Origin of the sequence: Pseudomonas sp. GD03903 (assembly GCF_029840045.1) — a bacterium.
Taxonomy (GTDB): Bacteria; Pseudomonadota; Gammaproteobacteria; order Pseudomonadales; family Pseudomonadaceae; genus Pseudomonas; species Pseudomonas pseudonitroreducens.
Genome location: NZ_JAOCBT010000033.1, coordinates 1 through 52,486, shown reverse-complemented (window position 1 = coordinate 52,486; position 52,486 = coordinate 1). Strand labels below are relative to the sequence as shown.

Below are 52,486 nucleotides of genomic sequence, written 5' to 3'. Positions count from 1 at the left end.
CCCGGCTTGGCCGGAAAAGGTTTGGACTCGTTTTGCAGTGCGTCACTGCATGGAACAAAGATTAATTTCGACACCCTTGATCCACTAGACGGCAAAATTCGCCTCTAGCGTTGCATTTTCAGAACGATAACCTCGTAAGGCAGCGCAGGAGATTCGGGCTAGCCTGCGTGCCGCCAGGTTGAATGGCTTGCCTCCTGGAACAACTGGCGCTGCCAGCTCAAGGGCGTCACGCCTTCGATACGGTGGAAGATCCGGCAGAAATGCGCCTGGTCGCAGAAGCCGCATTGCAGGCCGATCTCCGCCAGCGCGAAGGCTGACTCGCGCATCAGCTGCTTGGCTTTCTCCACCCGCAGCAGACGCATCCAGGCCTGGGGCGAATGCCCGGTGGTGACCTTGAACTTGCGGGTGAAATCGCTGCGCGACAGTGCGCAGGCGGCGGCCAGTGCGGTCACCGTGATGCCGCTGTCCAGGTGCTCGAGCAGCAGCGCCTGGGCGCGCTCCCATTGCCAGGGCGCCAGGTCGCGCTTGGCGCTGGCCGCTGGTATCTGGCCAATCAGTTGCTGAAGCATGCTGGTCCCTCCCCTGCACTCTGGGGAGCATTTTTTGTGCGCGCCGGGGGTGGCGGCGAGTTAAAGCTGGTTAAACCGCATTAACCCGCGACTGCGAAAAAGCTGCGGCCAACGGGCCAGCGGCGCTTGACTGCAACGCTCGCGAGGCCGCCGGCAAGCCATGCGAGGATCATCGGTTGGCGGCCGCAACGCCTTGGCCGGCGCGGTCCCCGGGGAAAACGCAGGGTGCCATGGGCAGCGTTTGCCAATCGCCGGGCAGCGCCACAGCCAGGCCTGGCGTTAATCGTTATTAAGCACGCAGCCGAGCAAGCGGCACCCGGCGCAGGATGGCTCATCGTCGAGCCGTCGTTTACCCTGAATGTGCTTCACCGAAGAATCGCCAATCGACCGCAGAAGTCGATGGACAAGCGCCACCAGGGCTGACGCCCGGCCCGGCGCGGGACCTGCCTCCAGTGTGCGCAAGCGACGACCAGACAATGACTCCTGAGCCCGTGGCCGCGGTTGAAACCGTGCTTCATTTCGGCCCCTACCAGATCTACCCCGCGTCCCGCGTGATCCTCGAAGCCGGTCGCCCGCTGCGCCTCGGCCAACGCGCGCTGGATATCCTCCTGGCGCTGCTGGAGCGCGCCGGCGAAGTGGTCAGCAAGCGCGAGCTGCTGGCCCGCGCCTGGCCGGAGCAAGCCATCGACGAAGGCAACCTGCGGGTGCACATGACCGCCCTGCGCAAGGCGCTGGGCGACGGCCAGAACGGCCGGCGCTTCATCGTCACGGTGGCGCTGCGCGGCTACAGCTTCGTCGAACCACTGATCCGCTCGGCGCAGTCAACGCCCGCCCCGGCTGACGGCCAGTCGGCGGGCCACAACCTGCCGCCCCGGCGCAATCGCCTGCTGGGCCGCGAAGTGGAGCTCGAGCGCCTGCTCAGCGAGTTGCCGCAGCGCCGCTGCATCAGCCTGGTGGGCAGCGGCGGCATCGGCAAGACCAGCCTCGCCCTGCAGGCCGCCGAGCGCTTCATCGGCCGCTATCGCCACGGCATCCGCATGCTCGACCTCACCCAGTTGCAGGATGCCCGCCCGCTGAACAGCACCCTGGCTGCCGCCCTGGGTATTCCAGGGCTGGCCGGCGAAGCGCTGGAAGCTATCTGCCGCCAGGTCGCCGACCGCCAGATGCTGTTGCTCATCGACAACTGCGAGCACCTGATCGAGGCCGTCGCGCCCCTGGTGGAATGCCTGCTGCGCCACGCGCCACAGATCCACATTCTCGCCACCAGCCGTGAAAGCCTGCGCGCCACCGGCGAGCACATCCTGCCGTTGCGGCCGCTGGGTTGCCCGCCGGCGCAGGTCGGCAGCATCGCCGACGCACTCGCCTACCCCGCCGTGGCGCTGCTGATCGAGCGGGCGAAGGAAACCCACGAGGACTTCGAGTTGCGCCCCGAGGACCTGCCGCGGGTCGGCGAAATCTGCCGGCGCCTGGAGGGTATTCCGCTGGCCCTGGAACTGGCCGCCGGCCACCTGGGCCAGGCCGACGGCAGCATCGATGCGCTGCTGCAGGGCGGCTACCTGGACCTTCCGCTGCAGTCCGACCGCCACGAACATCTGCGCGCGATGCTCGACTGGAGCTACGCGCTGCTGCGCCCTGCGGAACAGTCCTGTCTGCGCCGCCTCAGTGTCTTTCGCGGCAGCTTCACGCTGCAATCCATCGCGGCGGTCCTCGGTCAGCCAGCGGCGCTCGGCGCGGCCTTCCTGCTGGTCAATCAGTTGACCGCCAAGTCGCTGCTGACCACGGAGATTCGCGGCGACGAGGTCACCTACCGGCTGCTCGAACCGACCCGCCTGCATGCCCTGGAGAAGCTCCAGGGCGCCGGTGAACTGTACGAGGCCCGCGAGCGCCATCTGCAACTCTGCCAGCGTGCGCTGCAGGCCGCGTACAACGAATGGGAAAGGTCAGCCTCCCAGGGCTGGCTGCAACGTCATGCGCCCTGGCTCGCGGAGGTTCGCGCCGCACTCGACTGGGGGCTGCACGCCGAAGTGCGGCACACCCAGGCGATCCATCTCGCGGCCTGCTCGTCGCCGCTGTGGCAGGAGCTGTCGCTGCTGCACGAATACGGCCCTTATGTGAGCGCTGCACTGGGTCTGCTCAGCGCCGACCCCAGTTCGTCGTTGCAACTGGCCATGCAACTGGAACTGGCGCTGGGCAACACGACGTACCACGACGTGCGCAACAGCCAGGCCGACGAAGCCTTCCAGAACGCCCGCTTCCTCGCCCGGCAGATCGGCGACCGCCACGGCGAACTGACTGCGCTCTCCGGTGGCCTGGCGGTACTCCTGTGGGCCGGCCAGTACCAGCAGGCGGCCGAGCAGAGCCGGCACTTCGAGCGGCTGAGCGACGGCCAGGGCGAGATGCTCGCCACCAGTGCCCTGCGCCTGCAGGTGCTAGCATTGCATTACTCGGGCGACCAGGTGCGCGCCCAGGCCGCTGGCGAAGAAGTGCTGCAGCGTCTGCAGTGGCAACGCCAGGCGAATCGCTTTGCCCCCTGCCTGGGCGTGCAGTACGACCAGCAGGTCGCCTCGCTCGCCACCCAGGCCCGTACGCTCTGGCTGCGCGGCCTACCCGAGCAGGCGGAACGCATGGCTACGCAGGCCATCGAGCTGGCCTGCGAGATCGACCACAGCGCCTCGATCGCCTACAGCCTCGCGGTGGCCGGCTGCGTCATCGCCTTCTACAACGGCGAACTCGACAAGGCGCGCAGCCGTGTACGGCAGATGATCGAGGTCGCCGAACGCCACCGCGTGCCGTTGTTCAGCGACTGGGCGCGCCACTATGCGTGGGCCATGCAGCTCGACGAAGTGGCCGGCACCACGGCGCCGGCCGTTGGCCTGGTGCGCGATATCGTGCAGACCCTCGGCAGCCGCCCGCTGCCATCCGACCAGGCCCAGTTGATGCGCGCACGAACCGGCGCGGCAGGCTGGTGCGCCGCGGAAATTCTGCGCAACGAGGCCGTTGTCCTGCGGGCGCGCGGCGATCGTGAGTCGCTTTCCGGCGCCGAAACCCTGCTCACGCACGCCATGGCTCTGGCTCGGCAGCAAGGTGCACTGGCCTGGGAACTGCGTTCGGCTACCTGCCTGGCAGAACTCTGCAGCGCGCAAGGCAGACCCGAAGACGCGCGGCAATTGCTGGAGCCCGTCTACCAGCGCTTCAGCGAAGGCTTCGACCTGCCGGACCAGCGTCACGCGCGGCACTGCCTGGAGGGCCTGCGCGGCCCGTAAGAAGCAGCGCCGGCGGCGCCCTCTTCCCTTCAACCGCTCTGCGTCGTACAGCATGGCTGGCTCAGGCTTTGGCTGGGTGTGCGCCTGGGCAACGCCCAGGACGCGGCAGACCTGGCCCAGGCAACCTGGTGCTCAGCACCCGCCAGGACTTCTGGGCGCTCCGCTGCAGGCTGCCTGCCGGCATGGCCGCGTCAACTCGCAGCAGCCTGCTTGACATTAAAGTTAACTTTAAACTTAGCGTAGCCCTCGTCAGCCGCCCGGCCACCACGCCGGGCGGTCCCACCCGGATCAACCAGAAGGCCAGGCAGATGAAGGCGAAGTTCAAGCAAGTCGAGTTCGGCACCCAGAGCGTTGAAGTGATCGAAGGCGGCTATTACGACCGCTACCGGATGAACCCGGACCTGAACGAAGTGGCAAAGGACCCCGCCGCCGGCAACATCGATTACTTCCGGCGGATTCCCAAGCAGATGGTCGCCTCACGCGTCGGGCAAACCTGGGCGCCGAACTTCTACTACCGCACCAGCAGTATCCAACTGCTGTTCCTCGCGCCCCTCGAGCGTCTGCGCGCGACGTTGCCGGCACCGCTGGAGCCGCTGCGCGCCCTCCCCGGCCACGGCCTGGTGGCGCTGACGTTTTTCTCCTACTCGGTGTGCGACAACGACCCATACGACGAGGTCTCGGTCGCCATCGTCATCCGCCGGCCGGGCGCCAGGGGCAGCCATGCCCTGGAGCTGCTCGATTCAATGCGCCGCCGCAGCTTCGTCGCCCATGTGCTGGCGTTGCCGGTTTCCACCGAGATTGCGCGGGTGCGCGGTGTGTACGGCTACCAGCTGCCCAAATGGCGCACCGACATCGAAGTGAAGATCGACAGCGACGTGGCCGCCAGCATCCAGGGGCCCGATGGCAAGGCGGACCTGGTGCTCGCCGCAGCGCTGCCCGCGCTGCAGATCGCCACCGCGCAATCGCGCCTGGGCACCACCACCATGCTTCACCAGGTCGACGGCCGCTGGCAGCAGACCCGCGTGCAGAGCAACACCCTGGCCTACGCGCAGAAGCTGCTGCCGCGCGACGTCCGCCTGAGCCGCAACGGCGGGCCGCTGAGCCAGTTGCTCGATGGGTTGGGCGCATCGCGAGTCCTGCGCCTGGACGTGATCAAGGACGCGCAGATCGTGCTGCACCTTCCCGCGCCGGTGGAAAGCCTGCACTGACCTCCGGCAAAGGCCGAGGCCGCCATCCGCCAGCGCATCCTGTACGGCTGGCGACGTGGCCCCGGAAGAAGCCCATCGGGCCCCGACCGCCGCCGGGCGCGGCCTACTGCGGCTGTACGCTGACGGCGACCGCGGAGGTCACCCGCATCACCAGTTGGCGCCCCAGGTACTCGCGCTTCATCTCCACATCCGGACGGACATTCACCGTGTGCTGGCTGCCGTCGGCGAACTGCAAGGTTGCGGTGCGCTTGCTGGTGTCCATGGACTTGACCACGGCAGTGATCTCCACGGTATCGGCGGCGAGCATGGCCGGCTTGTTGCCCGGCTGCGCCGTCGCCAGCACGCCGGCCACGCCACTGCCAGCCGGCTGGCCCGGCTCACGCAGGTAGACCAGACGCTCCATCGTGACGATGGCGCGGACCCGGTCGCCGACCTTGAGCTGCTCGAAGTTGCGCATCTCCGGCGGCGCCTGAAGGGTACGGCTGTTGCCCTGGTCATCGGTGAGGGTGAAGGTTCGCTTGCTCAGGTCGACGGCACTGACGCTGGCGTGCACCTCCTCCGTCTCGGTCATGGCACCGCCCGGCACGCCCTTGGCGACCGACTCGGTGTTGTCGAACTGGTAGCTCAGCTCGTCGTTCTTCTGGCTCTGGCAACCGACCAGCACGCCGACAGCCAGGGACAGGTAGATCCAGCGGGACACACTCATCGGGCGACTCCTTGCATCAAGGTGCTAGCGGATGGGTATCGCGGGTACGCGGTAACCAGCACACGCAGGCCAAGCCTCGGTGGCCGCGTGGATTCACCGAGCGTAGCAGCTGCCCGGCGCTGCACCCGCCTTGCCTTGAGCTGAAGCCTCCACCCCTGCTGTCTGCCCTGGCGGTACCGGGCATTGCGCGGAGGGTCGCGGCGCAAGGGCCGGCAAGCTGTTCGGCGAGCGGCACTCCCGGCTGCGCAGGCGGGCACCTGCCAGACCCCGCAGCCGGTTCCGCCGGCTTACTGCTCGCGTACCAGCAGCAGCGGGCGCTTGCTTGTCCGCAGCACTCCCTCGGCCACGCTGCCGAGCATCAGGCGATGCACGCCGCGGCGACCATGGGTGCCCATGACGATGGCATCCGCCTTGGCCGCCTCGGCCTCCGCCTCGATACGCTCGGCCACCTCCTCGCCGACGCTGTCCATGGCGACCGCTGCGAAGCTGGCCGGCACCGCGAACTCGGCGACCACTTCGCGCGCCTTGCTCAGGATGTCATCGGCGGCCTTGAGCGCGGCCGCATGCAGCGCTTCGGTGTCGTAGTACTTGGCGTAGTAAGGGAGATGCGCCAGGGGGCGGTCGATGATGCTGATAACGTGCAGCTCGCCGCCGCTCATGCGGGCCAGCCGTGCGCCTTCGGCCAGGGCGCGGAAGGAAACGGGACTGCCGTCCACGGCGGCCAGTACGTGCTTGTACATGATGTGCTCCTCGTTGATTGGCAATACGACCTTAACTGCCAATCAATCGAGCGCCCTTGTGGCGCATCAATGTAATCGCGTTGCTGCGCTCGCCCTCAGTGCGCCGCAGCCACCTCGTCCCGACAGGCCGAAGGACTCCGTCCGGTCCAGCGCTTGAAGGCCCGGCGGAATCCGCGCACATCGCTGTAGCCGAGGGCTTCGGCAATGCGCTCGATGGGCATCTCCGGGTTGCCCAGCAGGCTCATGGCGCGCGCTCGGCGTACCTGTTCGTGCAGGGTCTCGAAGGTGATCTCGTGCTCGCTCAGGCGCCGCCGCAGGGTGCGGCTGCTCATGTTCAGGCCGGCGGCCACCTTGTCGATGGGGCAGCCCGATGGCAGGTCGCGGAGAATGGCACGCTCGACGGTTTGCAGCAGGTCGCTCTTCTGCTGCACCTGGGCACATTCGGCTTCCAGCAGGTTGAGTGCCTGGCGCAACGCAACGGGCTGGTGGCTGGGCAGTGCCGCGTCCAGCCAATGGCTGGCGATCACCATGCGATTGTGCAGGCAGCCGAAGCGCAGGTTCGGCCCCAGCAGGCGCCGGTACTCGGCCTCGTAGCTGGGCGCGGCGTGGGTGAACTCGAAACGCAGGGGCTGGAACGCATCGCCGATAAGGGCGCGGTTGTAGACCAGTACGCTGGCGAAGAACTCCTCCACCGCGAACACCTGGACATCCGTGTAGGGCAGCCGGCACTCGACCTCGATATGGCTTTCCTCGGGGCCTTCCTGCAGGTGGCAGACCGTCATCCCGCCGGTGGTGTGCTGGAAACGCCGGCCCACCTCGAAGGCGTCGCGCAGGGTCTTGCACAGGGACAGCACATGGCCGAGCAGGCCCAGGGTGCCGAGCACGTTGTGGTCACCGACCCAGAGGCCCAGGCCGCGCTCGGGCAGGGCCTCCAGCGCGCGCTGGATCATGCTCACGGCCTGGCGGTAGGAGATGCGCTGCGCCGGGTCCTGCAGTTCGTCGGCCGTGAAGCCGAGCCCCAGGCACAGGCGCTCGCCACTGACGCCCCGGGCGCTGGCGACCTCGGCGAGGGTCTGCAGCAGGAAGGGCGAAACCAGGGCCAGGTCGAGCTGGGCATCGATAGGGATACTGGGCATGGAGGCTGATCTCGAATCCGGGTGCCTGGAATTCTTGTTCTGCGGCTGACACGCGGCCTGGCCATCATAACCCGATGGCGGGCGTGTCACGATCGAGCGTAACAGAATATTACAGGACGCCCACCCTCGCCTCCCGACAGCACGCCTCGATCGCACAGCCCGCAGCGCCGCGGAAATCAGCAACTACACTGCGCGGATACCCGCTCCCTTCTACGCCAGCAGTCAATCGCCGGTCCCGGCCACGCCCTGAGGCGAACCGAGGGCAGCGGTTGGGTCAGGTGGGAACAGCCCGGTCAGCTGATCCACAAGAGGAGGCCCAATGCAGGCCATGGAACGATCGACACCCCGCAAGACCGCACTGTTCAGCGGTGCAAGCCATGTGCTGCCCGCGCTCCTGATCGCCAGCAGCTTGTTCGTCGGCGGTACCGCCTTGGCGACGGAACCCCTGGGCGGCCAGCCGCCCGCCGGCTCCAGCCCCTCGGTGAAGGACTTCGACTACCAGATCAAGTACCAGCGCGCCTTCGAAGCCATCCTCTGGAACATGCCGGCGATCTCCATCTATTCGTTCCGCCGCGCCGCGTTCGAGGAGCTGGGGTACAAGGACAACGACATCATCGCCTACTCGCAGACGGCGACGCCGCAGCTCGAGGCGTTGACGGCCAACAGCACCACGCCCTACATCGCCGCCTACACCGACCTGCGCAAGGGCCCGGTAGTCCTCGAGATTCCACCGGCGGGTGCGGCCGGCAGCCTCTACGGCCAGGTCGTCGATGCCTGGCAGTTCACCATTGCCGATGTCGGCCCCGCGGGCGTCGACAAGGGCAAAGGCGGCAAGTACCTCTTCACCGCGCCGGACTACAAGGGCGAAATCCCCAAGGGCTACTTCCACGTCGCCTCGCCGAACTACCGCATCGCCTTTGCCTTTCGCTCCGTCCCCGCCGCCGGGAAGACAGCGGCGGACGCGTGCCAGTACGCCAGGCAGTTGCGCATGTATTACCTGGAGCAGGCGAAGAACCCGCCGCAGCAGAAGTTCATCGACCCCAGCCACCAGCGCTACCCGACGCTGCCGTTCTACGACGAGCGCCACTTCGAGGACATGCACGCGATCATGAGCGTCGAGCCGGTCCGCGAGCACGACAAGCTGATGATGGGCATGCTGGCTTCGCTGGGCATCGAGAAAGGCAAGCCCTTCGCGCCCGATGAAACGGCCAGGCGCGCCATGCACCAGGCCGCCATCGACGCCTGGTTCTACCTGCAGGAGTGGTTCGACAAGAACATGGCCAAGCGCGTGTACTGGCCCGACCGTCACTACGTCTCGCTGTTGCAGGCGGACAGGAATCACGAGTTCAAGTTCGTCTACGACGACCGTATCGACCTGACCGAACGCGCCGCGGAATACTTCTGGTGCACCTACATGCCCAAGGTGCTCAGCGCTTCCCCGGCCACTTCCTACCAGATGGCCATGGCTGACAAGGACGGCAAGCCGCTGGAAGCCGGCAAGCTGTACAAGGTCGAAGTCCCCGCGAAGATGCCGGTCAAGCAGTTCTGGGCCCTGACCGTCTACGACCGCGCCACCTTCTCCTTCATCTACAGCGACAGCAACCGCACCACCCTGTCGTCCTTCGATGTCGACAAGATGAAGAGGAACGCCGACGGCGGCGTCACCCTCTACGTCGGGCCCAAGGCGCCGGAGGGCCTGGAGTCGAACTGGATTCCCACCTCGGGCAAACGCCCGCTGCCAGCCCTCCGTTTCTACGGGCCGACGCAGGAATTCAACGACAAGACCTTCAAGATGCCCGACTTCGAGCGGGTCGCCGACTGATCAGCAGCGCCAGCCCGAAGGCGGCCGGGAGAGTCGGTTGAACTCCCGGCCGCCTCTTCCTCAGTGGGCCCGGACAGCCGCCGGCGGCGTCCACTCCCCGCTCAGCACCTCGGGCTTGGCCCAGTAGGTGCGAATGGTCATCTCGAACTCGCTTTTCGGCGCCGGCAGCCAGTTGGCCTCCTTGTCCTTGCCCGGCGAGTCGTGCTGCACGTAGATGGTCAGCGAACCGTCGTCGTTGTACTTCATGCGATCCAGGTTCTTGGTGCCGACCGAGTAGCGCTTGAGCGAGTTGGCCGCGAAGAAGTGCTTGGGGTCGTACATCGTCAGCGACCAGAAACCGTTCGCTGGCGGTGTCTGGCCCTTGGCGAAGGTCACGGTGTAGCTGTGATTGCCGTTGAGGCGCTCGCCCTTGCCATCCACCTCGAGGAAGAAGTAGCGGGTTTCCTCGGGTTGGTTGGTGTACATGTTGGACTTCGCCGTCGCCGTGCGGGTGAGGTAGTCATTGCCCCAGCGGGCGACGTTGGTGGGCGAGTTCCAGCCGTTGGGCAGGCGCGAGCCGTTGGTGCGGAAGGAGAACAGCGGGGTGATCACCTGCTCCTCGGTCTCGACCGCAGTCTTGACCAGCACGTCCTTGATCGCCGGATCCTTCGCGGCGGCGTCCAGTACCGCACGCAGCATGGCGTAACGGCTTTCCTCGCCGGCCAGCGGCGGCACCTTGTCGAGTATCTGCGGCAGTTCATCGAAGAACTTGTTCGGGTCCACCCAGCGGGTCTCGCTGGAGGAACTCTGCGCGGCAGGGAAATGCGGGGTCTTGGTCCAGTCCTTGGTGACGGATTTGCCGTTGTACTTGCTCAGCGGATAGACCACCACCTGCTGCAGTACCTTCTTCACCGCCTCGTGGTCGGCTTCGCTGTCGCCCATGAAGACACGCGGGCCGATAGCGATGAATTCGGTGGGAGACTTGATCACCTCGGTGATGCCTTCAGGCACCGTACCCTTCCAGTTGGGCCCTACCACCAGGTAATTGCCCGGCTTGGTGCCGTACTGCTTGCCGAGCTTGGAAAACTCTTCGCTGCGGGCGTCATACAGGGCGTAGACCCAGAAGCGGTCGCCAAAATCCGGTACCTGCAGGACCACCGGATCGTCATCGGTGGCGCCGAAGCCGAATCCGTAGACCACGTCCTGGTTCGGGTGCGCGACCCAGTGCTGCTCAGGGGAAATGTAGTCACTGAGCATGCTGACGTAGCCAACCGGCGCGGCGGGCAGGATGCCGCCCATCAGGCCCGGTTCCGGAGCCTTGGAGAAAGACGCCCGGCGATTGAATGCATTGACCAGCGGCCAGCCCCACAGATAGGCGTCCTGGGCGATCACCCGTGCGCTGGACGGCGTGATCACGGTACCGGCGGGAATGCCCGGCACCTCGGCGGCCGGCTTGCCAGACGAGTTCTCGCCCGCCTGGGCGCCAATGGACAGGGTGGTGCACAGTGCCAGGGCGAGCAGGCTGAATCCGATCTTGTGCTTCATCAAGTATCTAACTCCATAGGGTCGTTGGGGCCTTTCAGGGGAAACTTGCGGGCACGCGATCCGACGGGAACTACCGCTGCATCGAATTCCGTGGCGCCAAAATAAAGGTAGCTCCGGCGCTGCGGCTGGCAAATGCAACCCGACCCCAACTTTCCGGGCCGGGTTTCTCGGCAAATCCCCGACAAGCGTCGATGACCTCTGTGCTCGCTTCGCGTGCTCGTTGCAGCAGGATGGGTTGCCCCGCCCTGCCCTTGATCAGTGCCGACTGGCGTCGACGGGGCGTACCAGCCAGGCCGCCAGCGCCGGCAGCAGGAGGATCGCGCCGAGCAGGTTGACCAGGAACATGAAGGCCAGAAGGATGCCCATGTCGGCCTGGAACTTCAGGGAGGAGAACGCCCAGGTGGCAATGGACAGGGTCATGGTCACGGCGGTGAATACCGATGCCGTGCCGCGCTGCTTCAGTGCCTCGACGAAGGCCTCGCGCAGGCTGCAGCCACGCTCATGCATCTCGTGCTTGATCCGCTCGAACAGGTAGATGCCGTAGTCGACCCCGACCCCGACGCCTAGCGCGACCACCGGCAGCGTGTTCACCTTGACGCCGATGCCCAGCAAGGCCATCAGCGCATTGCACAGCACCGTCACCAGGGCCAGCGGCACGATCACGCACAAGGTGATGCGCCAGGAGCGGAACATCCACAGGCACAGCAGCGTGACCGAGGCGAACAGCGCGCTGTTCACCAGCTTGTCGCCGGCATGCACCACTTCATTGGTGGCGGCCATCACGCCGACGTTGCCGGAGGCCAGCTGGAATTCGACCTGGTCGTTGTCGTTGGCGGCCTTGAATGCCTTGATCTTGCCCATCAGCGTGGCGATGGTGTCGGCCTGGTGGTCGCGGGTGTAGATCGATACCGGAATCGCGTTGCAGGCGCTGTTCATGTATTCGGTGCCAACGCGCGTGGCGAAGCCTACGCCCTGGGCGATCTGCGCGGTGGGTTCGGGCAGCACGCGCCACTTCAGGTCGGTCTCGGCATAGGCCTGGGTGATGCTGCCGACGAAGCCGGCCAGGCTGCGCACCGAGGACACACCGTCATCCTGGCGCAGATACAGTTCCAGCTCACCGATAGGGTCCAGCACCTCGCGCTTCACGCAGGGGGTTTCCTCGCTGCCCTTGGCGCGGGCGATGACCTGCAACAGATCGACACCGATGGCGAAGTCCCGCGTGATGACGGCAACGTCCTGGTTGTAACGCGAATCCGCGCGCAGTTCCGGCACTCCGGCGCCGATATCGCCAACGTGCAGGTGCCTCGCCTCGAACAGGCCAAAGCCCAGCAGCAGCGCCGCGCAACCCAGTGCCCAGGCAGCGCCGCGGCGGGTCGCCAGAACCCCCAGGCGCTCCCACAGTGCTGCGCCGAGGGTTTCCTTGCCGCGCAGCTTCTGCGCATCGGCGGCAGACAGGCGCATGAACGACAGCAGGATCGGCAGCAGCATCTTGTTGGTGACGATCATCACCGAGACGCCCAGCGTGGCGGTGATGGCCAGCTCGCGGACCATCTCGATATCCACCAGCGCGATCACCACGAAGCCCAGCGCATTCGCCAGCAGTGCCACCGCACCGGGAATGAACAGCTTCTGGAAACAGTTGCGCGAGGCGGTCACGCCATCAGCGCCGTGCAGGGTCTCCAGCTTCCACGCATTGGTCATCTGCACCGCGTGGGAAACGCCGATGGAGAAGATCAGGAACGGCACCAGGATCGACATCGGGTCCAGGGTCAGCCCCAGCAGCGGCAGCAGGCCGAGCAGCCAGATCACCGGCACCACGGCGCAGATCAGCGCCCAGCCGGTGAGCATCAGCGAGCCGGAGTACCAGAACAGCAGGACCGCGGTGATGACGAAGGCGATGATGAAGAAGATCAGCACGCCCGACGCACCCTCGGCGATATCGCCGACGGATTTGGCGAAGCCGATGATGTGAATGCTGATATCCGCGCTCTGGTTTTCCTGGCGGATCTGTTCGAGCTTCTTCGCCACGTCCTGCAGGTCGAGGCGCTGCCCCGTAACCGGGTCGGTTTCCTGCAGGTTGGCAACCACCATGGCCGCGGACAGATCGCTGGAAACGATGCGCCCGACCCAGTCGGATTTCAGCGTGCGCTCGCGCACCTGGGCGATCTGCTCGGGCTTGCCGGCGTAACTGGAATCCACCAGGTTGCCGCCGGTGAAGCCATCCTCCACCACTTCGGTGTAACGCACGTTGGAGGTGAACAGCGAGGTCACCGAACTGCGCTCCACGCCATTGATGAAGAACACTTCATCGGAGACCTTGCGCAGCGCGGCCATGGCCTGCGGCGTGAAGATTTCGCCCTTGTTGTTCTTCACCGCGACCAGCACCTTGTTGGCGCCGCCGAAGTCCTTCTGGTACTCCAGGAAGGTCTTCATGTACTCGTGGTGCAGCGGGATCATCTTGAAGAAGCCCGCCTCCACCTTGAGCTGGCTGGCACTGTAGCCCAGCGCCAGGGTGATCAGGATGAACAGCGCGAGCAGCGGCTTGCGCTGGTGGAAGATCCAGTAGGACACCCGCCCTACCACTCCGCGGGAGAAGTTCTGGCGCTCCAGATGCTCGGCATTCTTCACAAAGTTTTCCTGCATGCTCATGGATCAGTCCTGCACTTGGGGCTTGGCCTGGGGAAGCGTCATCACGCCGTGGTCCCCCACTGCCAGAAGTCGGCCATCGCCGCGCTCGATGGCGCGAGCCAGGCTGGCATGAGTCGAAGGCTGGACGCTGAAGTGGCCGCCCTGGTCATCGCTGGACAGCAACAGCCCGCTGTTGCCCATCACCAGCACATGGCCGGACTTGAGCTCGACGGCGCCGTTGAGAGCGAAGGTGGTGCCGCTCTGCCGTTGTTCCCAGCTCTGGCCGGCATCGGCCGAGTACCAGAGGTTGCCGCGCATGCCGTAGATCAGCAGGCCGCCACCGTTGAGTTGAAGCGCGCCGAACAGGCTGCCGGCGTAGGGACTGGCCATGGCCTGCCAGCTCTGCCCATGGTCGGCCGAGCGAGCCAGCGTGCCGCTCTCGCCCACCAGCAACCAATCGCCGTTGGCCAGGGCGATGATCTGCGAGATGTGCCGGTCGAAGTCATCGCCCAGCACGCTGTGGCGCTGCCAGGTGACGCCGTTGTCCGCCGACATCAGGTAAAGCCCGAAAGCGCCCCAGGCGACCATCCGCCCCTCGCCCATGGCCGCGACGCCCAGCAATGCATCGCCGTTGGTCTCCGCGTCGATCGCCTGCCAGTGGCGGCCGCCATCTTCGGTTTTCAGCAGGGCGCCGCCGTGTCCAACGGCAATGCCGTGACGGGCATCGGTGAACGCAACACCGGCCAGCGTGCGGGTCGTCGACGTGCGTGTGCTGGTCCAGTGGTCACCACTGGCGTCAGCCAGCAACACGACACCCCGCTCGCCGACGGCCACCAGGCCATCGCCGGTATCGGCGACATTGAGCAGGAACACGCGGTCCGGGCGCAGGGTGTAGTCCGCAGCCGGCGTCTGGGCGAAGGCGTATGAGGCGGGCAGGCAGAGGCCTGCCAGCAGCAGAATCTGGCGTGGCGACATGAACTTGTTTCCAGCGGGCGAACGGACCGCCAGGGACGGCCCGTTCGGGTTCAACGAAGGTCGATAGCTATCACTTGCCCATGCGGCGCAGCGCGTCGGGCTGGAAGTCGACGAAGCGACCCTTGATACCGAACGTCCAGGGCTGCGCTTCCTCGTTGGCCAGGCCGGCGAGGTAGTAGCTGCCGTTGCTCAGGTCGTGCCAGATGTTGGCGCGGTACCAGGGCACCTGGGCGTCGTAGAACTGGACCAGCGGGTGCACGCCGATGCGCCAGAGCGTACCGCGGGTGTCGTAGGCGTCGCTGGCCAGTACGGTCCAGGAGTCCTCGTCGAGGTACATCACGCGCTTGCCGTAGACGTGCTTGGCGTCCGGGCGCAATGTGCCTTCCACCACCCATACGCGGTGCAGTTCATAGCGCATGAGGTCCGGGTTCGGCGTATTGGGCGTGAGCAGGTCCTTGTACTTCACGTCCTTGCTGCCCAGCTTGTAGTCGTTGTACGGGACGTACATTTCCTGCTTGCCGACCAGCTTCCAATCGAAGCGGTCCGGGGCGCCGTTGTAGCCGTCGAAGTCATCGGTCACACGCAGGCCTTCGGTGCCGTCGTTGACGTTGTCATAGGCCAGGTCGGGGGCGCGGCGCACGCGGCGCTGGCCGACGTTGTAGATCCACGCCGAACGCACTTCCTTCACCTGATCGATCGGCTCGTGCACCAGCTGTACGGTACCCGCCAGGGTGGCCGGCGAGATGAAGCGCGCGGAATAGTTGAGCAGGCGGTTGTCCGACTGCTTGTCCATGTTGGTGTCGAACACGCGGTTTTCCTGGATACGCACGGTGTAGAAGTCACCGCTGCCGCGTACCGGGAAGGACGCGTAGGTCCGCTGCAGGCCGCCGCCAAGGTAGCGCAGGTTGTGGTTCCAGATCGCTTCCAGGCCGTTCTTCGGAATCGGGAACGGCGTGGTGGTGCCATTCAGATTGCTCACCCCGAAGCCGTTGAGCTGGGCGTTCACCGCCTCCTGCCTGACCTTCTCGGCAACCGCCGCCGGCACCACCGCGGTGCGGTGCGTCGGGTACACCGGCATCTTGAACGCCGGGTACTTGGCCAGCAGCGCCTGCATGCCCGGCGTCACCTTGTCCTTGTATTGCGCCAGGTTGGCGGCGGTGATGGTGAACAGCGGTTTCTCCCCGGCGAAGGGGTCGACATAACCCTGGGCCGGCGACCAGCCCGCCGGCGGCTGGGGCATGCCGCCGGTGTACGCCGGGATCGAACCATCGGCATTGCCGGCCATCTCGCCGCCCAGCGGCGTGAGATCCTTGCCCAGGCGCGCGGCCTGTTCGGCAGTGAGTTGTGCGTGGGCCTGGCTGCTCAGGGCGAGCAGCAGGGCCGCCGTCAGGCCGCCCAGGCGCGCGGCACGGTATGGCTTGTTCATCGGTATGACCTCTTGTTGTTCTGTCAGAAGCTGTAGCTGTAACTGGCGGCGTAGAAATCGCGGTCGTGCAGCGGGTCGTACTCGGCGCTGTTGTCAAAGCTGACGTAGCTGAAGTCGAGCTTTTGCTGCTTGTTGTAATCGAAGGTGATGCCGATGGCGGAGGTCACCCGACCCTCGTTGAACTGGCCGTCCATCGACACGCCGTCGACGTCCTGGCCGAGGAAGGCATAGGGCGACGCGGTGATGCTGGTGCCGAGGAAGTTGTTGTAGTCGAGCTGCCCGCGCAGGCGATAACCCCAGGCAAAGTCGGTGACGTAGCCATCGTTCTTGCAGCCGGCCGGGCTGCTGTTGCGCAGGCTGGCCACTGGCGAGGTGCAGGTATTGCCGCCAGCGGGGATGGTCGGGCTGGAACCCAGGCCGTAGATGAAGCCGCGACCGTAACGGCGGTCGTCGTCACCCTGGGGCACGTTGTTCCACTGGAAACCGGCCTCGGCGATCACCGTCAGGTTGTCGGCCTTGAGCACGTTGGGGAAGACGTTGACGCCGTTGACCTGGAACTGGGTCTTCTCGTAGCGATCCCAGCCGGCGGTGAACGGCGAGCTGGCGACCTTGACCTGCTGGATCAGATCGGCGGCCGGGCCGATGCCGGCAATCGCGCCATTGAGCAGGTCGGCGCCATTGATCTGCACCGGCTGGTTGGGCGAGTAGCTCAGCTCCGAGCCGATGGACCAGCCGGCCAGCGTGGTGGTGAAGCTCAGGCCGAACAGACGGATGTCTTCGGGGTATTCCCAGCTCGGCCCGACGAACTGCCCGGCAGCGTTACGCGCAACGGCGCCGGGGGCACCGGCGTTGGGGAACTCGGTCATGGCCGCCGAACTGGTGCTGCGCAGCCCCAGGTAAGGCGTGCGCGAGTGGTAGTTCAGGTAGTACAGCCCCACTTCGCCATCCAGCGCATCCACCGGCAGGCGGAAGGCCACGCCCCACTGCCCGCTGTCGTGCGGGTCCTTGCCCTTGATCTCCGGCAGGTAGGCGCCGGCGGCCACCTTGGTCGGCGAGGACGGATTGCTGCCGCCCAGGAAGGTACCCAGTTGGCAGTCGCCGAAGTCCTGGCCGATCGCGCTCTCGGTAACCGACCAGTAATGGCCGCAGCCCTCGATGGCGGTGCTCTCGTACTTGAGCTGGTAGAAGGCCTCCATCGACACCCCGGCCGGTAGGCCGACGTTCATGTAGGCCATCCACACGGGGATCAGGGCTTCCTTGAGCTCGGTGCCCGGACGGCGCAGCGCCGGGACGTCCAGCGGGTTGATCTGGTTGATGCCCTGGATGAACGCACTCTCGCCCCAGTTCACCACCTGGCGCCCGAGGCGCAGTTGCACCGGCGTCTCGTCGAAGTAGTAGGTGTTGTACAGGTAGGCATCGAGCAGATAGACGCCGCTGAACTTCTGCAGGTCGGAATAGCCGTCGTCGTTGAGCGGCTTCTTGCGGTAGCCGTTGGAGGCGCTGCCGAAATTGACGTCTTCGTCCTTCAGCGCCTCGTCATACCAGCCCTTGACGCGGATCATCCCGCCCATGTCGCCATTGCGCAGCGACAGGTCGGTGACGAACTTGGCGATGGTGGAGAAGCGATCACCCTTGTCGTAGTTCAGGTTGCCCGCATCCACCGAACCTCCGGTGCCGCCGGACTTGCCGCGCAGGGCGCCGTTGGCGGCGCTGTACAGGTCATTGTCCTGGCCCTCCGCGCGCCATTGGGAGCCGACCGACAACGTGGTGTTCCACTCCCCTTCCCAGCCGTTCTCCAGCTGGAATGGCAAGGCGTGCGCCGCACCGGCGGATGCCAGGAATACGGCCAGGGCCAGCGGTTTGAGGACGGAACGGACAGCGTGATTATTGTTATGCATGCAGGTCTCCGGCATCGCCCTTGCCGCGCCGGGCCTGGAGTGGCCCGCTGGGTGAGCGTTCTTGTTGGTTTGCCCAAGAATGCCCAGAGCCCCGCCAGAATCATTTGTCTGTTCCTGTCAGCCGTTTGTCATTTGACGTCAGCGGTCGAATAATCCTGTTGCCTGCGATAAAAACCCAAGAAGATGCCAGCGCACGCCATCCGTGGCTTTGCAGCCCGACCTCGGCGCCCGCTGAGCGGCTTTCGAACGCAGAGAACTACGCGACCATGACCGCCCTGATCAGAGTCACCTCGCTCACCGGATTTCCCGAACTGGTCACCGACCTGGGCGGTGATCCCGACTCGCTGCTGCGCCAGGTAAGGATCGAGCCGAAGTTGCTGGACAACGGCTCGGCGGTGATTCCCTACCGCGCCATGATCCATTTGCTCGAGCTGTGTGCCGAGCGTCTGGACTGCCCGGACTTCGGCCTGCGCCTGGCCGAACGGCAGAGCATCACCATCCTCGGGCCGCTCGCCGTGGTCGGGCAGAACGCGCGCAACGTCGGCGAGGCGCTGGCGGCGATCACGCGCTTCCTGCACACCTACAGCCCCGGCGTGCTGGTGTACCTGGACAGTGAAACGGACCCCGAGCGCCCCCACCTCATCTACGAACTGCGCCTGCGCCCGCTGCCACGGCAGACACAGATCATCGAGCTGTCCCTGGGCGTGATGTTCAAGACCCTGCAGATGCTCTACGGACCGGGCTTCAAACCGCATGCGGTGTTATCACGTACCGAGGCCCATCTTCCCCAGGCCCGTTACCAGCGTTTCTTCGGTGCGCGCGTGCACTTCGGCCAGGCCTGCACGGCACTGGTATTGCTGCCGGAGCAGCTGAGCAAGCCGATCGACCAGCACAACCGCCAGTTGCACGACACCATGGTGGAGTACATCAGCAGCCTTGGGGCGCACCAGCCGCTGGAGATTCATACGCAGGTAGAGGATGCGATCCGCCGCTTGCTGCCCACGCAACGTTGCGCCCTGCCGCTGATCGCCGAGCAACTCGGGATGCGCGAGCGCTCGCTGCAGCGCCGGCTGGCCGAAAGCGATCGGGTTTTCGAGGCGATGGTCGAGAGTGTCCGTCGCGAGCTGGCCGACCTCTACCTGAGCGAGGCGCAGATGCCCATGGCCCAGGTGGCCGGCCTGCTCGGCTATGCCGAGCAGAGCTCGTTCAACCGCGCCTGCCGGCGCTGGTACGGGACGCCGCCGCGGGAACGGCGCGCGCAATTGCGCGCCGGGGCGGCGGTACAGGGTCAGTCGTAGGTAATCATGATCTTCGCCTGCTGGTCCGGCTGGGCCAGCGCACCGAAGGCATCGGCCACGCCGTCCAGCTTGACCCGCGCGGTGATCATCGGCGCGCCGTCGAGCTTGCCATCGGCCAGCGCGTGAAGCGTCTGCGCAAACTCCTCGCCGGTGTAGCCGAAGGAGAAGTGCACGTTCATTTCCTTGCCGATGCCGATCAGCGGCTCGATACGGTCGCTCTCCATGCACACGCCCACCACGATCAGCCGCGAGCGCGGCGGTGCGTTCTGGATCACCTGCTGGATCAGCCCCGGCACGCCAACGCACTCGAACACCACGCACGGCCTGGGTTGCGGACCGAGTCCGAGCAGCGCCATGGGGCCATTGATGTCGTAGCCGGCAGGTGCGGCCACTTCCAGCCACGACGCATAGGGCGATTGCTCGGCGGGGTTGACCACCACGTCGGCACCCATCTTCTCTGCCAGCGCACGACGGCCGGCGCTGAAGTCCGCCGCCACCACCGGGCCGATACCGCGTGACTTGAGGATGGCGATCATCGCCAGGCCGATGGGGCCACAACCGATGACCACCGGCACTTCGCTGCCGTCGAGCTGCGCGCGGTTCACCGCGTGGGCGGCGACGGTCAGCGGCTCGGTCAGCGCGGCGATGTCCGCCGGCAGGTCGCCGGGCACCGGCAGCAGCATCTGCTCGGCCAGGACCATCTGCTCGCCATAGCCACCGGGGTAGCGGTTGGAGAAACCGATGTGATGGAACTGCTGCGGGGTGATCACGAACGGCAGCGAACAGACGCGGGTGCCGACCTTGAGCTTGCGCTCGCTGCCCGGCCCGTGGTCGAGAATCTCGGCGCAGTATTCGTGGCCGAACACCACATCCTGGCGATCATCGAAGGCGATCGGGATATTGCCGCGCTTGAAGTTGGCGAGCACGTGCTCGCAGTGGTGGAACATGTGCAGGTCCGAACCGCAGATACCGCAGGCCAGGGTCTTGACCAGCACCTCGCCCTGCCCCGGCTCGGGGTTGGCCAGTGAATCGACCTGCAGCTGCTTGTCGCGCATCACGACAGCTTTCATTGAGCGTCTCCATATCCAGGGGTTGGCCACCGCGATGGGCGGCATGAGCAATCAGCTCAGTTGGCCGACTTCGCGCAGCCAGGCTTCGGAGCGGCGCAGCCCTTCGTCCAGGCTGACCTTCGGCGCATAGCCGAGCATCTGTCGTGCCTTGGCAATGGAAATGCCGCCCGTGCGGGAAAACATGTACATGGCGTCCGGGGTGACTTCGTCGTGCCGCCCGAGCAGCCGATTGACGCCCCAGATGCCCCGGGTCAGCGCCGTCGCCAGGCCCAGTGGCAGGCTGCGCGGCGAGCCGGAGCGGCCCGCCCAGCGCCAGTGATGGCTGAAGAATTCCTTGCAGCTGACGTCCTCTGCCGCACTGATGTGGAAGACCTGGCCCTTGCCCTGGGCGAGGCCCGCCGCCAGCATCACGCCGTCCAGCAGGTCGTCGATGTAGACCGGCGTCCAGCGGCCGGAACCGCCGTTGGGCAGGATCAGTGCGCCGGCCCTGGCCATCTTCAGTGGCTCGCTGAGCCAGGCGCGCGAGCCGGGGCCGTAGACATCGCCCGGCCTGACGATGGTGCAGTCGATTTCCCTGGCAGCGTGGGCCGCCAGCACCAGGTGCTCGCTCGCGCCCTTGGCCACGCCGTAGCGGTATTGCTCGCCGATGACCACGTCGCAGCGCTCGTCGGCCTGCTCGGGGTACTGCCAGCCCAGCGCGGCAATGGATGAGAACTGCACGAAACGCTTGGTTCCACTCTGGATGGCGACGTCCAGGCAGTTGCGTACGCCGCGCACCGACACTTCGCGGTATTGCTTCCACGACGCGGCCAGCGACACCACCGCCGCCGTATTGATGAACAGCTCGCAGCCGCGGGCCTGTTCGGCCCACTGCTGCGGGCGTGTCAGGTCACCCGCGACAACCCCATTGGCGGGGTCGGCGCGCAGGTCCATGCCGCGCACTTCGGTGCCCAGCGCACGATACCGCTTGGCCAGCGCCTGGCCGATGAAGCCGCTGGCGCCGGTGATGAAGACCGAACGCGGCACTTCAGGGGTTTGCCCCTGTGCCCCGACCGGCATTGCAGGATGGCCCATCGAGCACGCTCCAGGAATGTTCGTGAAGGGCGGGCGCACTGGCGCCCGCCTACCGGATTCAGCCGACGCTGTAGCCTGCGTGGCCGGGGCGGATATAGCGCGCCGGGTCCAGGCCGCGCTCGGCCACCAGGCGATCGATGAGCTGCATGATGTCGGTGGCGTCCATGACATTCACGAAGTTGCCGTCCTGGTCGAAATTGATGTTGGCGCCATGCACCACCATCACGGTGTCGGTCGGCTCGGTGTTGTCGGCCGGCACGCTGAAGGTGTGGATCGAGCCACCCGGCTCATAGAGGTAGCAACCGGCGGTTTGCGGCTGGTCCGGGTATTCCACGTAGTTCCACTGGCCGCTCAGGGTGAACAGGTGCACCGGGCCGGTGTGGTAGTGGCAAGGCAGGCGCACGCCGGGCTGGAAGATCACCCGCAGAGTCCACACGCCCAGGTTCGGGTCCAGGTACAGCGGCTGTACGTCGACACCGGGGAAGTACGGCGCGAGGGCGTCCTTGTAGATCGGCAGCTCGCGGGTGTTGAGGGTGAGCAGTTCCTTGTGCTCGAAGACGGGAGTGGGCATTGGCATTGTTGTTCTCCTCAGGCAGGCAATTGACGGGGCGGCTTCTGCGCCCTGTCGCCATACTGCGGCGACGCCCTCCCGAAGAATTGTCACTTCACGTCAGGCGCTTGGCATTTGCCGCCAGCGCAGAGCATGAAAGCCCGTGGCCAAGGCCGTGCCGGAGCTGCGTTCAGCCGGCTACCAGATCGGGCATTGCCCTCCGCATTGTTGCCTGCTGCCGCGCGCCCTTCTTGTCATTTGCCGCCGTCGATTTGCCCTTTCGTGCCAGCTGAAAATTCAGCCCCGCCAGCGCAGTTCAAGCATTTACTTCCCGCGACGGTCGGTGCTACCTGAATAGCGATCGATCCGAATCAACAGAAGCGCCCCGGCAACTTGCAAACCTGTGGCTAGACTCCACTGACCCGGTCTGATTTGCCGCCCATGGGCATTCCGTTCAGCCGGAAATTCCCCGTCGATCGCCCCACTGGTACTGAAGATTCCAGGCAATACAACAGGAGTGTCCATGAAACCGCTGATCTTCGCTGCGTCCCTGCTTTCCCTTGCGATCCCCGCCGCCTATGCCCAGATATCCGACAAACAGGCCGAAGACGCCTACCTCTACGGTTACTCCATCGACGAGGCGTACAAGTTCTTCTATGAGACAGCGGTCAAGACCCACACGCCGCTCAATCGCTTCCAGAACATCCGCCACCTGGCCGACGACACCTACACCGACCACCCGACCATCAACAACGACACGCTGCACCTGATGGGCTGGCTGGACGTCGCCGCGGAACCGGTGATCGTCAGCGTTCCGGACATGGACAAGGGCCGTTACTGGGTCCTGCACACCATGGACATGGGCCACTACACGGTAACCATGATCGGCTCGCGCACCCACGGCAACAAAGGCGGCCACTTCATGTTCGCCGCGCAGGACTGGAAAGGCGAAGTGCCGGGCAGCGTCGACGAGGTGATCCGCGTCGACTCCAACCTGGTCAAGCTGATGGGACGGATCATGGCCACTGGCCCGGAAGACACCAAGGTGGCGCTCAAGTACATGGACGACTGGAACGTGCGGACGCTCTCGGCGTACCTGGGCGAGCGCGGCCCCAAGGAAAAGCAGCGCACCTACCCGGACCCGGCGAAGACCAACTGGCTGCAGCGGGTCAACTTCGTGCTGTGCGATGGCAGCATGGGCAAGGCCGACCAGAAGTGGCTGAGCCAGTACAAGGCCGAAGGCCTGGAGCCCTGCAAGGAAAACTTCAGCCAGGAGCAACTGGCCGCCGCCAAGAAAGGTGAAGAGCTGGGCATGAAGCACATCAAGGAACTCGGCCCGACCTTGACCAGTTCCGAGAAGTCGCTGGGCACGCGCGAGCAACTGGGCGACGGCGCCCGTGACCTGTTCGCCGTGGGCACCTATCTCGGCCAGTGGGGGCTGCCGCCGGAAGAAAGCACCTACCTCCAGGCGGTGAAAGGCAGCGACGGCAAGCCGATCAACGGCGCCAACGGCAAGTCCTACCGCATGACCTTCAAGGCGCCGGACGTCAGCCAGTTCTGGTCGTTCACCGTCTACGGCACCGACAACCGCTTCATGGCGCACAACGAGCTCAACCGCCACAGCCGTGGCGACCGCACGCTGAAGCCGGACGCCGATGGCAACTACACCATCGAGCTGAGCGCCAAGGGCGACGCCAACGACCCGAACTTCCTGCCGATCCCCGAGAAGGATGCCTACATCATCATGCGCCTGTACGGCCCGAGCAAAGCGGTGCAGCAGGGCAGCTACAAGTTCCCGGCCATCGAGGTCGTCAAACAGTGACGACGCGTCCTGCCCCTCTCGCGGGGGCAGGATTTTCCCCTCCTCCGCGCCACCCGCCTCGCCAAGCCTGACAATCCCCCGCACCCGCTGCGCAAAAGCACAAAGGCCCCTGCATCACCGGTTGTCGATGAGGCAGAGGCCTTCGTTGGCAGGTCCGGCTCCGCTTGCCGGGCGCGGACTCGAGACCGGGATCAGGACTTCTTCGGGCAGGTCCAGACCGTCTCGATGATGTTGCGCTGCATGTACATGCCCTTCGGCGCGTACTCGCCCATCACCTTGGCGATGTCGCTGTCCTTGTCGACGCTGTTCACGCCGTGCTTGAAGTCCGGCGAGGTGAGCATGTTGCGCAGTTGCACGACGGCAACGTCGGGGTCCTTCACGCCGTCGCCATCATCGGCGATCGGCAGCCAGGCGATGCCGCATTCGGTGTGGGCCACGCGCGGGCGGTCCTTCTTCTTGCTGACCATGATGGTGTAGTAGCCCTTGGCGTCCAGCGGCACCTTCTCGTCGAACACGCAGTCGTTGACGCGGGTGTTGGCGAAGCCCTGGTTGGAGCACATCGACCAGTAGCGCATCTCGCCGCTGCCCATGCGCTTGTCACCCTTGAAGGTGGTCGGGGTGGTCGGCGCCTTGCCGCGGATCACCAGCACGTCGCCGAAGCGAGTGTTGATGATGGTGCGGATGTACTGGTTGTCCAGGTTGGGGAAGAAGCCGCCTTCGCTGCGCCGGGCGTTGGGATCGATGTCACCGGTGTACATGCCGATCAGCGCCTTGCGGTCGAGCTGGATGTGCCACTCGGGAGTTTCCTGGGCCGGGTGCGTATCGGGCTTGCCGGGCTGGTTCAGCAGCGCCAGGTACTGCGACTTGGGAATGCCGATCGCCGCGACATTCAGACGTGGCGGCTGCTCGGCGTGCAGGGCCTGGCAGGCTTCCTGGCCTTCGAGCACGGTGCCGTCCTTGAGCGTCAGTACCGGCACGGGTACGTCCACGCCGCCGGTGGGGTGCAGCCCCTTGTCGGAAGCGTAGATGCGGTAGAGCACGATCTGCTGGCCGGCCTTGCTGGTGGGCGCATGCAGGCTGCGGCCGGCGCCGTCCTGTTCGAGCTTGCCGATGCTTTCTTCGCCGGCATCGCGGGACTGGTTAAGCACCGTCAGGCGGTAGTCGCGCTGCTTGCCGTCGCGCGCGGCACCGGCGACGAAGGGGTTGGTGCTGCCGGGCTGCGGCTTGATCAGGTAGTCGGCCACCGACTCGATGGGCACGCCCTTCTCGTCATAGCTGATGAAGGAGATGTAGCGCGAATGCGGGAACTGGCCCTTGATCTCCAGCTTGGCGCCTTCGGGTGTATTGAACATCGCCGCCCAGTACGCCGTAGCGGCATCCGGGTAGGCGGCGTTGGCATAGGGGTCGCCGCTGACCGGGCCATGCTTGAAGAAGCAGTTGCGCGGCCCGGGCACGCCGATCTCATCCGCCGCGCTGGCCTGTCCGGCCACGCCCATCAGCCCGCTGGAGGCCAGCAGGACAGCGCTTATCAAAGCTTTCATACGCAGTTCCTTTCCATTGTTTCCGGGCGCACCCGGCCAGGCCGGGCGCCATCCGGCGCCCAGCGGTGAGGGTTGTGAGGGAGTGGGCTCAGCGGCCCATGCGGCGCAGCGCGTTGGCGCTGAAGTCCATCAGGTGCGCGGGGGCGCTGAAGTTGTAGCCGGCTTCCTGGTTGCGCAGCCCCACCACGCCGTAGCGGCGCGATTGCAGGTCGTAGGAAACCTCGCTGGGGGCGTAGGGCATGGCCACGTCATAGAACTGGATCGGATGGGCTTCCTGTACGCGCCACAGTTCACCACGGCCGTCATACAGGTCGGCGGCGACGATGGCCCAGCTGTCCTCATCGAGGTAGTAGGTGCGCTTGGCATAGATGTGCCGCTCGCCGGCCTTCAGCTTCGCCTCGACCACCCAGACGCGGTGACGCTCGTAACGCAGCAGGTCCTGGTTGAGGTGCCCCGGACGCACGATGTCGGCGTACTTGAGCGCGTGGTCCTGCAGCTTGTAGGTGTTGTACGGGATGAGCATTTCGCGCTTGCCGACCAGCGTCCAGTCGTAGCGGTCGGGCGCGCCGTTGTACATGTCGAGCATGTCGGTGGTGCGCAGGCCGTCGAAGTTCTGCTGCGGGTTGTCATAGGCGATTTCCGGCGCGCGCAGCACGCGACGCTGACCGGGGTTGTAGGTCCAGGCCAGGCGGCGTTCCTTGACCTGGTCCAGCGGCTCGTGCACCAGGTTGGCCGAGCCGGCCACGCTTTCCGGCGCGGTCAGGTAGGTGATGTAGTACAGCAGGCGATTGGGCTCGGCATCGGACACCGCGCTCGCTGGGGCCAGCTTCTGCCGGCGAATCAGCGGCGTGAAGCTGCCGTTGGCCTGCACGGCGAACTCCGCGTAGCTGGTTTCCCAGCCGTTGCCGCGGTAGCGCGCCAGGTGGTTCCACAGCGCTTCCAGGCCATTCTTCGGGATCGGGAACGGCACGCTGGCGCCGCTGTAGCCTTGCAGGCCGTTGCCGTTGGCGAGCAACTCCACGGTCTGGCTCTGTTGGCGAGTAGCCGCGTAGGCGGCCTCGGGCAGCGCCGCGCTGCGGTGAGTCGGATAGACCGGCAGCTTGTAGTCGCTGAAGGTCGTGAGTATCGCCTTCTGCCCCGGCGAGAGCAGCTCGGCGTACTGCGCCATGTTGGCGGCGCTGACGGTGAACAGCGGCGCTTCGCTGGCATAAGGGTCGGCGTAGTTGCCGCCGGCCTTGAAGCCTGCCGGGGCCTGGGTCAGGCCGCCGGTCCAGGCGGGGATGCTGCCATCGGCATTGCCGGCTTTCTCGGCGCCAGTGGGCGTCAGGTCGGCGCCCAGGCGCGCTGCCTGGCTGGCATCGAGCCTGGCAAAGGCCACGGGGCTGGCGAGCAGCGAGGCTACCGCCAGGGCGATCAGGGTTCGGGTCATGTCGGAGTCTCCGGCTTAGAAGCCCATGCTCAGGCTCAGGGAAATGAAATCGGTGTCGGCACCCAGGAAGTACGGCGAGCCACCGGCGGCGTTGTAGGAGAGCTCGGCGCTGTAGCGCGACAGGTAGTCAGCCTTCACGCCCAGCGCGCCCTGCACGCGTTTTTCGATGATCGAGCCGTCCCACGACCAGCCGTCCACGTCGTAGCCCAGCGCCAGGTAGGGCGAGAGGTTGACGCCGGCGAAGGCGTCCGCGTAGTTGAGCTGGGTGCGGGTGCGAATGCCCCAGGCGGTGGACGTGACGAAGCCCTTGTCGGTGCAGCCCTTCTTCGCCGCCGAGGGGTTGCTCGCCGAGGTGCAGCTGCCGTCGAGCAGGGAGAAGCCGTACATCTCGGTGCGGCCGTAGCGGCGTTCGTCGCTGTCGGGCAGGCCGTTGGCCCAGCGCCAGGCGACCTCGCCGGTGAACGCCAGGTTCTCCGCGCCCAGCACGTTGCCGAAGGTCTTCAGCGTACCCAGCGAGGCGGCTCCGACATTGAAGCGGTCATATCCGGCGTTGGTTCCGCCAGCGGGCGTGGCGAGGAAATCGTCGTTGAGCAGGAACGCCGGGTTGCCCGCCAGCGGGCCGCCGTAGGACGCCAGGAGATCGCCCGAATGCAGTTGCAGCGGCTGGTTCGGGCGGAAGCTGACTTCGCCGAACACCGACCAGCCGGCCAGGTTGCTGTTGAAACTGGCGCCGATGACGTGGATGTCTTCGGGATAGCTCAGCTGGTACTGCGCATTGTTCACCAGGTCCGTCGGGCTGAAGCTGGCGCCGCTGGCGCGGTTGGCCTTGATCGCACCGATCAGCGGCGTGCGGCTGTGGATGTTCAGGTAGTAACCGGCCACCTCCGTGCCCAGTTCATCGATGAAGTAACGTGCCGCGACACCGAACTGGCCGTCGTCGCGCGGGTCCTTGTCGCCCGCGCGGCGCAGGTATGCGCCGTTCTCCAGGCGCGTGCCATCGTCGAAGCCGGCCAGCGCCGCGCCATTGGGCGCCATCACCGCGTTGCAGCCCTCGGAGATGTAGTCGACCGCGGCGAAGTAGGTACCGCAACCTTCGAGCACCGACTTGCGCCACTGCAGCTGGTAGAAGGCTTCCAGGCTCAGGTTGCTGGTCAGGCTGAGGTTGCCGTAGAGCATCGGCACCGGGACCAGCGCCTCCTTGACCTCGGAGCCCGGCCGGCGCAGGGCGGCGGCATCCACCGGGTTGATGCTGTTGATGCCGTTGAGGAAGAACAGCGATTCGCCCCAGTTCACCGACTGGTTGCCACCGCGCACCTGCAGGGCGCTGTCGCCGAGCTGGAAATCACCGTAGGCATAGGCGTCGAGCAACTCCACGCCCTGGAACTTGGCGAGGTCGTCGTAATGGCTGTCGTCCAGCCGCCCGCCGTGGTCGTAGCCATTGGCGGAGCTGCCCCAGGGCACCTCATCGTGGTTCAGGCGGTAGTCGTACCAGGCCTTGGCGCGGGTGAAAAGGCCGTAGTTCTGCCACTTCAGGTCCATCTCGCCGATGAAGCTCAGCGGCGTGGAGATCAGCGTGCCGCTGTCGCGGTAGTTGAGGCGGCGATCGTCGTTGTTGCGGCCGACGCCGTTGGGGTCGAACGACTGGCCGATGGCCTGGGCGTTCTGCGGGTAGATCATGGACTTGTTGGCATCCTCGGCGCTCCACAGGGCGCCGAGGGACAGCTTGCCGTTCGCGCGTCCCTGGATATCGCCCAGCTGGAACTCGGCCGCCAGCACCGGGCTGCCGATGAGGGCGATCAACAGTGCGAGACGATGCGGACGGAACGCAGGGACGCGCCGACGATGAGCGATGCGGTTCATGCAAGGAGACCTTTCTTGTTTTAGTGTTGGTGGAGCCCGCGCAACGGGTCACCGCACCATTGTCAGACTCTCCTTCTCCCCTGCCCTGACCTTGCGATTCAAAAGACTGACTCTGGAAAGCAGGGCCACCAGCGCCGGCAGCAACAGCAGCGCGCCGAGCATGTTCCAGAGGAACAGCAGCGTCAGCAGCAGGCCCATGTCGGCCTGGAAGCGGATACTGGAGAACACCCAGGTGGCGACGCCCAGTGCCAGGGTGAAGCCGGTGAAGGCCACTGCCGTGCCGGTGCTGCGCAGGGTTTCGAAGTAAGCCTGTTCCAGCGGCAGGCCGCGCTTGAGGAAGGCGTCCAGGCGGCTGTACAGGTAGATGCCGTAATCCACGCCAATGCCCACCCCGAGCGCGATCACCGGCAATGTGGCGACCTTCACGCCCATGCCCATGCGCGCCATCAGCGCCTCGCAGAGAATCGCCGAGAGGTACAGCGGCAGCACCAGGCTGAGCGTCACCCGCAGCGAGCGGAATTCCCACCAGACCATCAGCGCGACGATGCCCAGCACCAGCGCCAGCATCCGGTGGTTGGCCACCTCGATGACCTGGTTGGTCGCCGCCTCGACACCCGCGTTGCCACCGGCGATCAGCAGCTCGTGTTCGGGCAGCTGATACTCCGCGTTGAACGCCTCGATGGCCTTCACCAGCCCGGCCAGGGTCGTGGCCTTGTGGTCGGCGAGGAACACGCTGATCGGCACGCTGCTGCAATCGGAGCTGGCGAACTCGCTGGAAACGCTGGAACGGGCGGCGTTCATCACGAAGCGATCGCGCGACAGCTCATCCCACTTCGGGTTGGCCTCGTTGCGCGCGAGGATCGCCTGGCGCATGCGCTGGTACAGCGAGTCAGTTCGGGTTACGCCCGGCACCTGGCGCAGGCGCTGCTCCAGCAGGCTGGCGAGATCCGCCGCCGCAAAGCGCGCGCATTGCTCGGCCGGGGTATGCAGCAGCACCACCAGCACATCGGTGCTGGTGCTGTAGTGCTGCAGCAGGTAGGCGTTGTCCAGGTTGTAGCGCGCAGTGGCGCGGAACTCCGGCGCGCCACGGTCCAGGTCGCCGATCTGCAGGTCGCGCGCCAGGTACATCGAACCTGCCAGCAGGCCGGCGCTGACCAGCACGCAGAGCAGCGCCGGGCGCGGCCGGACCACGCGGCTGACCAGGCGCCACAACGGGCGCGGCGAGGCATCGCGCAGACGTTGCCGAGCCAGCCCGCGCGGGCTGACGCCGACATACGACATCAACACCGGCAACAGCAGCATCTTCGTCAGCAGGGCCACCGCCACACCGAGGCTGGCGGAGAGCGCCAGCTGGCGGATCACACCGATGTCGATGATCAGCAGGGTGGCGAAGCCGATGCCGTCGGCGATCAGCGCCATCGAGCCGGGAATGAACAGGATGCTGAAATTCTTCCGCGCCGCCTCCAGGCGCGTGGCGCCAGTGGCCATTTCGCTGGCCATCAGGTTGATGTTCTGCACCGCGTGGCTGGTGGCGATGGAGAAGATCAGGAACGGCACCAGGATCGAGTAAGGGTCCAGGCCCACGCCCAGCAGGCGCAACAGGCCCAGTTGCCAGACCACGGTGAGCAGGCAGGTGGCGATGGTCACCAGGGTGCTGCGCCAGCAGCGGCAGTACAGGTAGATCAACACGCTGATCAGCGCCAGGGTGGCGCAGAACAGCAGCAGGATGACCCCCGCCCCGCTGATCAGGTCGCCGATGATCTGGGCAAAGCCGACCACCCGAATATGGCTGTCCGCACCATCGAAGTGCTCGCGCACCTTGGCTTCCAGCGCGTGGCTGAAGCTGGCGTAATCCAGTTGCCGGCCGGTCTGCGGATCGACCTCCAGCAGCGGCACGAGAATGATCGCCGAGCGCTCGTCGTTGGCCACCAGCGAACCGACCAGGCCGGCACGCGCGACGTTGCTGCGCACCTGTGCCAGCGAGGCGGCAGCGCCGTCATAGCCATCCGGGATGATCCGCCCGGCGCGCAGGCCATCGCTGGTGACTTCCTGCCAGAACACGTTGGGCGTCCACAGCGATTTCAGGTTGCCGCGGTCGACGCCGGGCAGGTAGAAGATCGCGTCGTTGACTTCCCGCAGGCGCTCCATGAAGCCCTTCTCGAACACCGATCCCCTGGGGTTCTCGACGATCACCCGGAGCAGGTTGCTCTGCGGCCGGAGCATGTCCTCGAAGCGCAGGTAGTTGAGGATGAACGGATGCTTGAGCGGGATCATCTTGCTGAAGCTGGCGTCCGGGCGAATCTGCACGGCCTGCCAGGCAAGCACGAGACTGGCCAGCAGGAACACCAGCAGGACCAGCGGACGGCGGGAAAACAGCACGCGTTCGAGGGTGCCGATGAAGCGACGCTCGTGGTGGGATACCGGCATGTTCATTGGAAGCGCTCCAGCAGTTCCTGGCGGTTGAGCTGCAGCAGGCCCTGGCGTCCGGCCAGTTCGATGCTGCCGTCGGCGAGCTGAGCGGCCGCCATCCAGCCGCGCTGCTGCGGGTCGCGCCAGAGGCGGAAGTGCTGCAGGTCGTCGCTGTAGAGCAGGCTGCCGCCCTGGCCGACCAGCAGGACTCCGCCATGGCCCAGGCGCGTCCCGCCGAACAGGCTGGCCTTGGCCGGTACCGGCAGCTTCTGCCAGGTCACACCGGCGTCCTGCGAGCGTGCGACGAAGCCGCCAAAGCCAACTGCCAGCACGTCGCCCGGAGCCGCGAGCGGAATCAGCCGATACAACGATGCATTGCCCAGTTGGCGCAGCGGCTCCCAGTGCTGCCCGGCATCGGCGGACCGATACAGGCGCCCTCCTTCACCGGCGACCAGCAGGACGTCCGGGGCGGCTTCCAGCACGCTGTTCAGATGCAGGCGCTCGGGGTTCGGCAGGTTGTCCAGCAGGCGCCAACGGGTACCGCCATCATCGGTTTCGAGCATCACGCCGTAGGCGCCGACAATCCAGCTGCGGCGCTCATCACGACTCCACAGGTCGAGCAGTGGACGGGCAGGTCCGGCGTCCTGGCTGGCCTGGGCGTCGTCGGCATAGAACTGCGCATCATCCAGCCGCTGGCGCAGTTGGCTGTCGTCCGGCGCGGCATCGCTGGCGGCCTGGGCCGCCTGCAGCGCGCGCTGCGCGGAGTCCTGCAGCAGCTGGTTGATCTGCCGACCATCGAGCACGCGCTGCCACGCCTTGCCCGGCAGCTGGCGCAGGACCAGACCATCGTGCCCGGTCGCCCAGAGCGCCTGGCCAGGCTGGCCGCGCACAGCGGTCAGCAGCACGCTGGAAGGGCTGCCCTGCTGCTGCCAGTTGCCGCGCCCATCGCCTTGCAGGATCAGGCCATCGCGACCGACCGCGACCAAGCCTTCGGGCAGGCTCAGCAGGTCGTTGAAAGACTGCTGCGCAGCCTTGGGTTGAGCAGGTGCCGGACGCTCCAGGCGATCGACCGGCGGCTGGGCCGCAAGCGCGCCGGCGCTGGCCAGCAGCAGCGCGGAAAACAGGATGGACAGGTGCATGGGGGAAGCCTCATGGCGGACCGGGCATTGGCCGCCTCCTGCCCCAGCATGGCGCTCGCCGTGACGGCGAACCTGTCCAAACCGTTCAAATCACTGTCCGTGGGAGTCAGCCGCCGGCATCAGCAGGTGGCTCATGCCCTGCTGATAGATGCTGCGCATCCACGCCACCAGTTGCTCGATATCGGCGTCCGGCTGGTGGATCACCATCCAGCGCAGCACGCCGATCATCTGGCCGCTGATGCTGCTGCAGATCACCTCCAGCGGAATCGCCGGGGTAATGTTCTGCGCAGCACAGCGCTGGCGATGCAGCGCCAGGGAGGTCTCGTAGAAACGCGAGTAGAAGCGCTCGAGGGGAATCGGCCCGGCGCCGCCGGTGAGCAACAGGCGGAACAGCGCTGTCTGTTCGCGCGCCTTTCCCAGCACGGCCTGCACGACCCGGCCGGTGAACGGAGCATCCTGCGCCTGCCCCTGCCAGTCGATGCTGGACTGAATCTCGTCGAGGAGGCGCTCCACCTCCCAGGCCAGCAGGGCATCCATGTCGGTGAAGTGGCTATAGAAGGTGGCCCGCGCCACGCGGGCACGCTCCAGCACGAGGTTCACCGCGGGTGGATAGGCCTGCCCCTCGCCGATCAGGTCGAACAGGGCATTGGCCAGTTTCTGGCGGCTACGCAGGACTCTCGGATCAGGCATGGCATTCGATCGGCTGGTGATTGACGCCCCGATCATACCTCGCATAGGATTCTGAACAAAAGTACGGAAAGTACAATTATCCGCCCCAATTCCTCCCGTCAGGTGCCCCCTCATGACCGTGCCCAGTGCGTCCGCCCAATGGTTCCAAGGCATGCTGCCAGCGCTCGCACGGCGCGGCGTCGACGTGGAGGACCTGCTGGCCCGCAGTGGCATTGCTGCGGAACTGCTGTGCGACAGCAACGCCAGCATTGCGCACATCCAGATCGCCCGCTTCTGGACGCTCGCCTGCGAAGTCACCGGCGATCCCCTGCTGGCCCTGCGCGCCAGCCAGGACTTCCGTCCCGGCTGCATGAACCAGGTCGGTTACCTGATGCTCGCCGCGCCGACGCTCGCCGACGCACTGGCTCATCTCATGCGCTACCAGCAGTTGCTGAGTGACGTTTCCGACTGTGAGCTCACGCTCGACGCGGAGGGTGGCACGCTGCGCCTGGAGGTGATCCCACAGCTGCATGCCATTCCCCAGGCGATCAACGACATGATGCTGGGCGCCACCATGGTGTTCTGCCGCTGGGTGCTCGGCCCCGGGTTCCGCCCGCGCCAGCTGTGCCTGCGCCGGCCGCAAGCGGCGCCGTCGGACCTTGAACTGTACCGGCGCGTGTTCGATTGCCCGATCCGCTTCGACAGCCCGATGGACTGCCTGAAGCTGTCGCCGCGCAACCTCCAAGCGCCGCTGCCATCGGCCAACCCCCAGGTCTTCGAGCTCCACCGCCAGCATCTGGAGGAGCGCCTCAAGCGACGCCGCCAGCAATCGATTTCGTTGCAGGTCGGTGATGTGCTGCAACAGTTGCTGCCCGAAGGCGAGCCATCCCGCGAACGCGTCGCCGGCCTGCTCAACCTCAGCCCCAGCACCCTGCATCGCCGCTTGCTCGCCGAAGGCACCTCGTACAAGACCCTGCTCGATCAGCGCCGCGCCGTCCTGGCCAAGGGCTACGTCACCCAGAGTGCCCGCCCGCTGCTGGATATCGCCTTCCAGTTGGGCTTCTCCGACCCGAGCAACTTCTTCCGTTCGTTCAAGCGCTGGTATGGCGTATCGCCCGGACGCTACCGCAAGCAGGCCGGCAACCGGACGGCTGAACGTCACCCGGCAGCCAGCAGCATCAGCGCCGGGCATACCGGCAGCTAGCCGGCTCGCGGAATCGGCGACGGTCGCCGGGCCGAGATGAATACCCTGTGCTATACGGATTTCACCCTCCCGATGGATCTCGAAGGTCGCAGTCTCAATTCGTATTGGGCGGTCACTTCACCAACAAATGAGGTTCTACATGCGCATCCTCAGAGACGTCCTGCTGGGTCTCGGCCTGGGCATTGCGGCACTGGGTTCGGCCCAGGCGGCGGAAAAGCCCAATATCGTGGTGATCATGGTCGATGACATGGCGCCCATGGATGTATCGGCCTACAACCGCGGCCTGGGAGCCGTCACCACACCCAATATCGATCGCATCGCCAAGGAAGGCGTGATGATCTCCGACTACTACGCCGAGCCCAGCTGCACGGCCGGGCGCGCCGCGTTCATCACCGGCCAGTACCCGATCCGTACCGGGCTCACCGCCGTCGGCCAGCCAGGGGCGAAAGTCGGCCTGCAGAGCACTGACGTCACCCTGGCTCAGTTGCTCAAGGCCGAAGGCTACGCCACCGGCATGTTCGGCAAGTCCCACGTTGGCGACCGCAACGAGTACCTGCCGACCGTCCACGGCTTCGACGAGTTCTACGGTTTCCTCTATCACCTGAACGTGATGGAGATCGCCGAGATGACCAACTTCCCGAAAGACCCGAACTTCCCCGGCATCCCGCGCAACATGATCCACGCCGTGGCCACCAGCACCGACGACGCCACCGAGGAGCCGCGCTGGGGCCGCGTGGGCAAGCAGAAGATTACCGACGAAGGGCCGCTCACCATCGAGCGCATGAAGACCATCGACGACACCTTCACCGCTATGTCGATCGACTGGGTGAAAAAGCAGAAGGCGGCCAACAAGCCGTTCTTCCTCTGGTTCAACCCCTCGCGCATGCACCAGAAGATTCACGTCAGCGACCAGTGGCTGGGCAAGAGCGGGCACACCGAATACGCCGACGCGGTGCTGCAGCTCGATTCGCTGGTGGGCAAGTTGCTGGATACCCTCGACCAGGAAGGCCTGAGCAAGAACACCATCGTCCTGTTCACCTCCGACAACGGCGTCAACCTCTCGCACTGGCCGGATTCCGGCGCCGCGTCATTCCGCGGCGAGAAAGGCCTCACCTGGGATGGCGGCTTCCGCGTGCCGATGCTTGCGCGCTGGCCCGAGCACATCAAGCCCGACACCTGGACCGGCGAGTTCATGGCCTCCGAGGACTGGCTGCCGACCCTGATGGCCGCCGCCGGCAAGCCGGACGTGAAGCAGCAACTGCTGAGCGGCCTCGATGTCGGCGGCAAGACCTTCAAGAATCACCTTGACGGCTACAACCAGCTCGACATGCTGACCCAGCCCGATGGCAAGTCCAAGCGGCATGAATTCTTCTACTTCGCGGAAACCAGCATGAACGCCGTCCGCGTCGACCAGTGGAAGATCCACACCGCAGTCAAGGACAAGTGGATGGAGGATGCCCGGAAGATTCCCGGCGGCCTGGTCATCGACATCAAGCTCGACCCCTACGAGCGCTCCCCGGAGGCCGGCGATCACTTCCGCTGGCAGCAGCAGCGCAGCTGGATCATCCCGATCCTCGCGCCGTACATCGAGGCATTCGAGAAGAGCATGAAGGACTTCCCGCCGTCGCAGAAAGGCGCGGGAGGCATCGGCATGGCCTCGATGGAGAATTGACCCTGCCGCTCTGACTGGACCGCTCCCTGCCCTTGCCGGGCAGGGAGCGGTGGTACCCACAGTTACTCGCTGGCCGCCTTGCAATCACTCGCCCCACGGCGCTCGCAGAACCGATAGCGGACCTGCTCGGCCCAATAGCGTTCGGCCTCGGACACATCGCTCCAGGAGTCGTAGGTGCCGCTCTCGAACAGGCCGATGATGGGTTTGCGCGCACCCACGCGGCGATCGATCATCGCGGCAACCACTTCGCCCGACGCCGAATCCGTCACCTTCCCTTCCACCGTCACCTGCCCGGCGAAAGGCGGCTTGCCCTGCGTATGGGTCATGGTCTGCATGGCGGTCAGCTTGGCACCCGGAAGGCCGAGCGGAATCGGCACATAGGAAATCGCCTTGGCCGAGGTGTCGGCCTCTTCCGCATCGACGATCGCGACGGACACCTGCAACGTGTCCGGGCCTGCCTGGTCGACCATCTGGTAGTCCTTGCCCAGTTGCTCATGCAACTGATCGTAGAGCCCCTGGGCGATCACCGTGTTCTGTTCCTTCGGCGTGCTGTGCAGCTTGGAGTCGGGGCCGCCGTAGAGCTTCACCGGGTCCAGGTAGATTTTCCTGTAGCGCGAGAAATCCGCCGGTGCGGCAAATTTGGGGTTGCGGTACAGCAGCAGGGATTCGCCGTCCTTGCCTGGTTTCATCAGCGGGTAGACGTCCGGCATGAAACCCGAACCATGCACATCCGAGCCCAGCGGCGTGCTTCTTCCGGGCTGAGCTGTCGAAGCGCAGCCGGAGAGAATGACCAGCGCGCTGCAAAGAAACAGTGAACTGAAATGAGTCGCCATGCAGGAAGAGTCTCCTCGATTTGCAGATGATCTCCAGGGCCGTTCCGTGGGAAGTCCGGCCCTGAGAGCCCCGTCGACGCGTGAAGCCAGGTGAGTGTAGACGGGGAGTTCGGGAGATTCTGGCTGCCGAAGAGGTCCGCTGATGCCTGGGAGACTCGCCGCGGTTTACGCACCCCGGTCAACTTCGCGCGGCAGAATCCACCAGGCATCTGAACGGCATGCTTGCGAGTGCCGGCGTACACATCGCGGCGCGGAAACACTGCGCGCAAAGGCCCGGAACAAGCGGCGACATTCGCCTCTTCTCCAGCTCAGCGCCCCTCCAGCATTACTTCGCTTTCCCGGACCCTCCGCCATTCCTCCGTGCTGCAGCGACGCTTGGCGATGAGGAAGTAAGCCAGGCCCGACACGGCCAGGCCGACCACGAAGGTGATGTCCGCGCCGCCGAGCGCCTGCGCTCCCGGGCCGACGTAGAAGCTCAGGGACATGAACGGAACCATGGCGAGAATCCCCAGGAAGTAGGCGCTGAGCCCGTTCCCTGACCACTTCCCGTAGATGCCGTCGGGATTGAATATCTCGCTGATCGCGTAATGGCCGCGACGCACGCAATAGAAATCGACCAGATTGACGGCGGTCCAGGGGATCAGTGCGTAGAGCATCATCATGATGAAGGTGTTGAAGGTGGCCATGTACCTGTCCGGAATCGCCAGGCTGATGGCCAGGGCAATCAGTGCGGCCAGCGCGATCCCCAGCACACGGCTCTTCAGGGTGGGAGCGATGCTGCGGAATGCATCCAGCGCGGTGATGCTGGTGAGCATCGCACCATAGAAGTTGACCGCCATGATGCCGAGGATGGCCGGCACGGAAACGAGCACGGCAAAGGTTCCGAAGCCCGGCATCAGTCGGTTGCCGATCTCGCGCAGGCTGCCGATGGCGCTGGGCTCCGGCAGCGCCGAAGCGATCAGCGCACCCAGGGACATCATCCAAACGGCGGAAATCAACGCCCCCAGGTAGGTCCAGGTGATGATCCTGCGTGCCGGCGTGTCGTGCGGCAGGTAACGCGAGTAGTCCGAGACATAGACCGAGTAGCTGATCTGGTAACCCGCGGCGGCGCCCAGCTGGACGAGGAACGCGTCCAGGGAAAAGCCGGCGCCCTTCACGGCGGCATCGGGGGTGAGATAGATCACCGCGGCGACGGACAGGAGTGCGTAGACGGCGACGATCAGGTAGGTCAACCAGCGCTGGAAGCGGTGCAGCAGATCATGCCCGAAGATGGCGATCACCGCGGCTGCCAGGGTCCAGACGATGTACCAGGGCTCGCGCGGCCCGGCGACAACGGTCTGCACCGCATCGGTCGCAAGGATGGCATTGAACACGTTGAACCCCGTGTAGCAGAAGTACACGGCGAGCAGCGGCAGCACGACTCCGCGCACACCAAACTGGGCACGCGACTGGATCATCTGCGGCAACCCCATGGTCGGCCCCTGGTTGGCGTGGAAGGCCATGAACAGGGTTCCGAAGGCAACGCCCAGGAGGATCGCCAGCACCGAATAGAATGCCCCGAGGGACAGCGAAGGGCCGATGAATCCGATCATCAGCGTCATGATCACGAAGTTGCCGGCGAACCAGAACGGCCCCTGGTGCCAGACCTTTCCATGGCGCTCGTTGCGCGGCACATAGTCGATTGAACGGACTTCGATGACGGGACGCATGGCCCCGCCTGGCTGATTGTCGCTCATGGCATGAATTACCTGATTCTTGTAGTTGTAAGGGCACGACGGCAACGCAGGAGGCCGCTGTGCGGCACGCAAGTGGCTGGCCTGTTTCCGACTCGACTGGGCAGCCGGGTCGGCGAAGCGAAGCGTCGCAAGGGCACGGATCGTGACGGCAGCAGAAGCGTCGAGACGGGGCAGCCTTGATTGAATTGCAACCTGCCACCGCCGAGCTGGCGCCACGCGGATTCCGACCCGGGCGAACTCAGTTTGCCCCTGGGGTCGCGGGGTGAAAAATCAGTGCGCCCAAACAATTACTTCAGAGATTCGCAAACCAGGCGAGCGCTTCTATCCGTGGCCATTCAGGCCGGACGAATGAGCGCAACCACATGATTTAAAAAGGCTTTAATCTGAAAAACACCTGCAGAGCGGGCGTCATTGGCAGCATCGATGACGTCGTGCTCGGTCCTCGCGGCTACCGTAACGAGCCTGGAATGCCAGCTTTTCTAAAACCGCGAACACGCTGGTTTTAGAAAAACTGAAACGGCGGCGAAAATTCAGCGGCCGGAGGGTTCAGCGGGGGTTCCGCGTCGGTTGGCATCAGCCGCGGCGCAGCCGATACTCATGGGCGGCCCTGGCGACAGGGATGCAGATCGTCCTCGCTGACCAGAACCCCAGGCATACCCGGCATGCTCCGAAACGTCTCCGACATGGACCTGAAACTACTGCGGCTGTTTGCGGCAGTGGTGCGCTGCGGTGGCTTCACCGCCGCCCAGGCCGAGCTGAACATCAGCCACTCGAACATCAGCATGCAGATTTCAGCGCTGGAAAAGCGCCTGGGTTATCGGGTCTGCGAGCGCGGCAAGGCCGGTTTCAGCGTCACGCAGAAAGGCCAGGCGATTCTCGCCGCAGCATCGAGGATCTTCGACGCCCTGGACCAGTTCAAGGACCAGGCCCAGCTGCTGTCGGGCAAGTTGATGGGGGATGTCTACATCGGCCTGGCGGACAACATCTCCACACTGGCCAGCGCCCACATCGACGCGGCCATCGCACGCTTCTACCGGCGCCAGCACAGCGCGCACCTGCACCTGTTCGTCAACTCTCCCGCCGAGCTCGAAGTCGCGGTGATCGACAGGCAGATCGACATAGCCATCTCCTACTTCAACCGGACCCTGCCCAACCTGACCTACCGGAACCTCTACAGGGAAAGCGTGGGCATCTTCTGCGGCGCATCGCACCCGCTGTTCGGCAACCAGGCCATCCAGCCCCTCGACCTGCAGGAAGCAGACTGGATCACCTATGGGTTCCTCTCCGCCGACCTTGAACGCATGGTCACCCCCACCACCTCCAGCGCGACCGCCTACCACCTGGAAGCAGTGATCCACGCGATACTGGCCGGCACGCACCTGGGCTTCCTGCCGCTGCATTGCGCAGAACCCTGGATTGCCCAAGGGCGTATGCGTGTCCTGCTGCCGGAGCTGATGCGGCAGGATGTGCAGCACAGCATGATCACCAGCAACGCCCATCCGCAGAGCGAAGCCGCACAGGCGTTCATCGAGGACCTGTTGCACGTCCACACCGCCGACCAGCACTGATCGCCTCCCCTCCCGCCCAGCCGCGCCCTCGCCGGCGCCCGGCTCGCTGCCGCGTCGCGTCGCGACCGGCTGGCTTCAGGAAGTCCTGAAGCCAGCTTCTCAACTTCGGGATATATCGCACTTCCGATCATTCCTATCCTGCCCAGGACCGCGGCAGCCGCCACCTGACAGGCTCAGCTGCGGCGCACTTTCGTGTCTTGCCCGCCCCCTCGGTAGCCGCTCCGGCAGCCAGGGGGCCAACCAGAACAAGAGGTAACCAGCATGCCGGTAGATTTCACGCTGACCCGCGAGCAGCTCGCCGCGAGGGAAGCGATGCGCGACTTCGCCCTCACCCACCTTTCCGGGGTCGCCGCAGCCATTGCCCCCTTCGATACGCCGGAGCAGCGCGTCGGGGCGATCAAACCCTTCTTCCGGGAAATGGTCCGCGCCGGCTTCATGAAATCGATCATTCCCGAGGAGGATGGCGGCACCTACCGCGGGCTTCTGGACATGGTCATCAGCGGCGAAGAGGCCTCGCTGGGCGACGTCAACGTCACTTGCGCGCTGTTCTCCTGCGCGCTGGCCCTGTCTCCCATCATCAGCCACGGCACTCCTGCGCAGCGCGAGAAATTCCTCGCGCCCTTCCTCACCGACGACGGCGCCCCGCTGGCCGCACTGGCCTTCAGTGAAGTCGGCGGTACCGCCAACTTCGATGATCCGGACCCAAGCTCGGGCTCGCAGACGTTCGCCCATCGGGACGGCGACGAATGGGTGATTTCCGGCGAGAAATTCTTCATCACCAACGGCTGGGGCTGGGAAGGTGAAGGGGCCGACCTGTTCGTCGTTTCCGCACGAACCGATCCGAGCGCTCCTGCCGCCGAGTCCCTGGCGATCTTCGCCGTGCCCCGTCCCACCCGCGGCCTGTCCTTCGGCAAGGGGCTGGATACCATGGGCCACCGGGCCACGCCGTCGCCTCGAATCCGCTTCGACGAGGTTCGCGTGCCGCTGGAGAACATGGTCGGCAAGCCCGGTGACGGCGTGCAGATTCTCGCCCAGACCTTCGCCGGCTCCGGCGTAGGGGTTGCCGCCGAAGCCGTCTGCGTGATGCGCCAGGCCTTCGAGGCGGCCCTGGCGTTCGCCAAGTCCGACCGCCGCAACGGTTCGGTCCCGATCATCGAACACCAGAACATCGGCTACATGCTGGCCGACATGAAGATGCGCCTGGAAGCGTCCCGCTACCTGACCTGGAAGGCCGCGCACTACTTCGATACGACCCAGGGCGAAGGCACCGAGCTGGCGGTGATGGCCAAGGTGTACTGCTCCGAGCAGGCCGTACAGGTGGTGTACGACGCGATGCGACTGGTGGGAATCGAAAGCTACGCCGACGAAATGCCGTTTGCCCGCCTGCTCCAGGATGCCGTGGCCTTCCCGTTGTACGACGGCGGCAACATGGGCATCCGCCGCCGCGCGCTGCACAGGACGCTGGCCGGCGCCGGCTACGACCACCTCGCCGCGTGCGAAGGCCGCGCCCCGGCCAGGTCCGGGAGTTGAACCATGCCATTCGTATCGCTGCGCATCACCCGTGGTGCAACCGAACGCCAGAAGCAGGACATCATCCGCGAGTTCACCCAGACGCTGGAGCGCGTGCTGCACAAGGACCCAGCGTGGACCCACATCGTGATCGATGAAGTCGACCCGGCGGACTGGGGGCACGCCGGCCTTTCCGTCAAACAGCACGAGCAGTGCAACCAGGGCGGTTGAGCCCAGGGCCGGCGTCGGACCGCGCCGGCCCATTCCTCCATGACAGACACCAGGGCACCTTGCATGAACCTGCCACCGCTCAACAGCATCAGAGCCTTCGAAGCCGTCGCCCGACTGGGCAGCGTCTCCGCCGCAGCGGGGGAGCTGAACGTGACCGCAGGAGCCGTCAGCCAGCAGGTGAAGATCCTCCAGGGCCACCTGGGCATGGAACTGCTGGCCCGGCGCGGCCGGCACCTCGCCCTGACCGTCACGGGCAGCCAGCTGCACAGGCGCCTCTCCAGGGCCATGATCGAGATCCAGGCGGCGATCCACTCGATCCAGAACGACGCGCCCGACACGGCAGTGCCGATCAAACTCAGGCTGTCGCTTCCGCCGACACCAGCCATCGCCTCGCCCTCCGCGATCCTCGGCGACCTGGCGGACTGTCCCGGAGGCCTCGACCTCAGCATCGTCGCCACCCCCTTCGGTGACGAGATCGACTGGAAGAGCGTGGATTGCGCGGTGCTCCATGGGGCACCGCCGTGGGCCGGATTTCACTGGCGCTGCCTGCGCCCGACCCAACTCGTGCCAGTCTGCAGCCCCGAACTATCACGGGGAGCGAGCACGATTCGTGGCGTTACCGACCTGCGCCGGCATCGGCTGCTGCACGAGGATGACGGCAGTCTCTGGCGAGACTGGCTGGCCGGCGCCGGCATGGCGCTTCCCGGCACGCAGGGAATCCATTTCGCTGCCCCCGCCATGGCCCTCCAGGCTGCCCGTGACGGCCTGGGTGTCGCGCTGGTCGAGGCAAGCGAAGCGCGCAAGGACCTGCAGGCAGGGAGACTGCTCCAGCCACTGAAAATGACGCTCTCGACCCTGTCGGGATACTACCTGCTCGCCCCCGCGGAACGATGCGCGGAAACGCTCTTCGAGCGCTTGTGCCAGAGGCTGGCACCCGCCGCAGTCGCACCCTGCGGCTGAATCAGCCGCAGGCTTCAGCGCACGACATGCAGGTAGTGCAGGTGCCGCTCGTACTGGTCGAGAATGTCGGAGATCACATCGTCACGGGTCCACCCCATGACGTCGTAATCCTGCCCGCCTTCGCGCAGGTGAACTTCCGCCCGGAAGTACTTGCGCGCCTCGCCGCCCTCCTCCTCTTCGAGCATCACGAAGCTCGGGCTGGTGAAGGCCCGCGGTCGGACCTCATAGAGGAAATGGCCCTCTCCCGGCTGCGCCAGTTCCAGCGCCACGCGGCCGTCCTCGCGCTCCAGCACCTGCGCGACATGCCCCTGCTTGCGCAACTCGCCGGCCACTTCCTCGCAGGCCGGGCGCACGACTTCGGCAATGAACCGAGTGACGTGGGCCCGCCGCGGACGGATGGCGATGTTGCGCAGGCGCCGCTGCCAGCCACCGTCGTGATGCGGCGCATGGCGCGGCGTGGGCAAGGCCTGGTGGCGCAGGCCGCGCCGCGTGGCATCCAGGTGCAGCGCACGGAACAGCCCCCAGATCGACGCCAGCAGGATGGCCGAGAACGGCAGCGCACTGGCGATGGTCGCCGTCTGCAGGGCCTTTAGGCCGTTGGCCAGCAGCAGCGCGACGGCGACCACGCCGATGCTCACCGACCAGAAGATGCGTTGCCATAACGGCGAGTGTGCATGCCCCGAAGACGCCAGCATGTCCACCACCAGCGCGCCGGAGTCCGCCGAGGTGACGAAGAACACCACCACCATCAGCACGGCGACCATCGACACCACGCTCGACAGCGGGAAGTGCTCGAGGAAGGCGAACAGCGCCAGCGAGCTGTCCTGGTCGACCACCGCCGCGAGGTCGGTCACGCCCTCGTTGAGGATCATGTGGATCGCCGAGTCGCCGAACACGGTCATCCACAACAGGGTGAAACCGGCCGGCACGAAGAGCACGCCACAGACGAACTCGCGGATGGTTCGCCCGCGCGAGATGCGCGCGATGAACAGCCCGACGAAGGGCGACCAGGACAGCCACCAGCCCCAGTAGAGCAAGGTCCAGCCGCCGATCCAGTCGGTCGGTTCGTAGGCGTACAGGTTGAAGGTCTTGTTGACGATGTCGGAAAGATAGGCGCCGGTGTTCTGCACGTAGGTCTGCAGCAGGAACACGGTCGGCCCGAGGAGCAGGACGAACAGCATGAGGATCACGGCCAGCGCCAGGTTCAGCTCGGAGAGGATGCGGATGCCCTTGTCCAGGCCACTGGCCACCGAGAGGGTCGCCAGTGCGCAGGTCACGGCGATCAGGATGATCTGCACCGTGGGATTCACCGGCAGGCCGAACAGGTGGTGGAAGCCGCTGTTGATCTGCAGCACGCCATAGCCCAGCGACGTGGCGACGCCGAACACCGTGCCGAGGATCGCGAAGATGTCCACGGCGTGGCCGATCGGCCCGTGGATGCGTTCGCCGATCAGCGGGTAGAGCGCCGAGCGCAGGGTCAGCGGCAGGCCCTTGCGAAAGCTGAAGTAGGCCAGGATCAGCCCGACGATGGCGTAGATCGCCCAGGCGTGCAGGCCCCAGTGGAAGAAGGTGATCTTCATCGCCTCGCGCGCGGCGGCCACGGTTCCCGGCTCACCCACTGGCGGGCTGGTGAAGTGCATCACCGGTTCGGCCACGCCGAAGAACATCAGGCCGATGCCCATTCCGGCGGAAAACAGCATGGCGAACCAACTGCTGCTGCGGTACTCGGGCTCACTGTGGTCAGGCCCCAGCTTGATGTCGCCATAGCGACTGATGGCCAGGAACACCACGCTGATCAGGATCAGCGCGACCGCGAGGATGTAGAACCAGCTGGCATTGGTGAAAATCCACTGCTGGATGTGTTCGAACTGCGTCTGCGCCTGGCGCTTGAACAGGACGGCATAGAGCACCAGCAGCAGGATCAGTACCGCGCTGGTGTAGAAAACCGGAGGGTTCAGGGTGCTCCGTGGCTTGCTGGGTGAGCTCATCGGGGAGGTTTCTCCTGTGCAACGACATCGCGCGCACCGACCTGCAAGCCACGGCGTGCGTGGCGGCACGCCGGTCCAAGGGTATCGCGTTCAGTACTCGTGATGATTCGAGGGGCCCCGTTACGCCGCCCCGCGCCGCGAACGTCAGGGACAGCGCGTCGCACCGCTGGCGTTGGCCCGTGCCACCAGCTCGGCGAACTTGCGCACGTTGGCCTGATGCGCGACCACCAATCCATCCACGCTGCTGTTCGCCGCTGTCTGCAGGCTGCTGTGACAGGACAGCGTCTGCTCCGAACCCGGCCGCTGCAAGCGCCAGCGGGCATCGAGCAGCGCGTACTGGCCCGGCACCGAGTCGAAGCGTTGCACGTCCACCCGCAACAAGGTAGCGCCGGGCCCCGGCGCGCCGAGTTGGTCCTCCAGGGCGTTACGGAATTCATCCACCAGGTTGGCGCCCCACCACTCGGTTTCCAGGATCGACAAGCCGCTGCCGCCCTGGCGCACGACGATCTGCGAGCGGTCGACCTGCGGCGGCATGGCGACCCGCTCGACGCGCACCTGGCCGCTGGCCGGGCTGCCCGGTTGCGCAGGCACCAGGGTGTGATAGTTGATTGGCGCACTGCTACAGCCCGACAGCGCGGGGAACAGTCCGGCCAGGAGCAGCATGGGCAGCTTCGGCATCTGAAGTCTCTCCTTGTACGCGAATCAGGGCTGCAGGTTGTCGGCGTCGGCGTTCTTCGGGCGACCACGGATCAGCGACTCCGGATGCCGCCCAAGGTAGTCGGACAGGTCGCGCAGCGAGCGCGACATGCGGTCCAGCTCATCCAGCGTGTCGCTGAGTTTCTCCCGTTCCGGCGAATTCCTGCCCAGGGCCGAGTTGGCCGTGGCCAGTGTCGAGCGCACTTCCGCCAGCGTGTTGGTGACGCCGGGCAAGGTCTGCGTATTGAACTGCTTGAGGCTGCTCTGCAACTCGCGCAGGTTGCCATCAAGGTTGTTGGCGATGCGCTCCAGCGGCAGCTTGCGAATGCGCTCGACGACGGCCTGCAATTGTTCCTGGAGCTTCTCCAGGCTGCTGGGCACGGTGGGGATGCGCATGGGCCGGGCCGTCGCATCGAAGGCCACGGGCTTGGCGTCCGGGAAGAAGTCCAGCGAGATGTACAACTGCCCGGTGAGCAGGTTGCCGCTGCGCGCCTGCGCGCGCATGCCGTGTTCGACGAAGCTGCCGATCAGGCGGCTGGCGCCCTCCTGGTCACCCACCGTGCTGCCGAATACCTTGAGCATCTTCTGGTGCACCGGGCCCAGGCGTTGCGGGTAGATCACCGCATCGACGATCACCGGGAAAATCTGCTGCTTCTCGTCATAGTCCAGCTGGATGTTGGTCACCTTGCCGAACTCGACGCCCATGAACTCCACCGGCGCGCCGATGCTCAGCCCACGCATCGACTGGTCGAAGCGCAGCCGCAGGTACTGCGGCACGCCCGAGGGCGGTGCAAGGGCGCCAGCGCGATCGGCATACAGCTCGAACGCCTGGTTGTCGGCGGCGGCCGAGGTTTCGTTGCTGCCCTCGGGCGTGCCGAAGGCCAGGCCGCCGACCAGCAGCGCCGAAAGCGATTCGGTGTTCACCTTCAGGCCGTTGGCGCCGACATCGACATCGATGCCGCTGGCGTTCCAGAAGCGGGTGTTCTGGGTCACGAAGGCATCGTTGGGCGACTCGACGAAGATCCCCAGGTCGACCCCCTTGCCGTCGCTGCGCAAGGCATAGGAGGTCACCTGGCCTACCGGAATCTTGCGGTAATAGATGGGCGAGCCGATATCCAGCGAGCCCAGGTCATCGGCGCGCAGGACGAAGCTCTTGCCCTTCTCGCCGTAGGTGATCGGCGGCGGCGCCTCGAGCCCGACGAAGCGCTTCTGCGGGGTGCTGGACTCGCCCGCGTCGGCGCCGATGAAATTGCCCGAGAGCAAGGTATCCACGCCGGTCACGCCCCCGGCGCCGATGCGTGGACGGACCACCCAGAACTTCGCCCCGGCAGTGGCGAACGACTCGGCCTCCTTGTTCAGCTTGACGCTGGCGGTGACGCTGTTCTTGTCCTTGGCCAGCTCCACCCCTTCCACTTCGCCGATCACCACGCTGCGGTACTTCACCTGCGTCTTGTGGGCGACCAGGCCTTCGCCGGTCTTGAAGGAAATCGTGATGGTCGGTCCCTGCTCGAGGAAGTTGCGCACGATCAGCGAGGCACCGATCAGCAACGCCACGATCGGCACGATCCAGACCAGCGAGACGCTCCAGCGCCGGGTACGAATCTGCGCTTGCCCCGGGGTGTGCTGCTCAGTGTGCGCCATCGATAGGGTCTCCCTCATCCCAGATATGCCGTGGATCGAAACTCATGGCCGAGAGCATCGTGAGCACCACGACCATTCCGAAAAACAGGATGCCGGCACGCGGTTCGATGGTGCCCAGCTCGCGCATCTGCACGAGCGCCGCCACCAGCGCCACCACCATCACGTCGAGCATCGACCAGTAGCCGATCAGCTCGACGAAGCGATACAGCTGCGAGCGCTGCCGGCGCGCCCAGGCGCTGCGGCGCTGGGCGGTCCAGAGCAGCAGCCCGAGGGAGAAGAACTTGATGGCCGGCACGCCGATGCTGGCGATGAAGATGATCAGCGCGATATCCCACGCACCGCCCTCCCAGAACTCCAGCACGCCGCCACCAATGGTGCTGTCGATGCCCTGGCCAAGCATCTCGGTGTGCATCACCGGCAGCAGGTTGGCCGGGACGTAGAACACCAGCGCGGCAACCAGGTAGGCCCAGCCGCGGGTGATGGCGTCGTGCTTGCGAGTGTGCAGCGGTGCGCCGCAGCGTTCGCAACGGTGCGGGCTGCGGCGGGTATCGCAGGCCATGCCGCAGCCATGGCAAAGGCACAGCTGCAGGTCACTGGCCAGCGGCGGCGTGCTCATACGCGCTCCCAGAGATCGCGGATGTCCTTGCCGGCGATGGCGATGATCAGCACGCTCAACGCCGCCATGGCCATCAGGCCGATACCAGGAATCACATCCAGCAGCCCGGCCAGCTTGATCACCGCGACCAGGGTACCGAGCAGGCAGACCTCGAGCATGCTCCAGGGTCGCAGCGCTTCCAGCCAGCGCATGCAGAAGGCGAATGCCGGCGCGCGCTGGCTGGCCAGGGCGAAACTCAGCACCCAGAGCAGCAGCGCCACCTGCAGGGCTGGCGCGAGGATGATCGCCAGGCCCGTGACCAGCGCGATGAAGGTGATCGGGCCGCTGCTGAGGATCAGCACCGCGTCCCACAGCGTCGCCGAATTGCTCAGGCCCTGCATGCTGATGGTCATCACCGGGTAGGCATTGGCGAAGGCCAGCAGCACCGCCCCGGTCAACGCCAGCGCCAGGCGCTGCTGCACGCTCAACGCATTGTGCCGGTGCAGCACGCCGCCGCAGCGCACGCACAGGGCCCGCTGGTGACGCTGCAGCGGCTGGCGCTGGTACACCGCATCGCAGTACTCGCAGATGATCAGGTCACGGGCGGTGGCCATAGGCGCTCTCGTGGCATGCCGGCGCGGGGCGCAGGTCAGGAAAATCGCTATCCACGACGAGAGCCAGGTGCAAGGCTCTGGAGCGATCCGTATCAAGTCTGCACAAGACTAGTCGACGATTTTCCCCGGCGAGGGCCAAGCGACGAAATCGCGCTAAAGAAAATCTTGCCGCGTACTCCGCTGCATAAAGGCAGCACGCCGAACAGCGGCCATACTGCACGGACGCCACCTCGACAGGGAGCCACGTCGATGCTCGATTTCCTCCTCCACGCCTTGCGCGCCAATCCCGAGATCGCGGTATTCCTGGCCATCTCGCTGGGCGTTCTGCTGGGCCGGATACAGCTCGGCAGCTTCCACCTGGGCTCGGTCGCCGGCGCGCTGCTGATGGGCCTGCTGATCGGGCAGATCGGCCTGGAGGTGCCGCATGAGCTGAAGTCGGTGTTCTTCGCGCTGTTCATCTATGCCGTCGGTTTCAAGAGCGGCCCGGAGTTCTTCGGCAGCCTCAATCGCGGCACGCTGAAGCTGGTGCTGCTGTCGGTGGTGCTGTGCGCCACCGCGCTGGGGGTGATCCTCGGCATGTATCGGCTGTTCCATTTCGACGCCGGCTTCACTGCCGGCCTGGGCGCGGGGGCACTGACCGACACGGCGATCATGGGCACCGCCAGCAGCGCCATCGCCCAACTGGGCATCGACGCTGCCGCCAAGAACCAGCTCAACAGCCACATGGCCGTGGCCTACGCGATTACCTACCTGTTCGGCACCATTGGCCTGATCGTCTTCGTCGGCAGCATTGCGCCCAAGCTGCTGCGCGTCGACCTGCGGCAAAGCGCGCGGGAACTGGAGCGGGAGCTGGGGATCGAGCGCGAGGAAAACGCCATCAGCATTCCTTACACGCGCATTGTCGTGCGTGCCCACCGAGCCCTGGCGCCGGCGGCGCTAGGCCAGCGCATCGCCGACATCGAGGCGCTGCACGCCGCATTGAGTGTGGAACGGGTGATTCGTGACGGGCGCATCCTCGAGCGCGATCCGCAATTGCGCCTGGAGAGCGGCGATATCCTTGGCGTCTACGCCCTGCGCGAGGCCGTGGCCGAGCTCAACCAGTGGATAGGCCCGGAGGTGGACAACCCCGACAGCATGTCCTTCGCCACCCGTGATGCCGATATCGTCCTGACTTCGCCGCGGCTGGCCGGCAAGACCATCCACCAGATCAAGACACTGCTGGTCGGTGCCGACCGGATGGGCTGCTATATCCGCTCCATCAGCCGCCAGGGCCTGGAGCTGCCACTGCTGCCCGACACGGTGCTGCGGCGTGGCGACGTCATCACCCTGGTCGGCCGCACCGCCAGCGTCGAAGCGCTGGCGGCGCAGATCGGCCGTATCCGTGCGAGCAACTACAAGAGCGATATCGCCATCCATACCCTGGGCATGGTCATCGGCTCGCTGGTGGGCATGCTCTCCACCCATATCGGCATGATTCCGGTGGAGCTGGGCATCGGTGGCGGTGTGCTGCTCGCCGGCCTGCTGATCGGCTGGTACAACTCGCGACACCCCGAGCTGGGCGCCCTGCCCCCGGCCGCGCAATGGGCGTTTTCCGAGTTCGGGCTGACCGCCTTCGGCGCCGTGGTCGGGCTGCTGGCCGGCCCCGCCGCCATCGCCGCAATCCAGAGCCAGGGCGCGGCCCTGCTGCTCTCCGGCGCGCTGGTGACCATCATCCCGCCGCTGGTGACGCTGTATTTCGGGCGCTACGTGCTGCGCCTGCACCCGATGATCCTGTTCGGTGCACTGGCCGGTGCGCAGACCGAGGCGGCCTCGATGAACAAGATCATCGAGCAGTCCGGCAGCAACACGCCGGTCATCGGCTTCACCGTGTGCTACGCCATTTCCAACGTCCTGCTGGCGGTGTGCGGCCCGATCATCGTGGCGGTCACGGCGGGCTGAGCCCGCCGGAGCCAGGCGAGCCTTCAGGGAGTGCCCAGGAACCAGCGGTAGTAGGGGTTGTCGCCATCATCGATGGCCACCTGGCGCGCGTCCCGGGCCCAGGCCTGGCGATCGCCGCGATAGGCATGCAGGCTCAGGTCGTAGAAGCGCCGCAGCCTGGCCCAGTTATCGTCGACCGCGGCGCGAACCGATGGCACGGCATTCTCCAGCGGTGGCGCGGAGCGCAGGGCGAGCAAGGTCGGCAGCACGCGGGCGATTTCCTTCGAACGAACCCACGGGGCGTACTCGATACGCGGTTGATCGTCGGTCACCGGCAATGCATCGCCGGCGTAGCGCAGCAGGCCGTCGCGGTCGGTGATCCAGGTGGCGAGCAGGGCTTCGACCGAGTCGATGCCCACCTCGCCCAGGGCCGCGGCAACCTCGGGCTGCTCGAACCGAGCCCGGATCCGCGACACATCCAGCTGCAAAGGCTGCAGCGAGCCCACCAGCAGCATCTCGTGGAACTCGGTCGTCCAGAGCGTGGCCGTGGGGAAGACATCGATGAAGCTGCGTACCAGCGCGCGGCTTTCCTCGTCGTTCTGGGTCGGTAGCGGCAACCACTGGGCGACTATCCCGTTGTCGGCCAGGCGCGAGGCCGCCAACTGGTAGAAGTCCCGCGAGTACAGGTTGACCACTCCGGCTGCCGAGGGCGGTGGCGGCTCCAGGGTGATCATGTCGTAGCGTTCGGTGCTGCCCAGCAGCTCGCGGCGGCCATCGCGCAGGCGGATGTCCAGGCGCGGGTCGCGGACCGCGTCGAAGTTGCCGCTGAAGCGCGGCGCGGCGGCCAGCACCTCGGGCAGCAGCTCGGCCACCACCGGGTGCTGCAAGTCGCGATAGCGCAACATCGCGCCGGCGGTAATACCGGTGCCGAAGCCGATCACCAGTGCCGAACGCGGCTCGCCGTTATGGATCAGCAGCGGCAGCAGGGCTTGCAGGCGCATGTAGCGCAGCGACGGCATGGCATCGCCGGTGTTCGACACACCCTGGATGTAGAGACGGCTGAAGCGCCTGTCGCCCTTGCCCTGCTCCACCACGGCGACAGTGCCGCCGCGGCCTTCGGCATAGAAGCTGATTTCGCCGTTGCGCGCACCAGGCAGCAGTTGCGCCAGGTGCCGCGCTGGCGTAAGTACGCCGATGGCCAGCGTCAGGACCGCGACCATGCCGACCCCGAGACGCAGGCCCTTGCTCACGCCCTCCCCGCGCCAGACTGCCAGCAGGCCGATGAGTGCAGCCAGAGCCCCGAGAACCGCCAGGGTACGCACCAGGCCGAGCCCCGGCACCAGGACGAAGCCGGTCAGCATCACGCCGACGATGCCGCCCAGAGTATTGAGTGCCACCACCACGCCCACGTCGCGGCCGACATGCCGGCGATCCACCGCCAGGCGCAGGGCGATGGGGAACGCCGCACCCAGCAACGTCGTCGGCAGGAACACCACGCACACCGCTGCCACCGCAAAGCGCGCGCACATGCCGGCCAGCTCGCTGCCGCCGGCCTGCAGCACCAGCCACTCGGCGCGGCTCTGCAGGCCGATCAGCCAGTTGCCGAGCCCGGCGACCTGCAGGATGGCCAGCAGCCCTGCCGCGGCAATCAGCAGACCGAACAGGCCCCAGGGATCGCTCACCCGGTCCGCGCGTCGGGCATACAGGGCGCTGCCCAGCACCAGGCCGCAGAGGTAGGTGGCCAGCACCACGGCGAAAGCGAAGGTCCGGGTACTCATGAACTGCACGATGGACTGCGTCCAGACCACCTCGTAGCCCAGCGCGACGCCACCGGCCACGCAGTACAAGGCGATGGCCAGGCGCGCCGCGTTGCTGCGCGGGGCGGCCACAAGCTCGCTCTCGCCCGGCGCTCTGCCGGTATCGCGGCGCAGCAACAGAGCCCCCGTGGCGGCGATCAGATTGCAGGCTGCTGCCGCATAGGCGCTCCACAGCACGCCCAGCGTCGGCAGCAGCACGAAAGCCGCCAGCAGCGTGCCCGCAATGGCACCCGCGGTGTTGGCGGCATACAGCCCGCCGCCCGCGCGGCCCATCTGCCCGTCGGCGGGCTCCACGGCACGTACCAGAACCGGCAGCGTGCCACCCATGAAGAATGCCGGCACGCCCACCAGCAGCAACGGCAGCGCCCAGGCCAGGAAGCCGAATGCCGCCTGCAGAAATACGAAAGCGCTGGCGGCATTGGCCAGCGCAACGGTTGAGGCGACGGCCAGCAGCGCCACCAGGGCCTCCAGCGCCGCGTAGAGGCGCAGCGGCCGCACCAGGCGATCCGCCAGCCGGCCGAAAGCCAGCCCGCCCAGGGCCAGGCCGGCGAAGAAGGCGCTGATCGCCGTGGTCACGGCATAGACCTCCACGCCCACCACCAGCGACAGCTGCTTCACCCACAGCACCTGGAACACCAGCGCCGCCGCGCCGGAGGCAAACAGCAGCAGCGCCGGCAGCCACAGCGCCAGCCGCTGCTGGGCGCCAATGGCAGCCTGTTTGACGGGGCGGATGTTCATGCTCGACGAAC

The 52,486-nt window shown here is 65.9% G+C and carries 38 protein-coding genes; 12 read left to right on the top strand and 26 right to left on the bottom strand.

Annotation, left to right across the window (positions count from 1 at the left end; all coding sequences use genetic code 11):
• Nucleotides 1–158: 158 nt before the first annotated feature.
• Nucleotides 159–569 (bottom strand): AraC family transcriptional regulator, encoded by a 411-nt coding sequence (locus tag N5C91_RS30225; RefSeq protein ID WP_236170566.1) that lies wholly within the window; start codon nucleotides 567–569, stop codon nucleotides 159–161.
• A gap of 476 nt (nucleotides 570–1,045) precedes the next feature.
• Here N5C91_RS30225 and N5C91_RS30220 point away from each other — a divergent pair, with 476 nt between their 5' ends.
• Nucleotides 1,046–3,832 (top strand): winged helix-turn-helix domain-containing protein, encoded by a 2,787-nt coding sequence (locus N5C91_RS30220; protein WP_279834076.1) that lies wholly within the window; start codon nucleotides 1,046–1,048, stop codon nucleotides 3,830–3,832.
• Between the two features lie 308 nt (nucleotides 3,833–4,140).
• On the top strand, nucleotides 4,141–5,040 hold the full coding sequence (locus N5C91_RS30215) for an acetoacetate decarboxylase (protein WP_279834075.1): 900 nt from the start codon (nucleotides 4,141–4,143) through the stop codon (nucleotides 5,038–5,040).
• Between the two features lie 103 nt (nucleotides 5,041–5,143).
• Here the strand turns inward: N5C91_RS30215 and N5C91_RS30210 are convergent, their stop codons facing one another.
• The 3 genes from N5C91_RS30210 to N5C91_RS30200 form a co-directional block, all read right to left on the bottom strand.
• Nucleotides 5,144–5,746, bottom strand: a complete 603-nt coding sequence (locus N5C91_RS30210) for a hypothetical protein (RefSeq protein ID WP_236170569.1) — start codon at nucleotides 5,744–5,746, stop codon at nucleotides 5,144–5,146.
• A gap of 287 nt (nucleotides 5,747–6,033) precedes the next feature.
• Nucleotides 6,034–6,486, bottom strand: coding sequence for a universal stress protein (locus N5C91_RS30205; RefSeq protein WP_279834074.1), 453 nt, complete (start codon nucleotides 6,484–6,486; stop codon nucleotides 6,034–6,036).
• Nucleotides 6,487–6,581: 95 nt separating this feature from the next.
• Nucleotides 6,582–7,622 carry an AraC family transcriptional regulator gene (locus N5C91_RS30200; protein ID WP_236170571.1) on the bottom strand — a complete coding sequence of 347 codons (1,041 nt, stop codon included), beginning with the start codon at nucleotides 7,620–7,622 and terminating at the stop codon, nucleotides 6,582–6,584.
• 328 nt (nucleotides 7,623–7,950) lie between these two features.
• On the opposite strand from N5C91_RS30200, the gene N5C91_RS30195 reads away from it, so the two are divergent.
• On the top strand, nucleotides 7,951–9,444 hold the full coding sequence (locus N5C91_RS30195) for a DUF1214 domain-containing protein (protein WP_279834073.1): 1,494 nt from the start codon (nucleotides 7,951–7,953) through the stop codon (nucleotides 9,442–9,444).
• A gap of 60 nt (nucleotides 9,445–9,504) precedes the next feature.
• Here the strand turns inward: N5C91_RS30195 and N5C91_RS30190 are convergent, their stop codons facing one another.
• From N5C91_RS30190 to N5C91_RS30170, 5 genes are all read right to left on the bottom strand, one after another.
• Nucleotides 9,505–10,968 carry a DUF1214 domain-containing protein gene (locus tag N5C91_RS30190; RefSeq protein WP_279834072.1) on the bottom strand — a complete coding sequence of 488 codons (1,464 nt, stop codon included), beginning with the start codon at nucleotides 10,966–10,968 and terminating at the stop codon, nucleotides 9,505–9,507.
• 255 nt (nucleotides 10,969–11,223) lie between these two features.
• A complete protein-coding gene (locus N5C91_RS30185) occupies nucleotides 11,224–13,617 on the bottom strand; it encodes an efflux RND transporter permease subunit (protein ID WP_279834071.1) in 2,394 nt (797 codons plus the stop codon).
• 3 nt (nucleotides 13,618–13,620) lie between these two features.
• Nucleotides 13,621–14,571 (bottom strand): YCF48-related protein, encoded by a 951-nt coding sequence (locus N5C91_RS30180; RefSeq protein ID WP_279834069.1) that lies wholly within the window; start codon nucleotides 14,569–14,571, stop codon nucleotides 13,621–13,623.
• A 70-nt stretch (nucleotides 14,572–14,641) separates the two neighbouring features.
• The gene (locus tag N5C91_RS30175; protein WP_279834067.1) at nucleotides 14,642–15,997 is read right to left on the bottom strand and encodes a DUF1329 domain-containing protein; all 1,356 of its coding nucleotides are present in this window, start codon (nucleotides 15,995–15,997) and stop codon (nucleotides 14,642–14,644) included.
• A gap of 23 nt (nucleotides 15,998–16,020) precedes the next feature.
• Nucleotides 16,021–17,895, bottom strand: a complete 1,875-nt coding sequence (locus tag N5C91_RS30170; RefSeq protein ID WP_279834066.1) for a DUF1302 domain-containing protein — start codon at nucleotides 17,893–17,895, stop codon at nucleotides 16,021–16,023.
• Between the two features lie 266 nt (nucleotides 17,896–18,161).
• On the opposite strand from N5C91_RS30170, the gene N5C91_RS30165 reads away from it, so the two are divergent.
• Complete coding sequence (locus N5C91_RS30165; RefSeq protein WP_279834065.1) at nucleotides 18,162–19,193, top strand: AraC family transcriptional regulator; 1,032 nt, start codon at nucleotides 18,162–18,164, stop codon at nucleotides 19,191–19,193.
• Here the strand turns inward: N5C91_RS30165 and N5C91_RS30160 are convergent.
• Genes N5C91_RS30160 through N5C91_RS30150 form a run of 3 tightly spaced genes read right to left on the bottom strand, consistent with a single transcriptional unit; the run spans nucleotide 19,184 to nucleotide 21,914 of the window.
• Nucleotides 19,184–20,263 carry a zinc-binding dehydrogenase gene (locus N5C91_RS30160; RefSeq protein ID WP_279834064.1) on the bottom strand — a complete coding sequence of 360 codons (1,080 nt, stop codon included), beginning with the start codon at nucleotides 20,261–20,263 and terminating at the stop codon, nucleotides 19,184–19,186. The two genes, N5C91_RS30165 and N5C91_RS30160, sit on opposite strands and share 10 nt — an antisense overlap.
• A gap of 51 nt (nucleotides 20,264–20,314) precedes the next feature.
• Nucleotides 20,315–21,337, bottom strand: coding sequence for an NAD-dependent epimerase/dehydratase family protein (locus N5C91_RS30155; protein ID WP_236170580.1), 1,023 nt, complete (start codon nucleotides 21,335–21,337; stop codon nucleotides 20,315–20,317).
• A 58-nt stretch (nucleotides 21,338–21,395) separates the two neighbouring features.
• Nucleotides 21,396–21,914: a 2,4'-dihydroxyacetophenone dioxygenase family protein gene (locus tag N5C91_RS30150; RefSeq protein ID WP_236198849.1), complete on the bottom strand. Its 519-nt coding sequence runs from the start codon at nucleotides 21,912–21,914 to the stop codon at nucleotides 21,396–21,398.
• Nucleotides 21,915–22,410: 496 nt separating this feature from the next.
• Between N5C91_RS30150 and N5C91_RS30145 the strand changes: the two genes are divergently transcribed.
• Nucleotides 22,411–23,709, top strand: coding sequence for a DUF1254 domain-containing protein (locus tag N5C91_RS30145; RefSeq protein WP_236198848.1), 1,299 nt, complete (start codon nucleotides 22,411–22,413; stop codon nucleotides 23,707–23,709).
• 191 nt (nucleotides 23,710–23,900) lie between these two features.
• Here N5C91_RS30145 and N5C91_RS30140 read toward each other — a convergent pair whose 3' ends face one another.
• The 6 genes from N5C91_RS30140 to N5C91_RS30115 all read right to left on the bottom strand — a co-directional run bounded on the left by N5C91_RS30140 (nucleotide 23,901) and on the right by N5C91_RS30115 (nucleotide 32,777).
• On the bottom strand, nucleotides 23,901–25,250 hold the full coding sequence (locus tag N5C91_RS30140; protein WP_279834062.1) for a hypothetical protein: 1,350 nt from the start codon (nucleotides 25,248–25,250) through the stop codon (nucleotides 23,901–23,903).
• A gap of 88 nt (nucleotides 25,251–25,338) precedes the next feature.
• The gene (locus N5C91_RS30135) at nucleotides 25,339–26,679 is read right to left on the bottom strand and encodes a DUF1329 domain-containing protein (RefSeq protein ID WP_279834061.1); all 1,341 of its coding nucleotides are present in this window, start codon (nucleotides 26,677–26,679) and stop codon (nucleotides 25,339–25,341) included.
• 15 nt (nucleotides 26,680–26,694) lie between these two features.
• Nucleotides 26,695–28,539 (bottom strand): DUF1302 domain-containing protein, encoded by a 1,845-nt coding sequence (locus tag N5C91_RS30130; RefSeq protein ID WP_236170585.1) that lies wholly within the window; start codon nucleotides 28,537–28,539, stop codon nucleotides 26,695–26,697.
• A gap of 48 nt (nucleotides 28,540–28,587) precedes the next feature.
• A complete protein-coding gene (locus N5C91_RS30125; protein WP_279834059.1) occupies nucleotides 28,588–30,972 on the bottom strand; it encodes an MMPL family transporter in 2,385 nt (794 codons plus the stop codon).
• Nucleotides 30,969–32,087: a YCF48-related protein gene (locus N5C91_RS30120; protein ID WP_279834057.1), complete on the bottom strand. Its 1,119-nt coding sequence runs from the start codon at nucleotides 32,085–32,087 to the stop codon at nucleotides 30,969–30,971. Before N5C91_RS30120 ends, N5C91_RS30125 begins: the two co-directional genes overlap by 4 nt.
• A 90-nt stretch (nucleotides 32,088–32,177) precedes the next feature.
• Entirely contained in the window at nucleotides 32,178–32,777 is a 600-nt protein-coding gene (locus N5C91_RS30115) for a TetR/AcrR family transcriptional regulator (RefSeq protein ID WP_236198842.1), read from the bottom strand.
• Between the two features lie 112 nt (nucleotides 32,778–32,889).
• Here N5C91_RS30115 and N5C91_RS30110 point away from each other — a divergent pair, with 112 nt between their 5' ends.
• On the top strand, nucleotides 32,890–33,960 hold the full coding sequence (locus tag N5C91_RS30110; protein ID WP_279834055.1) for an AraC family transcriptional regulator: 1,071 nt from the start codon (nucleotides 32,890–32,892) through the stop codon (nucleotides 33,958–33,960).
• Between the two features lie 139 nt (nucleotides 33,961–34,099).
• Nucleotides 34,100–35,632, top strand: a complete 1,533-nt coding sequence (locus N5C91_RS30105) for an arylsulfatase (protein ID WP_279834052.1) — start codon at nucleotides 34,100–34,102, stop codon at nucleotides 35,630–35,632.
• Between the two features lie 62 nt (nucleotides 35,633–35,694).
• Here the strand turns inward: N5C91_RS30105 and N5C91_RS30100 are convergent, their stop codons facing one another.
• Nucleotides 35,695–36,342 carry a DUF3313 domain-containing protein gene (locus N5C91_RS30100; protein WP_236170591.1) on the bottom strand — a complete coding sequence of 216 codons (648 nt, stop codon included), beginning with the start codon at nucleotides 36,340–36,342 and terminating at the stop codon, nucleotides 35,695–35,697.
• A gap of 431 nt (nucleotides 36,343–36,773) precedes the next feature.
• The gene (locus N5C91_RS30095) at nucleotides 36,774–38,201 is read right to left on the bottom strand and encodes a cytosine permease (protein WP_279834050.1); all 1,428 of its coding nucleotides are present in this window, start codon (nucleotides 38,199–38,201) and stop codon (nucleotides 36,774–36,776) included.
• A 662-nt stretch (nucleotides 38,202–38,863) separates the two neighbouring features.
• Between N5C91_RS30095 and N5C91_RS30090 the strand changes: the two genes are divergently transcribed.
• The 4 genes from N5C91_RS30090 to N5C91_RS30075 all read left to right on the top strand — a co-directional run bounded on the left by N5C91_RS30090 (nucleotide 38,864) and on the right by N5C91_RS30075 (nucleotide 42,469).
• Complete coding sequence (locus N5C91_RS30090; RefSeq protein WP_279834049.1) at nucleotides 38,864–39,769, top strand: LysR family transcriptional regulator; 906 nt, start codon at nucleotides 38,864–38,866, stop codon at nucleotides 39,767–39,769.
• Nucleotides 39,770–40,030: 261 nt separating this feature from the next.
• The gene (locus tag N5C91_RS30085; protein WP_279834048.1) at nucleotides 40,031–41,299 is read left to right on the top strand and encodes an acyl-CoA dehydrogenase family protein; all 1,269 of its coding nucleotides are present in this window, start codon (nucleotides 40,031–40,033) and stop codon (nucleotides 41,297–41,299) included.
• Nucleotides 41,300–41,302: 3 nt separating this feature from the next.
• Nucleotides 41,303–41,509 (top strand): 4-oxalocrotonate tautomerase family protein, encoded by a 207-nt coding sequence (locus N5C91_RS30080; RefSeq protein ID WP_236198834.1) that lies wholly within the window; start codon nucleotides 41,303–41,305, stop codon nucleotides 41,507–41,509.
• Between the two features lie 63 nt (nucleotides 41,510–41,572).
• Nucleotides 41,573–42,469 (top strand): LysR substrate-binding domain-containing protein, encoded by an 897-nt coding sequence (locus N5C91_RS30075; RefSeq protein ID WP_279834046.1) that lies wholly within the window; start codon nucleotides 41,573–41,575, stop codon nucleotides 42,467–42,469.
• A 14-nt stretch (nucleotides 42,470–42,483) separates the two neighbouring features.
• Here N5C91_RS30075 and betT read toward each other — a convergent pair whose 3' ends face one another.
• The 5 genes from betT to N5C91_RS30050 form a co-directional block, all read right to left on the bottom strand.
• Nucleotides 42,484–44,457, bottom strand: coding sequence for a choline BCCT transporter BetT (gene betT / locus N5C91_RS30070; RefSeq protein ID WP_236170597.1), 1,974 nt, complete (start codon nucleotides 44,455–44,457; stop codon nucleotides 42,484–42,486).
• Nucleotides 44,458–44,601: 144 nt separating this feature from the next.
• On the bottom strand, nucleotides 44,602–45,135 hold the full coding sequence (locus N5C91_RS30065; RefSeq protein ID WP_236170598.1) for a PqiC family protein: 534 nt from the start codon (nucleotides 45,133–45,135) through the stop codon (nucleotides 44,602–44,604).
• A gap of 24 nt (nucleotides 45,136–45,159) precedes the next feature.
• A complete protein-coding gene (locus N5C91_RS30060) occupies nucleotides 45,160–46,794 on the bottom strand; it encodes an MlaD family protein (RefSeq protein ID WP_279834044.1) in 1,635 nt (544 codons plus the stop codon).
• A complete protein-coding gene (locus tag N5C91_RS30055; RefSeq protein ID WP_236170600.1) occupies nucleotides 46,781–47,410 on the bottom strand; it encodes a paraquat-inducible protein A in 630 nt (209 codons plus the stop codon). Before N5C91_RS30055 ends, N5C91_RS30060 begins: the two co-directional genes overlap by 14 nt.
• Nucleotides 47,407–48,003, bottom strand: a complete 597-nt coding sequence (locus N5C91_RS30050; RefSeq protein WP_279834043.1) for a paraquat-inducible protein A — start codon at nucleotides 48,001–48,003, stop codon at nucleotides 47,407–47,409. Before N5C91_RS30050 ends, N5C91_RS30055 begins: the two co-directional genes overlap by 4 nt.
• 249 nt (nucleotides 48,004–48,252) lie before the next feature.
• On the opposite strand from N5C91_RS30050, the gene aspT reads away from it, so the two are divergent.
• Nucleotides 48,253–49,941 carry an aspartate-alanine antiporter gene (gene aspT / locus N5C91_RS30045; protein ID WP_236170602.1) on the top strand — a complete coding sequence of 563 codons (1,689 nt, stop codon included), beginning with the start codon at nucleotides 48,253–48,255 and terminating at the stop codon, nucleotides 49,939–49,941.
• A gap of 23 nt (nucleotides 49,942–49,964) precedes the next feature.
• On the opposite strand, the gene N5C91_RS30040 is transcribed toward aspT, so the two are convergent.
• Entirely contained in the window at nucleotides 49,965–52,475 is a 2,511-nt protein-coding gene (locus N5C91_RS30040; protein ID WP_279834077.1) for a fused MFS/spermidine synthase, read from the bottom strand.
• Between the last annotated feature and the right edge of the window lie 11 nt (nucleotides 52,476–52,486).

Bases quoted from the DNA above. Each gene is read 5' to 3' on its own strand.
- N5C91_RS30085 (WP_279834048.1), top strand. From the start codon at position 40,031: ATGCCGGTAGATTTCACGCTGACCCGCGAGCAGCTCGCCGCGAGGGAA.
- N5C91_RS30210 (WP_236170569.1), bottom strand. From the start codon at position 5,746: ATGAGTGTGTCCCGCTGGATCTACCTGTCCCTGGCTGTCGGCGTGCTG.
- N5C91_RS30160 (WP_279834064.1), bottom strand. From the start codon at position 20,263: ATGAAAGCTGTCGTGATGCGCGACAAGCAGCTGCAGGTCGATTCACTG.
- N5C91_RS30130 (WP_236170585.1), bottom strand. From the start codon at position 28,539: ATGAACCGCATCGCTCATCGTCGGCGCGTCCCTGCGTTCCGTCCGCAT.
- N5C91_RS30125 (WP_279834059.1), bottom strand. From the start codon at position 30,972: ATGAACATGCCGGTATCCCACCACGAGCGTCGCTTCATCGGCACCCTC.
- N5C91_RS30140 (WP_279834062.1), bottom strand. From the start codon at position 25,250: ATGAAAGCTTTGATAAGCGCTGTCCTGCTGGCCTCCAGCGGGCTGATG.
- N5C91_RS30055 (WP_236170600.1), bottom strand. From the start codon at position 47,410: ATGAGCACGCCGCCGCTGGCCAGTGACCTGCAGCTGTGCCTTTGCCAT.
- N5C91_RS30080 (WP_236198834.1), top strand. From the start codon at position 41,303: ATGCCATTCGTATCGCTGCGCATCACCCGTGGTGCAACCGAACGCCAG.
- N5C91_RS30190 (WP_279834072.1), bottom strand. From the start codon at position 10,968: ATGAAGCACAAGATCGGATTCAGCCTGCTCGCCCTGGCACTGTGCACC.
- N5C91_RS30075 (WP_279834046.1), top strand. From the start codon at position 41,573: ATGAACCTGCCACCGCTCAACAGCATCAGAGCCTTCGAAGCCGTCGCC.
- N5C91_RS30225 (WP_236170566.1), bottom strand. From the start codon at position 569: ATGCTTCAGCAACTGATTGGCCAGATACCAGCGGCCAGCGCCAAGCGC.
- N5C91_RS30100 (WP_236170591.1), bottom strand. From the start codon at position 36,342: ATGCCGGACGTCTACCCGCTGATGAAACCAGGCAAGGACGGCGAATCC.
- N5C91_RS30170 (WP_279834066.1), bottom strand. From the start codon at position 17,895: ATGCATAACAATAATCACGCTGTCCGTTCCGTCCTCAAACCGCTGGCC.
- N5C91_RS30120 (WP_279834057.1), bottom strand. From the start codon at position 32,087: ATGCACCTGTCCATCCTGTTTTCCGCGCTGCTGCTGGCCAGCGCCGGC.
- N5C91_RS30115 (WP_236198842.1), bottom strand. From the start codon at position 32,777: ATGCCTGATCCGAGAGTCCTGCGTAGCCGCCAGAAACTGGCCAATGCC.
- N5C91_RS30095 (WP_279834050.1), bottom strand. From the start codon at position 38,201: ATGAGCGACAATCAGCCAGGCGGGGCCATGCGTCCCGTCATCGAAGTC.
- N5C91_RS30090 (WP_279834049.1), top strand. From the start codon at position 38,864: ATGCTCCGAAACGTCTCCGACATGGACCTGAAACTACTGCGGCTGTTT.
- N5C91_RS30185 (WP_279834071.1), bottom strand. From the start codon at position 13,617: ATGAGCATGCAGGAAAACTTTGTGAAGAATGCCGAGCATCTGGAGCGC.
- N5C91_RS30150 (WP_236198849.1), bottom strand. From the start codon at position 21,914: ATGCCAATGCCCACTCCCGTCTTCGAGCACAAGGAACTGCTCACCCTC.
- N5C91_RS30145 (WP_236198848.1), top strand. From the start codon at position 22,411: ATGAAACCGCTGATCTTCGCTGCGTCCCTGCTTTCCCTTGCGATCCCC.
- N5C91_RS30165 (WP_279834065.1), top strand. From the start codon at position 18,162: ATGACCGCCCTGATCAGAGTCACCTCGCTCACCGGATTTCCCGAACTG.
- N5C91_RS30175 (WP_279834067.1), bottom strand. From the start codon at position 15,997: ATGAACAAGCCATACCGTGCCGCGCGCCTGGGCGGCCTGACGGCGGCC.
- N5C91_RS30040 (WP_279834077.1), bottom strand. From the start codon at position 52,475: ATGAACATCCGCCCCGTCAAACAGGCTGCCATTGGCGCCCAGCAGCGG.
- N5C91_RS30220 (WP_279834076.1), top strand. From the start codon at position 1,046: ATGACTCCTGAGCCCGTGGCCGCGGTTGAAACCGTGCTTCATTTCGGC.
- N5C91_RS30195 (WP_279834073.1), top strand. From the start codon at position 7,951: ATGGAACGATCGACACCCCGCAAGACCGCACTGTTCAGCGGTGCAAGC.
- N5C91_RS30155 (WP_236170580.1), bottom strand. From the start codon at position 21,337: ATGGGCCATCCTGCAATGCCGGTCGGGGCACAGGGGCAAACCCCTGAA.
- N5C91_RS30105 (WP_279834052.1), top strand. From the start codon at position 34,100: ATGCGCATCCTCAGAGACGTCCTGCTGGGTCTCGGCCTGGGCATTGCG.
- N5C91_RS30110 (WP_279834055.1), top strand. From the start codon at position 32,890: ATGACCGTGCCCAGTGCGTCCGCCCAATGGTTCCAAGGCATGCTGCCA.
- N5C91_RS30065 (WP_236170598.1), bottom strand. From the start codon at position 45,135: ATGCCGAAGCTGCCCATGCTGCTCCTGGCCGGACTGTTCCCCGCGCTG.
- aspT (WP_236170602.1), top strand. From the start codon at position 48,253: ATGCTCGATTTCCTCCTCCACGCCTTGCGCGCCAATCCCGAGATCGCG.
- N5C91_RS30060 (WP_279834044.1), bottom strand. From the start codon at position 46,794: ATGGCGCACACTGAGCAGCACACCCCGGGGCAAGCGCAGATTCGTACC.
- N5C91_RS30200 (WP_236170571.1), bottom strand. From the start codon at position 7,622: ATGCCCAGTATCCCTATCGATGCCCAGCTCGACCTGGCCCTGGTTTCG.
- N5C91_RS30205 (WP_279834074.1), bottom strand. From the start codon at position 6,486: ATGTACAAGCACGTACTGGCCGCCGTGGACGGCAGTCCCGTTTCCTTC.
- N5C91_RS30135 (WP_279834061.1), bottom strand. From the start codon at position 26,679: ATGACCCGAACCCTGATCGCCCTGGCGGTAGCCTCGCTGCTCGCCAGC.
- N5C91_RS30180 (WP_279834069.1), bottom strand. From the start codon at position 14,571: ATGTCGCCACGCCAGATTCTGCTGCTGGCAGGCCTCTGCCTGCCCGCC.
- N5C91_RS30215 (WP_279834075.1), top strand. From the start codon at position 4,141: ATGAAGGCGAAGTTCAAGCAAGTCGAGTTCGGCACCCAGAGCGTTGAA.
- betT (WP_236170597.1), bottom strand. From the start codon at position 44,457: ATGAGCTCACCCAGCAAGCCACGGAGCACCCTGAACCCTCCGGTTTTC.
- N5C91_RS30050 (WP_279834043.1), bottom strand. From the start codon at position 48,003: ATGGCCACCGCCCGTGACCTGATCATCTGCGAGTACTGCGATGCGGTG.